Origin of the sequence: Streptococcus oralis, assembly GCF_001578935.1 — a bacterium.
GTDB classification, from domain to species: domain Bacteria; phylum Bacillota; class Bacilli; order Lactobacillales; family Streptococcaceae; genus Streptococcus; species Streptococcus oralis_R.
The window spans coordinates 367,426-425,096 of the sequence record NZ_KQ969522.1 but is presented as its reverse complement, the minus strand read 5'-3'; the positions used below and the strand labels follow the sequence as shown (position 1 = coordinate 425,096).

The 57,671-nt window shown below is 42.4% G+C and carries 44 protein-coding genes and 2 pseudogenes (1 of these 46 running past the window's edge); 36 read left to right on the top strand and 10 right to left on the bottom strand.

Annotated features, from left to right (window positions below; all coding sequences use genetic code 11):
* From SORDD15_RS08410 to SORDD15_RS08375, 8 genes are all read left to right on the top strand, one after another.
* Positions 1-2,416, top strand: partial view of an ATP-dependent Clp protease ATP-binding subunit gene (locus tag SORDD15_RS08410; protein ID WP_061416306.1) — the 3' portion only. The gene continues 17 nt to the left of window position 1, outside the view; 2,416 of the gene's 2,433 nt are visible here — the last part of the coding sequence; its start codon lies beyond the left edge, outside the window; the stop codon is at positions 2,414-2,416.
* Between the two features lie 256 nt (positions 2,417-2,672).
* Entirely contained in the window at positions 2,673-3,326 is a 654-nt protein-coding gene (gene bgrR / locus SORDD15_RS08405; RefSeq protein ID WP_061416304.1) for a response regulator transcription factor BgrR, read from the top strand.
* Positions 3,323-4,663 carry a sensor histidine kinase BgrS gene (gene bgrS, locus SORDD15_RS08400; protein WP_061416302.1) on the top strand — a complete coding sequence of 447 codons (1,341 nt, stop codon included), beginning with the start codon at positions 3,323-3,325 and terminating at the stop codon, positions 4,661-4,663. The genes bgrR and bgrS overlap by 4 nt, the downstream gene beginning before the upstream one ends.
* Before the next feature lie 108 nt (positions 4,664-4,771).
* Positions 4,772-5,299, top strand: coding sequence for an isoprenylcysteine carboxyl methyltransferase family protein (locus tag SORDD15_RS08395; RefSeq protein WP_061416300.1), 528 nt, complete (start codon positions 4,772-4,774; stop codon positions 5,297-5,299).
* Between the two features lie 79 nt (positions 5,300-5,378).
* Positions 5,379-9,347: an IgA Fc-binding protein BAC gene (bac, locus tag SORDD15_RS08390; protein WP_061416298.1), complete on the top strand. Its 3,969-nt coding sequence runs from the start codon at positions 5,379-5,381 to the stop codon at positions 9,345-9,347.
* Positions 9,348-9,680: 333 nt separating this feature from the next.
* The gene (locus SORDD15_RS08385) at positions 9,681-10,739 is read left to right on the top strand and encodes an AAA family ATPase (protein ID WP_061416296.1); all 1,059 of its coding nucleotides are present in this window, start codon (positions 9,681-9,683) and stop codon (positions 10,737-10,739) included.
* A 9-nt stretch (positions 10,740-10,748) separates the two neighbouring features.
* Entirely contained in the window at positions 10,749-11,528 is a 780-nt protein-coding gene (pnuC, locus tag SORDD15_RS08380) for a nicotinamide riboside transporter PnuC (protein ID WP_061416294.1), read from the top strand.
* A 1-nt stretch (position 11,529) separates the two neighbouring features.
* Positions 11,530-12,303 carry an NUDIX domain-containing protein gene (locus SORDD15_RS08375; protein ID WP_061416292.1) on the top strand — a complete coding sequence of 258 codons (774 nt, stop codon included), beginning with the start codon at positions 11,530-11,532 and terminating at the stop codon, positions 12,301-12,303.
* A 71-nt stretch (positions 12,304-12,374) separates the two neighbouring features.
* On the opposite strand, the gene SORDD15_RS08370 is transcribed toward SORDD15_RS08375, so the two are convergent.
* Positions 12,375-12,605, bottom strand: coding sequence for a hypothetical protein (locus tag SORDD15_RS08370; RefSeq protein WP_061416290.1), 231 nt, complete (start codon positions 12,603-12,605; stop codon positions 12,375-12,377).
* A 265-nt stretch (positions 12,606-12,870) separates the two neighbouring features.
* Between SORDD15_RS08370 and SORDD15_RS08365 the strand changes: the two genes are divergently transcribed.
* Complete coding sequence (locus SORDD15_RS08365; RefSeq protein WP_061416288.1) at positions 12,871-13,554, top strand: hypothetical protein; 684 nt, start codon at positions 12,871-12,873, stop codon at positions 13,552-13,554.
* 66 nt (positions 13,555-13,620) lie between these two features.
* Here the strand turns inward: SORDD15_RS08365 and dusB are convergent, their stop codons facing one another.
* A complete protein-coding gene (gene dusB / locus SORDD15_RS08360; protein ID WP_061416286.1) occupies positions 13,621-14,601 on the bottom strand; it encodes a tRNA dihydrouridine synthase DusB in 981 nt (326 codons plus the stop codon).
* Positions 14,588-15,460: an Hsp33 family molecular chaperone HslO gene (gene hslO, locus SORDD15_RS08355; protein ID WP_061416283.1), complete on the bottom strand. Its 873-nt coding sequence runs from the start codon at positions 15,458-15,460 to the stop codon at positions 14,588-14,590. The genes dusB and hslO overlap by 14 nt, the downstream gene beginning before the upstream one ends.
* A 166-nt stretch (positions 15,461-15,626) precedes the next feature.
* Between hslO and SORDD15_RS08350 the strand changes: the two are divergent.
* Positions 15,627-16,521: pseudogene (locus SORDD15_RS08350) on the top strand (amidohydrolase family protein).
* Between the two features lie 442 nt (positions 16,522-16,963).
* Entirely contained in the window at positions 16,964-17,215 is a 252-nt protein-coding gene (locus SORDD15_RS10220) for a hypothetical protein (protein ID WP_155718786.1), read from the top strand.
* 164 nt (positions 17,216-17,379) lie between these two features.
* Here the strand turns inward: SORDD15_RS10220 and gshAB are convergent, their stop codons facing one another.
* A complete protein-coding gene (gene gshAB / locus SORDD15_RS08345; protein ID WP_061416281.1) occupies positions 17,380-19,638 on the bottom strand; it encodes a bifunctional glutamate--cysteine ligase GshA/glutathione synthetase GshB in 2,259 nt (752 codons plus the stop codon).
* A 257-nt stretch (positions 19,639-19,895) separates the two neighbouring features.
* Between gshAB and SORDD15_RS08340 the strand changes: the two genes are divergently transcribed.
* The 11 genes from SORDD15_RS08340 (at position 19,896) to SORDD15_RS08290 (ending at position 32,376) form a co-directional block, all read left to right on the top strand.
* Entirely contained in the window at positions 19,896-20,027 is a 132-nt protein-coding gene (locus SORDD15_RS08340) for a teichoic acid D-Ala incorporation-associated protein DltX (protein ID WP_061416279.1), read from the top strand.
* 44 nt (positions 20,028-20,071) lie between these two features.
* Entirely contained in the window at positions 20,072-21,598 is a 1,527-nt protein-coding gene (dltA, locus tag SORDD15_RS08335; protein ID WP_061416442.1) for a D-alanine--poly(phosphoribitol) ligase subunit DltA, read from the top strand.
* Positions 21,595-22,839, top strand: coding sequence for a D-alanyl-lipoteichoic acid biosynthesis protein DltB (gene dltB / locus SORDD15_RS08330; protein ID WP_061416277.1), 1,245 nt, complete (start codon positions 21,595-21,597; stop codon positions 22,837-22,839). The genes dltA and dltB overlap by 4 nt, the downstream gene beginning before the upstream one ends.
* Before the next feature lie 12 nt (positions 22,840-22,851).
* Positions 22,852-23,091 (top strand): D-alanine--poly(phosphoribitol) ligase subunit DltC, encoded by a 240-nt coding sequence (gene dltC, locus SORDD15_RS08325; protein WP_061416275.1) that lies wholly within the window; start codon positions 22,852-22,854, stop codon positions 23,089-23,091.
* On the top strand, positions 23,084-24,352 hold the full coding sequence (gene dltD, locus SORDD15_RS08320; RefSeq protein WP_061416273.1) for a D-alanyl-lipoteichoic acid biosynthesis protein DltD: 1,269 nt from the start codon (positions 23,084-23,086) through the stop codon (positions 24,350-24,352). The genes dltC and dltD overlap by 8 nt, the downstream gene beginning before the upstream one ends.
* A 142-nt stretch (positions 24,353-24,494) precedes the next feature.
* Complete coding sequence (gene nt5e / locus SORDD15_RS08315) at positions 24,495-26,546, top strand: cell surface ecto-5'-nucleotidase Nt5e (protein WP_061416271.1); 2,052 nt, start codon at positions 24,495-24,497, stop codon at positions 26,544-26,546.
* Positions 26,547-26,694: 148 nt separating this feature from the next.
* The gene (adcR, locus tag SORDD15_RS08310; RefSeq protein WP_001249328.1) at positions 26,695-27,135 is read left to right on the top strand and encodes a zinc-dependent transcriptional regulator AdcR; all 441 of its coding nucleotides are present in this window, start codon (positions 26,695-26,697) and stop codon (positions 27,133-27,135) included.
* Positions 27,135-27,839 carry a metal ABC transporter ATP-binding protein gene (locus tag SORDD15_RS08305; RefSeq protein WP_001269483.1) on the top strand — a complete coding sequence of 235 codons (705 nt, stop codon included), beginning with the start codon at positions 27,135-27,137 and terminating at the stop codon, positions 27,837-27,839. Before adcR ends, SORDD15_RS08305 begins: the two co-directional genes overlap by 1 nt.
* Positions 27,832-28,638 carry a metal ABC transporter permease gene (locus tag SORDD15_RS08300; protein ID WP_061416269.1) on the top strand — a complete coding sequence of 269 codons (807 nt, stop codon included), beginning with the start codon at positions 27,832-27,834 and terminating at the stop codon, positions 28,636-28,638. Before SORDD15_RS08305 ends, SORDD15_RS08300 begins: the two co-directional genes overlap by 8 nt.
* 9 nt (positions 28,639-28,647) lie before the next feature.
* Positions 28,648-30,153 carry a zinc ABC transporter substrate-binding lipoprotein AdcA gene (gene adcA, locus SORDD15_RS08295; protein WP_061416266.1) on the top strand — a complete coding sequence of 502 codons (1,506 nt, stop codon included), beginning with the start codon at positions 28,648-28,650 and terminating at the stop codon, positions 30,151-30,153.
* Between the two features lie 543 nt (positions 30,154-30,696).
* On the top strand, positions 30,697-32,376 hold the full coding sequence (locus SORDD15_RS08290; protein ID WP_061416439.1) for an alpha-L-fucosidase: 1,680 nt from the start codon (positions 30,697-30,699) through the stop codon (positions 32,374-32,376).
* A gap of 36 nt (positions 32,377-32,412) precedes the next feature.
* On the opposite strand, the gene SORDD15_RS08285 is transcribed toward SORDD15_RS08290, so the two are convergent.
* Complete coding sequence (locus SORDD15_RS08285; protein WP_061416264.1) at positions 32,413-34,500, bottom strand: GH92 family glycosyl hydrolase; 2,088 nt, start codon at positions 34,498-34,500, stop codon at positions 32,413-32,415.
* A 158-nt stretch (positions 34,501-34,658) separates the two neighbouring features.
* Here SORDD15_RS08285 and SORDD15_RS08280 point away from each other — a divergent pair, with 158 nt between their 5' ends.
* From SORDD15_RS08280 to SORDD15_RS08220, 12 genes and pseudogenes are all read left to right on the top strand, one after another.
* The gene (locus SORDD15_RS08280) at positions 34,659-36,032 is read left to right on the top strand and encodes a hypothetical protein (protein WP_061416262.1); all 1,374 of its coding nucleotides are present in this window, start codon (positions 34,659-34,661) and stop codon (positions 36,030-36,032) included.
* Between the two features lie 135 nt (positions 36,033-36,167).
* Positions 36,168-37,448, top strand: a complete 1,281-nt coding sequence (locus tag SORDD15_RS08275; protein ID WP_061416260.1) for a glycoside hydrolase family 125 protein — start codon at positions 36,168-36,170, stop codon at positions 37,446-37,448.
* Between the two features lie 241 nt (positions 37,449-37,689).
* Positions 37,690-40,335, top strand: a complete 2,646-nt coding sequence (locus SORDD15_RS08265; protein ID WP_061416258.1) for an alpha-mannosidase — start codon at positions 37,690-37,692, stop codon at positions 40,333-40,335.
* Between the two features lie 206 nt (positions 40,336-40,541).
* Entirely contained in the window at positions 40,542-41,411 is an 870-nt protein-coding gene (locus SORDD15_RS08260; RefSeq protein ID WP_061416256.1) for an ROK family protein, read from the top strand.
* A pseudogene (locus SORDD15_RS08255) lies at positions 41,405-43,284 on the top strand (beta-N-acetylhexosaminidase). Before SORDD15_RS08260 ends, SORDD15_RS08255 begins: the two are co-directional and overlap by 7 nt.
* A 357-nt stretch (positions 43,285-43,641) precedes the next feature.
* Positions 43,642-44,571 carry an ABC transporter permease gene (locus SORDD15_RS08250; RefSeq protein WP_061416254.1) on the top strand — a complete coding sequence of 310 codons (930 nt, stop codon included), beginning with the start codon at positions 43,642-43,644 and terminating at the stop codon, positions 44,569-44,571.
* Positions 44,572-44,655: 84 nt separating this feature from the next.
* Entirely contained in the window at positions 44,656-45,507 is an 852-nt protein-coding gene (locus SORDD15_RS08245) for a carbohydrate ABC transporter permease (RefSeq protein WP_330996577.1), read from the top strand.
* A 103-nt stretch (positions 45,508-45,610) separates the two neighbouring features.
* Positions 45,611-47,089, top strand: a complete 1,479-nt coding sequence (locus SORDD15_RS08240) for an ABC transporter substrate-binding protein (protein WP_061416250.1) — start codon at positions 45,611-45,613, stop codon at positions 47,087-47,089.
* Between the two features lie 168 nt (positions 47,090-47,257).
* The gene (locus tag SORDD15_RS08235; protein WP_061416248.1) at positions 47,258-47,947 is read left to right on the top strand and encodes a CPBP family intramembrane glutamic endopeptidase; all 690 of its coding nucleotides are present in this window, start codon (positions 47,258-47,260) and stop codon (positions 47,945-47,947) included.
* Positions 47,948-48,015: 68 nt separating this feature from the next.
* Complete coding sequence (locus SORDD15_RS08230) at positions 48,016-48,312, top strand: bacteriocin immunity protein (protein ID WP_061416246.1); 297 nt, start codon at positions 48,016-48,018, stop codon at positions 48,310-48,312.
* Positions 48,313-48,443: 131 nt separating this feature from the next.
* Complete coding sequence (locus SORDD15_RS08225) at positions 48,444-49,430, top strand: oxygen-dependent tRNA uridine(34) hydroxylase TrhO (protein ID WP_001030012.1); 987 nt, start codon at positions 48,444-48,446, stop codon at positions 49,428-49,430.
* A gap of 119 nt (positions 49,431-49,549) precedes the next feature.
* Positions 49,550-50,410: a DUF4299 family protein gene (locus SORDD15_RS08220; protein ID WP_061416245.1), complete on the top strand. Its 861-nt coding sequence runs from the start codon at positions 49,550-49,552 to the stop codon at positions 50,408-50,410.
* Between the two features lie 61 nt (positions 50,411-50,471).
* Here SORDD15_RS08220 and SORDD15_RS08215 read toward each other — a convergent pair whose 3' ends face one another.
* The 5 genes from SORDD15_RS08215 to SORDD15_RS08195 all read right to left on the bottom strand — a co-directional run bounded on the left by SORDD15_RS08215 (position 50,472) and on the right by SORDD15_RS08195 (position 54,641).
* The gene (locus SORDD15_RS08215; protein ID WP_061416243.1) at positions 50,472-51,434 is read right to left on the bottom strand and encodes a DUF6574 domain-containing protein; all 963 of its coding nucleotides are present in this window, start codon (positions 51,432-51,434) and stop codon (positions 50,472-50,474) included.
* A 61-nt stretch (positions 51,435-51,495) separates the two neighbouring features.
* Positions 51,496-52,440 (bottom strand): DUF4097 family beta strand repeat-containing protein, encoded by a 945-nt coding sequence (locus SORDD15_RS08210; protein ID WP_061416241.1) that lies wholly within the window; start codon positions 52,438-52,440, stop codon positions 51,496-51,498.
* Positions 52,433-53,026 (bottom strand): DUF1700 domain-containing protein, encoded by a 594-nt coding sequence (locus SORDD15_RS08205; RefSeq protein WP_061416239.1) that lies wholly within the window; start codon positions 53,024-53,026, stop codon positions 52,433-52,435. The genes SORDD15_RS08210 and SORDD15_RS08205 overlap by 8 nt, the downstream gene beginning before the upstream one ends.
* Entirely contained in the window at positions 53,013-53,339 is a 327-nt protein-coding gene (locus SORDD15_RS08200) for a PadR family transcriptional regulator (protein WP_061416237.1), read from the bottom strand. Before SORDD15_RS08200 ends, SORDD15_RS08205 begins: the two co-directional genes overlap by 14 nt.
* A 135-nt stretch (positions 53,340-53,474) precedes the next feature.
* On the bottom strand, positions 53,475-54,641 hold the full coding sequence (locus SORDD15_RS08195; RefSeq protein WP_061416236.1) for a CynX/NimT family MFS transporter: 1,167 nt from the start codon (positions 54,639-54,641) through the stop codon (positions 53,475-53,477).
* A gap of 221 nt (positions 54,642-54,862) precedes the next feature.
* Between SORDD15_RS08195 and SORDD15_RS08190 the strand changes: the two genes are divergently transcribed.
* Positions 54,863-55,693: a glycosyltransferase gene (locus tag SORDD15_RS08190; RefSeq protein WP_061416234.1), complete on the top strand. Its 831-nt coding sequence runs from the start codon at positions 54,863-54,865 to the stop codon at positions 55,691-55,693.
* Between the two features lie 75 nt (positions 55,694-55,768).
* Complete coding sequence (locus SORDD15_RS08185; RefSeq protein ID WP_061416232.1) at positions 55,769-57,619, top strand: polysaccharide biosynthesis protein; 1,851 nt, start codon at positions 55,769-55,771, stop codon at positions 57,617-57,619.
* The last annotated feature ends 52 nt before the right edge of the window (positions 57,620-57,671 follow it).

The following is a 57,671-nucleotide window of genomic DNA, read 5'->3' as shown; positions in this document are numbered from 1 at the left end:
ATTGAATGAATGTATCGAGAGTGCCTACATGGTTGCGAGCCATTTTGGAGCTCGTTACCTAGAGTCTTGGCACTTGTTGATTGCCATGTCCAATCACAGTTACAGTGTGGCAGGGGCGACTCTAAATGATTATCCTTATGAAATGGATCGTTTAGAAGAGGTCGCGTTGGAACTGACTGAAACGGACTATAGCCAAGACGAAACCTTTACGGAATTGCCCTTTTCCCATCGTTTGGAGGTTCTCTTTGCAGAAGCAGAGTATGTGGCCTCAGTGGTCCACGCAAAGCTGCTAGGGACAGAGCATGTCCTCTATGCGATTTTGCATGATGGCAATGCCTTGGCAACTCGCATCTTGGAGAGAGCAGGCTTTTCTTATGAAGACCAGAAAGATCAGGTCAGAATTGCTGCTCTTCGTCGCAATCTAGAAGAACGTGCTGGCTGGACTAGAGAAGATCTCAAGGCTTTGCGTCAACGTCATCGCACAGTAACTGACAAGCAAAATTCCATGGCCAATATGATGGGCATGCCTCAAGCTCAAAGTGGTGGTCTAGAGGACTACACGCATGACCTGACGGAACAAGCGCGTTCTGGCAAGTTAGAGCCAGTTATCGGTCGAGACAAGGAAATCTCACGTATGATTCAGATTTTGAGTCGGAAGACCAAGAACAATCCTGTCTTGGTTGGAGATGCTGGTGTCGGGAAAACAGCTCTAGCGCTTGGTCTTGCCCAGCGTATTGCTAGTGGGGACGTGCCTGCAGAAATGGCTAAGATGCGCGTGTTAGAGCTGGATTTGATGAATGTCGTTGCGGGGACACGTTTTCGTGGTGACTTTGAAGAGCGCATGAATAATATCATCAAGGATATTGAGGAAGATGGCAAAGTGATCCTCTTTATCGATGAACTCCACACCATTATGGGTTCTGGTAGTGGTATTGACTCGACTCTGGATGCAGCCAATATCTTGAAGCCAGCCTTGGCGCGTGGAACTCTGAGAACGGTTGGTGCAACCACTCAGGAAGAATACCAAAAACACATCGAAAAAGATGCTGCCCTTTCTCGTCGTTTTGCAAAAGTGACGATTGAAGAGCCAAGTGCAGCAGACAGCATGACCATTTTGCATGGGTTGAAGGCTACCTATGAGAAACACCACCGTGTGCAAATCACAGATGAAGCGGTCGAAACAGCTGTCAAGATGGCGCATCGTTACTTGACTAGTCGTCACTTACCAGACTCTGCCATCGACCTCTTGGATGAAGCAGCGGCAACAGTGCAAAACAAATCCAAGCATATGAAAGCAGACGAATCCGGATTGAGTCCAGCTGACAAGGCTTTGATGGATGGCAAGTGGAAACAAGCTGCCCAGTTAATCGCAAAAGAGCAGGAAGTCCCAGTCTATAAGGACTTGGTAACAGAGACTGAAATCCTGACTACCTTGAGTCGCTTGTCAGGGATCCCAGTCCAAAAATTGACACAAACAGATGCTAAGAAATACCTGAACTTGGAAGCGGAGTTGCACAAACGTGTCATCGGTCAAGATCAAGCTGTTTCAAGCATTAGCCGTGCCATTCGTCGCAACCAGTCAGGTATTCGCAGTCACAAGCGTCCGATTGGTTCCTTTATGTTCCTAGGACCAACGGGTGTCGGTAAGACAGAATTGGCGAAGGCTCTGGCAGAAGTCCTCTTTGATGACGAATCAGCCCTTATCCGCTTTGATATGAGTGAGTATATGGAGAAATTTGCGGCTAGCCGTCTCAATGGAGCTCCTCCGGGCTATGTGGGTTACGAAGAAGGTGGAGAGTTGACCGAGAAAGTTCGTAACAAGCCATACTCCGTTCTCCTCTTTGACGAGGTAGAAAAGGCCCACCCAGATATCTTTAATGTCCTCTTGCAAGTCTTGGATGATGGTGTCTTGACAGATAGCAAGGGGCGCAAGGTTGACTTTTCAAATACCATTATCATCATGACGTCAAACCTTGGTGCAACAGCCCTTCGTGATGACAAGACAGTCGGTTTTGGGACCAAGGACATTCGTTTTGACCAGGAAAATATGGAAAAACGCATCTTTGAAGAGTTGAAAAAAGCTTATCGACCAGAGTTTATCAACCGTATTGATGAAAAGGTGGTCTTCCATAGCCTGTCTAGCGACCATATGCAGGAAGTGGTGAAGATTATGGTTAAACCATTGATTGCTAGCCTAGCAGAGAAAGGCATCGACTTGAAACTGCAAGCTTCAGCGTTGAAGTTACTGGCAAGCCAAGGTTATGATCCAGAAATGGGAGCCCGTCCACTTCGCAGAACACTGCAAACAGAGGTGGAAGACAAGTTGGCAGAACTCCTCCTCAAGGGAGAACTAGTAGGAGGTAAGACTCTCAAGATTGGTGTCAAAGCGGGTCAATTAAAATTTGATATTGCTTAAAAATGGAGAATCAGGAGCAATCCTGATTTTTTTTGTATTTATTTTTATGAAATCAAAGGAAACAAGTTGACAATATGTAAATATCGGTTATAATAAGAATAGATAGATATTAAGATTTGTACAGCATGAAAAAGAGCAGAGTTTCCTGAAATTTCCACCATTTCAACAGAGCCCTGTTTCTTTTTTTGCGTATGAAATGAAAATAATGTAAACCTAGCAAAAGAGTGAATTTTAGATAGGTTAAGAAGGGAAATAGATGAACATTTTAGTTGTAGATGATGAGGATATGATTAGAGAGGGGGTAGCTGCTTTTTTGAGAGAAGAAGGCTATCATGTTATTCTAGCAAAGGATGGGGAGGAGGCTTTGGAGAAATTTCATGAGTTCCCGATTCATCTGATGGTCTTGGATTTGATGTTACCGAAGCGGAGTGGATTTGAGGTGTTAAAAGAAATTAATGGAAATCATGATATTCCTGTAATCGTCTTAAGTGCACTCGGAGATGAGGAAACTCAGATGCAGGTATTTGACCTTTATGCTGATGATCATGTGACAAAACCATTTTCACTGGTGCTCCTAGTCAAACGGATTCAAGCCTTGCTTAGGCGTTACTATGTTGTGGAGGATATCTGGCATTATCAAGATGTGACAGTGGATTTCACATCCTACCAAGCTCGAGTCAAGAACGAGGAGGTTGCAATTAAGCCGAAAGAATTGTTGGTTTTAAAATGTTTGATCCAACATAAGAACCAGGTCTTGAGTAGAGAGCAGATACTCGAGTCTATCTCAAATGATTTTGCAGATTTGCCTCTTGATAGAGTAGTTGATGTTTATATTCGAAATCTTCGTAAAAAGCTAGATTTGGATTGTATAGTGACAGTGAAAAATGCAGGGTATAAAATTAGCTTATGATAAAAAATCCTAAATTATTAACCAAATCATTTTTAAGAAGTTTTTCGCTTTTAGGTGCAATTGCTTTGATCATCCACATCGCCATCTATCTGACCTTTCCTTTTTATTACATTCAGCAAGAGGGTGAGAAGTTTAATGAGAGTGCTACTATTATGAGCAGGTACTTAGAAGGTAAAAATTTTCATGAACTGCCTAGCTTGCTGGAGTCCTATTCGAAGTCTCTTCGCATCTCTGCCCATTTGAAAGATGATGTACTGGACAAGAGAATTTCCCTTGTGCATGACTTGGAAATAAAAGAAGGCAGTATTACTAACTATATTGTGACTATTGACCGTCAGATTACGACAGCTGATGGTAAAAAGGTAACCATTCAATTTATTCAAGGTGTGGATATTTATAAAGAGGCAACACGGATTATGCTTCTCTATCTCCCTTATACCTTTCTAGCAACGCTTGTATTTGCTTTTCTCTTTTCCTACTTCTATACGAAACGTTTATTGGAGCCTCTCTTTTATATTTCAAAAGTTACAGGTAAGATGCAGGAGTTGGACCATGATATTCGCTTTGATGAAACGCGAAAGGATGAAGTTGGGGAAGTTGGAAAGCAAATCAATGATGTGTATGAAAACTTGCTGGCAGTCATTGATGAATCTGAGAGAAGAAATGAACGGATTATCAGGTTGCAAAAGCAGAAAGTTTCTTTTGTTCGTGGAGCGTCCCATGAGTTGAAAACCCCTTTAGCCAGTCTTCGAATTATTCTAGAGAATATGCAGTACAATATTGGGGATTATAAAGACCACCCTAAGTATATAGCAAAGAGTATCGATCAAATTGATCAAATGAGCCACTTGCTTGAAGAAGTTTTGGAGTCCTCTAAGTTCCAAGAGTGGACAGAGTGTAGCGAGACCTTGATAGTCCAGACTGTTTTGACGGATGTTTTATCTCGCTATCAGGAATTAGCACGCTCAAGAGGAATAGAAATTGAAAATCAATTGACAGATGCTACCAGGGTCGTCATGAGCCTCAAGGCATTGGATAAGGTTTTGACAAACCTGATTAGTAATGCAATTAAATATTCAGATAAAAATGGGCGCGTAATCCTATCCGAGCAAGATGGCTATCTTTCTATCAAAAATACCTGCCAACCTCTTAATCAAGAAGAGTTGAATCATTTGTTTGATATTTTTTACCACTCTCAAGTTGTTACAGATAAGTCTGAAGGGTCTGGTTTGGGACTCTATATCGTGAATAACATCCTAGAAAGTTATCAAATGTCCTATAGTTTTCTCCCTTATGAACAGGGAATGGAATTTAAAATTTGCTTGCAAGTAGATTAGTTGTATAAAGTAAAAGAACGGAAATCTCTCCGTTCTTTTTTGTTAAAATTCACATAGGTTTAACATGAGAATATTATTTTAAATATAGAAAAAAGAAAGGATACTGGTATGGTATTAGCGATTATTTTAGTAACCTTCCTCGTTCGATTGATTTTTTTAAAACGTTCGATGGAGAATGAAAAACGAATCCTTAGCAATGGCGGGAAAGAATTTGGAGTTGAGAATACAAAACGATTAACGATGGCTCATATTGTTTTTTATCTCTCTTGCTTCGTTGAAGCAATGGTGCACAAGACAAATTTCGATGGCATGAGTATGGTTGGTTTAGTCTTGCTTATTTTTTCTATGCTGATGTTGATGTTGGTGATTCACTTGTTGGGAGATATTTGGACAGTAAAGCTTATGCTTGTCAATAATCACAAATATGTAGATCACTTCCTTTTTAGAACTGTAAAGCATCCTAATTACTTTTTAAATATACTACCAGAACTAGTTGGTTTGGCCCTGGTGAGTCATGCTTATGTGACATTCATCTTTATTTTTCCTGTATATGCTACTATTTTGTACCATAGAATAGCAGAGGAAGAAAAATTATTACAGGAAGTGATTATTCCAAATGGAAGAATGAAAGGTTAAAAATAATATACCAAATTTAATATGCAGTTCATATTGGAAGGGTATACTGAAGATAAATAAAATATTGGAGGATATAGATATGTTTAAATCAAATCATGAACGAAGAATGCGTTATTCCATTCGTAAATTTAGTGTAGGGGTAGCTAGTGTACTAGTAGCTAGCTTCTTTATGGGAAGTGTTGCTCATGCAAGTGAGCTTGTAAAGGATGATAGTGTTAAGACTACGGAGATTGCGGCTAAGTCATATCCAAGTATGGCTCAAACAGATCATGGAAATAAGTCATCATCCTCAGAACTTGAGACAACAAAGATGGATATTCCTACAATAAACATTAAAGAAGCTGTTGAACCGATCGAGAAAACAGCTATTACTGCTTCTCAAAATGATGAGGAGAGAGAATCAACTGAAAAAGTTACAGCAGAAAAGACTAAGGAGACAGACTCGTCTAAATCAAATGATAATAAAGCCAAGGTAGAAGAATTAAAGAATCGTCTCAAAAATCAAATTAATCAGAGTCCATTATCAGAAAACGAAAAGAAAGATTGGCTAGCTAGTATTGATGATGAGGAAGATACGGACAATTTACAGACTTTAGAGTATGGATTTAAAAAGTTTATCCAAAAGAAACAGGAACAAACTTCTAAGCAATCAGATACGAAAGTAGATCTAGGCAATATTGACAAAGAGCTTAATCATCAAAAGAGTCAAGTTGAAAAAATGGCAGAGCAAAAGGGAATCACAAATGAAGATAAAGATTCTATGCTGAAAAAAATCGAAGATATTCGTAAACAAGCTCAACAAGCAGATAAAAAAGAAGATGCCGAAGTAAAGGTTCGTGAAGAACTAGGTAAACTCTTTAGTTCAACTAAAGCTGGTCTGGATCAAGAAATTCAAGAGCATGTGAAGAAAGAAACGAGTAGTGAGGAAAATACTCAGAAAGTTGATGAACACTACGCTACTAGTCTTCAGAATCTTGCTCAAAAATCTCTTGAAGAACTAGATAAGGCAACTACCAATGAACGAGCTACACAAGTTAAAAATCAATTCTTAGAAAACGCTCAAAAGCTCAAAGAAATACAACCTCTTATCAAAGAAACGAATGTGAAATTGTATCAGGCTATGAATGAGAGCTTGGAGCAGGTTGAGCAGGAATTAAAATATAATTCGGAAGCTAATTTAGAAGATTTGGTTACGAAATCTAAAGAAATCGTAAGAGAGTACGAAGAAAAACTTAATCAATCTAAAAATCTTCCAGAATTAAAGCAACGAGAAGAGGAAGCTCATTCGAAGTTGAAACAAGTTGTGGAGGATTTTAGAAAAAAATTTAAAACGTCAGAGCAAGTGACACCAAAAAAACGTGTCAAACGAGATTTAGCTGCTAATGAAAATAATCAACAAAAGATTGAGTTAACAGTTTCACCAGAGAATATCACTGTATATGAAGGTGAAGACGTGAAATTTACAGTCACAGCTAAAAGTGATTCGAAGACGATGTTGGACTTCAGTGATCTTTTAACAAAATATAATCCGTCTGTATCAGATAGAATTAGTACAAATTATAAGATCAACACGGATAATCATAAGATTGCCGAAATCACTATCAAGAATTTGAAGCTAAATGAAAGTCAAACAGTGACTCTAAAAGCTAAAGATGATTCTGGCAATGTGGTAGAAAAAACATTCACTATTACAGTGCAAAAGAAAGAGGAGAAACAAGTTCCTAAAACACCAGAGCAGAAAGATTCTAAAACGGAAGAAAAGGTTCCTCAAGAACCAAAATCAAATGCCAAGAATCAATTACAAGAGTTGATTAAATCAGCTCAACAAGAACTGGAAAAGTTAGAAAAAGCAATAAAAGAATTAATGGAGCAACCAGAGATTCCATCAAATCCAGAGTATGGTATTCAAAAATCTATTTGGGAGTCACAAAAAGAGCCTATCCAGGAAGCCATAACAAGTTTTAAAAAGATTATTGGTGATTCATCTTCAAAATACTACACAGAGCACTATTTTAACAAATATAAATCTGATTTTATGAATTATCAACTTCATGCACAAATGGAGATGCTGACTAGAAAAGTGGTTCAGTATATGAACAAATATCCTGATAATGCAGAAATTAAAAAGATATTTGAGTCAGATATGAAGAGAACGAAAGAAGATAATTACGGAAGTTTAGAAAATGATGCTTTGAAAGGTTATTTTGAGAAATATTTCCTTACACCATTTAATAAAATTAAGCAGATTGTAGATGATCTGGATAAAAAAGTAGAACAAGATCAGCCAGCACCAATTCCGGAAAATTCAGAAATGGATCAGGATAAGGAAAAGGCCAAGATTGCTGTATCGAAGTATATGAGTAAGGTTTTAGATGGAGTTCGTCAACATCTACAGAAGAAAAATCACAGTAAAATTGTTGCTCTTTTTAAGGAACTTGAAGCGATTAAACAACAAACTATTTTTGATATTGACAATGCAAAGACTGAAGTAGAGATTGATAATTTAGTACATGATGCATTCTCAAAAATGGATGCTACTGTTGCTAAATTTCAAAAAGGTCTAGAGACAAATACGCCAGAAACTCCAGATACACCGAAGGTTCCAGAGCTACCTAAAGCCCCAGACGCACCTCAGGCTCCAGATGCTCCAAGTACCCCAGATTTACCTCAAGAATCGGAAGTCAATCAGGAGAAGGAAAAAGCTAAGTTTGCTGTAACGACGCATATGAGTAAACTTTTAGATGAAATAAGTAGCCATTTAAATAAACAAAAACACAATCAGATAGTCAGTCTTATTAAGGAACTTGATGAAATCAAAAAACAAGCTCTTTCTAAGATTGATAATGCAAGTACTATCCCGGAAATTGGCAAATTAGTGTATGAGACACTGGAAAAAATGGACGATGCTGTTACGAAATTCCAAAAAGGCTTAGAATCAGACTCACAGGAAGCCCCAGATGCACCAAAGGCTCCAGACACACCGCATGTTCCGGATACACCAAAAACTCCAGATGTACCAAAGGCTCCAGACACACCGCATGTTCCGGATACACCAAAAACTCCAGATGTACCAAAGGCTCCAGAAACACCGCATGTTCCGGATACACCAAAAACTCCAGATGCACCAAAGGCTCCAGAAGCACCGCATGTTCCGGATACACCAAAAACTCCAGATGCACCAAAGGCTCCGGATACACCGCATGTTCCAGAAGCACCGCATGTTCCGGATACACCAAAAACTCCAGATGCACCAAAGACCCCAGATGTACCAAAAGCTCCAGATGCACCTAAGGCCCCAGACACACCAAAGATTCCGGAAGCACCGCATGTTCCGGATGTACCAAAGACTCCAGAGGTCCCTAAGCTTCCAGATGCACCGAAGTTACCGGATGGGTTAAATAAAGTTGGACAAGCAGTATTTACCTCAACTGATGGCAAGACGAAAGTCTCAGTAATATTTGATAAACCTACAGATGCTGATAAGTTACATCTCAAGGAAGTAACGACGAAAGAGTTGGTTGATAAAATTGCTCGTAAAACAGGAGGGGGAACAGTTCGTGTGTTTGACTTATCTCTTTCTAAAGGAGGCAAGGAAACTCATGTCAATGGAGAACGGACTGTTCGGCTCGCGCTTGGGCAGACTGGCTCAGATGTTCACGTCTATCACGTAAAGGAAAATGGCGACCTTGAGCGTATTCCTTCTAAAGTTGAAAATGGGCAAGTTGTCTTTAAAACGAACCACTTCAGTTTATTTGCGATTAAGACACTTTCTAAGAATCAAAATGTCACTACACCTAAGCAGACTAAACCTTCTATCCAAGATAGTCAAACACAGATAGGAGAGAGCCAAACTGGAAAATTCCAGAATAAAGAAGTTAATCATAAACCATTGGCTACTGAAAATGAAACAGTAGCAAAAGGAAATCCTACATCAGCAACTGAGAAGAAATTGCCATCTACAGGAGTGGCGTCTAATCTAGTTCTTGAGATCCTTGGTCTCCTTGGTTTGATTGGAACTTCATTCATCGCGATGAAAAGAAGAAAATAATGATTCAGTTTTTTAAAAATATCTACTTTCGATATTTAGCATTTGATTGGTTATCTGTGGATGATTCTAAAGATGTTACCTATCGTTGGTATGTAACAATTATAAGTCATTTCATATAGAGATGAATCTAAGATATAAAAAGAGAAGGCTAGTGAACCGCAAAAGTTAGAGTTTTTATGTCCAACTTTTGAGGGGCAGTATAAAGATGGCCTTCTCTTTTTTTGCTACTTTTTTATAAAAAATGATAAAAAACTATTGACAAAACAAAAATATAGTATATAATAAAAATATAGAAAATAAAAATATCAAAAACTATAAAAAGGTAAAACGTTTATGAAAAAGAAAACAGCAGTGGTATTTGGAACCTTTGCCCCTCTCCATCAAGGGCATATCGATCTGATTCAGCGAGCGAAGCGTCAGTGTAACCAGGTCTGGGTAGTTGTTTCAGGCTACGAGGGAGACCGAGGTGAGCAGGTAGGTTTAAGTCTTCAAAAACGATTTCGCTATATCCGAGAGGCTTTTCGTGACGATGAGTTGACCTCTGTCTGCAAGCTGGATGAGACCAACCTTCCCCGTTACCCTATGGGCTGGCAGGAGTGGTTGGACCAGATGTTAGCGGAGATTTCCTATGATGAAACCCAGCAAGATTTGACCTTCTTTGTGGGAGAAGAAGAATACCAGCAAGAACTAGCTAAACGTGGATTTGGCACTGTCTTGCAAGAAAGAAAGTTTGGTATATCAGCGACTATGATTCGAGAAAATCCAAGCAAATATTGGAAATACATCGCTCAACCCTTCCGTCGTCAGTTCACAAAGAAAGTCTTGATCATGGGAAGTGCCAGTAATGGGAAGACCACTCTAGCCAAGGATTTGGCAAGGTATTACGATGCGCCTGTCAGTCTGGAATACGCGCGTGAGTACCAGATCAAAAACAATGTCCGCGATGATGAATTGACTCCAAAGGATTACTACTATCTCCTTTTAGGACAGTACGACCAGACCTCAAAGCTAATCGATAGCAATGCCAATCGTGGCCTAGTGATAGCTGACACAAACTCCTTAGTAACCAAAGGCTACTATGACTATTACATGGAGACTGAGGACCAAGGGGACTTATCAGGAGAAACCTTTGACAATCTCTTTGCCTCTATCTTGGCCAAGGAAAAATGGGATTTGATTCTCTTTGTGCAGCCTGTCGGCTCCTATGTCAATGATGGATTTAGAGATATGACCATGGCAGAAGACCACATTCGCTACAGTTTTTCCCAGCATTTGGATCAGATGAGGGAGCGATATTTAACGACCATTCCTTTAGTTTATCTGGCTGAGGATTACTTAGGCAATTATGAAGCAGCAAAAGTGGCTATTGATGCCATTTACCAAGCAGATTAGGAGAAAATGATGAAAAAACTAACTGAAAAAATCACACAATTTATCGAAAATTTTAAAAATGTCCATGCCGAAGCCCGTAAGATCGGTTTTGCAGGAATCATGCGCTTGTTATGGAAAGATCTCTTTGTCGGTCGCAGTCTTTTCCAGTGGTTGTATCTCATCGCCCTGTCAAGTGTTCCCTTGATCTTAGAGTTCACGCAAAATACAGAAAGCCATGATTGGCTGAGCTTGTTTGCATCTTGGACTGGGATTGTCTGTGTTATCTTGGTAGCAGAAGGTCGTGCGAGCAATTATCTCTTTGGGGCCATTAACTCGGCTATCTATTTGATTTTGGCCATGAATGCGACTTTTTATGGAGAAGTTTTGACGACTGTTTACTTCTTTGTCATGCAGCCGATTGGTCTCTATGCTTGGTTGTCCAATCGTATCAATGACCAAGGAAAACCAGAAGAATCCCACTTTGAAGCTAAGAAATTATCTGTGCTTGACTGGCTCAAGTACTTGACCTTGACTGCTATCATTTGGATTGGTATGGGCTTGGCTTACCAAAGTATCAATAGCGCTCGCCCTTTCCGTGATAGTGTTACTGATGCGACCAATGGTGTTGGTCAGCTCTTGATGACACGTCTCTACCGTGAGCAATGGATTTTCTGGATTGCAACCAATCTCTTTAGTATTTATCTCTGGTGGGGCGAAAATATCCACATTCAAGGGATGTACTGGGTTTACACACTTAATAGTCTAGTGGGTTGGTACCAATGGACTAAGGCAGTTCGAAAGGAGGCATAAGATGGCAGACATAAAGATTCCAGCCGGGATGACGGAAAAAGAATATTATGAAATCCATGCCAGTCAGGAGGAGTTTTTAGACTGGTACTACAAGCAGGAACTCCCTCAATATGAAAAACCAAGTGTGACAGTGGATATGGTAGCCTACTGCTTTGTCGAAGGAAAAATCAAGCTCTTGCTGATTCGTCGCAAGGCTCACCCCTATCAGAACTGTTTGGCTTTGGTTGGAGGCTTTATGGATAAGGGAGAAGATGCTGCACATGCCTGTCAACGCGAGGTGAGAGAAGAAGTCAATCTGGATCTACCTTTGGAAAAAATCGAGCAATTAATGACCGTATCAACCCCTGGGCGTGACCCACGGGGCTGGACAGTGACCATTGCTCACTTGGTGTACCTGCCTAGTCGTGCCCTAGACCTCGTTCAGGCAGGAGACGATGCCAAGGATGTGGTTTTCGTAGATGTCAATTTTCAGACAGGCAAATGCTTCTTAGAGGGAGTTGAGCTGGAGGAGCAAGCCTTCGCCTTTGACCATTATGCCATTATCCAAGAATCCATCAAACGAATCCAAGGCCGTCTCGACTGGAACCCGACCTTCCTCTATCTGTTGGAGGAGGAATTCACCGTCTACGAAGGAACCGAACTGGTCAACCTCATCAACCCCGGTCGCCCAATCGTTAGCAATAACTTTCTTGTAAAATACGGCGAATATGTAGAAGAAGTCGGACTCAAACGAGTGCCTAAAAAGAAACCAAGAAAAACCTATCGATTGAAATAAAAAGCGAGGTCGGGACAAAGTTCCCGACCTCTTTATCTACCATCATGAGATAGCTTTCTGTTGCGACTGTATTAGGGGTGGCTATCTTTTTTAGGATCGCTCAACATGTGAGTAAAGAAATCTTTGTATCGATACTTGAGATAGTTCTCATGTAAAAATAACAAAGCGATGTAAACAATCATAAAGATTGTAGTCAGATAGAGCACATCAAATGCAGTTCGCGCATAGTAAGTGGCTGATTGATAAGAGCCAATAGCTCCCAAAATCAACCAAGGAATATACTTGTAATACTTATTTAGCATAAGAGCATACCTCCTATATTCTATTTCAATGTTATTATATTCCTTTGTCTAACACAATGCAAGCGATTACACAAAGGTGATGTAAAAAATAGGACTCTAATTTTAAAAATTTTCTATTTTTTTGTTTCAATTACGAATAGAAATAGTAGAGAGAAATTTTTTAAAATAGTTTCTCTAAATAGTTGACAGATTTAAGGTCTAATGTTACAATTATATTACAAAAAGATTTCTTAACATTTCAAAAATGTTACAAAGGAGTAGAAAGATGGAAAAGAAAACCTATATCAAATTGATGGCAGCAACTGTATTGGCTTCTACTTTGCTATTAGGAGCTTGTGGAAATAAAAACGAAACCACTCAAACCAGCAGCTCTGCCAAGACAAGTCAATCATCAAGTTCTAAAGCAGCTTCTTCTAGCAAAGAAAGCAAGACACAAAAATCTTCAAGCTCAGCTTCATCTGAAAAGGCTCAGGCATCTTCTGATCAGTCTTCTACAACGGCAGATCAGTCACAAGCGAAACCAGCACCTGAATCAAGACAAGAACCAGCAGCTCCTAGTCAACAAGCCCCATCTCAGGCACCTTCAACTCAGCAAGGTTCTCAAGCCCAGTCTAACCAGTCAGGCTATGATCCAACAACTGACCGCCAACTTCAAGACAAGCAAGCAGAACACAACAAACGCTACAAGGGTGTTTTAACCATGGTCGATGGTGACTTCTCGGCTGCTGCGGGCAACTGGAAGGGAGCGAATGGTGAAACTATTACGGTTTCATCAGGGGGCCAATTCACAGTAGAAACTGCAGATGGAAAGAAAGAAAACTATTCTATCAGAGGCTACTCTTACACTCTTGATGATGGTAAGTATAATGCCAAAATCGGTGGAGGAAAAATCATCCAAATTACAACAGGTGCGGATGGCAAGGTTTCCAGTGTTGCTTTGAATCAATAATAGTACCTAGGTTTTCCTAGGATCTAAAAAAACCGTAACTCGCTTGAGTTTACGGTTTTTTGTGTATTATGCTTTGTCTAATTGCAAGAGGGATTCAATCTCTGCTAGAGTGCTGGCTTGGGAGATGGCTCCACGGAGTTTAGCAGCGCCAGATGTTCCCCGGAGGTAGTGAGGAGCGAGGCCGCGGAATTCACGAACGGCTACGTTTTCTCCTTTGAGGTTAATCAAGCGTTTCAAATGTTCGTAGGCGATTTTCATCTTGTCTTCAAAAGTCAAATCAGGGAGAATTTCTCCTGTTTCAAAGTAATGGTTGATCTGGTTGAAGAGGTAGGGATTTCCCATGGCTGCGCGTCCAATCATGACAGCGTCAGCCCCGACCTCTTCGATACGCTGTTTGGCTTCTTGGACCGTACGGATGTCACCATTTGCGATAAATGGAATCTTGGTCAGAGCTTGAGCGACCTTGTGAAGGGTCTCAAGGTCTGCGTGGCCTGTGTACATTTGTTCACGGGTACGTCCATGCATGGCGAGAGCAGAGACACCAGCAGCCTCAGCTGCGAGGGCGTTTTCCACGGCGAGTGAAGCATCTGACCAGCCAGTGCGCATCTTGACAGTGAGGGGTATATCAAGGACAGATTGGACCTTGTTGATAATAGAGTAGATCTTATCTGGATCCTTGAGCCACATAGCGCCAGCTTCATTTTTTACGATTTTGTTAACCGGGCAGCCCATGTTGATATCAACGATATCAGTCTTGGTGTTTTCTTGGATGAATTCTGCTGCGCGTGCGAGGCTGTCTTCGTCGCTACCAAAAAGTTGGATAGAAACGGGGTTTTCACCTTCGTCGATATGAAGCATGTGCAGGGTTTTTTCGTTGTTGTATTGGATTCCTTTGTCAGAGACCATTTCCATTACAACGAGTCCAGCTCCGAGCTCTTTTGCGATGGTCCGAAAGGCTGAGTTGGTCACGCCAGCCATGGGCGCTAAAACGGTACGATTGGGAATCTCAACATTGCCAATCATAAAAGGTGTATTAAGATTTGTCACGAATGAGTTCCTCCAGGTCCTTTTCATCAAAATTGTAAGTGGTTTGGCAGAATTGACAAGTGATTTCTGCTCCCTTGTCTTCTTCCTTCATTTCCTCTAAGTCTGAGCTTGGAAGGCTGGCAAGAGCGTTCATAAAACGGTCTTTGCTGCAGTCACATTGGAAACGAATTTCTTCTTCAGATAGACGTTTGTAAGATTCGTCACCATAGATGGCCTTGAGAAGGGCTTCGATATGGTCATCGCTTTCCAGAAGGTTTGAGATAGCTGGCATTTCTTGGATGCGTTTTTCAAAGCGAGCAATCTCTTCTTCCTTGGCCCCTGGCAATACTTGGAGAAGGAAACCTCCGGCAACTTTGACCTTGTCGTCTTTATCCAAAAGAACATTGAGGCCGACTGCTGAAGGGGTTTGTTGGCTTTCTGTCAGGTAGTATGCCAAATCTTCACCGATTTCTCCAGAGATGAGGGGAGTCATGGAGTTGTAAGGATTTCCAGTACCGTAGTCTGTGATAACGAGAAATTGGCCATTGCCGACAAAAGGACCGACTAGGACTTCACCCGTTGCAGTCTTTTTGATGTCAACGCCAGGATTTTGCACATAGCCTTTGACATTTCCCTTAGTATCTGCGACTGTGATAATGGCACCGAGAGAGCTCGTTCCAAGAACTTTAACAGTTAGTTTGGTATTTCCTTTTTCATTGGCTGCGAGAATTTGGCTAGCGATAAGGGTACGGCCAAGTGCAACAGTTGAACTGGCTTGGGTTTGATGTTTTTCTTGAGCAGTGCGGACGGTTTCCGTGCTGTCGAGGACATAGGCACGAAAAGAGCCACTTTCTGAGATTGTTTTAATAATTTTATCCATAGCTACTATTTTAGCATAAAAAGGAGTGAAGGGGCAAAAAGAGAACTTGTTTTCGAACGTCTGGTGAAATGTTTCTCTTGGTTTAAATTTTTGTACAATGGAGAAGGGGACAATAGTTTGTAAGGATTGCCTCTGGTCGTAAGTGTTCAAAAGAAAGAAGAGTGTTATGTCTAAAATCGATGTTTTTGCCCATGTTTTACTGCCAGAGTTTTCTAAGCGAATGTTTTTGTTGGATCCTGAACTTCCTGAAAAGATGCCTTTTATTCAGAATTCTGTCCTTTCGGATTTCGCTCTTCGCTGTAAGTACCTGCTAGCAGGGATTAAGCAAATCATTTCTTATGTCAATCTGAATCCTGAGGATTATTTATCAGAGTTGTCTGCTCTTCTATTGACTAAGAAAGCTAATCAATAATTGATCCAGACAGTTCAGGAGTATTCGGACCTATTTGTGGGTGGCGTTGCTATGCTGGTTCTTGATGATGAAGAAGGGAGTCTATCTATGGTGTATACGGTAGCAGAGATACCAGAATTGCTTGGCGTTCAGATTTTTAGTCGTCATCTAGGCAAATCACTGGCGGATGAGAAATTTAAGCCGATTTTTGGTAAATGTGCTGCGTTACAATTACCTGTCCGACTTCATCCTGTTTTGATGAACGAAAACCTGACAATAATATTGTTTTTTCTTGGGAATATAAGTCGACTTAGGCCATGTATCAGATTGTCGAGGCAGGATATTGTCAAAAATTTCCAGATCTCAAAATTATTGTCCATCATGCGGGTGCCATGTTTTTTATTTTGCGAGGCGGATTGATCACATCTTATTAGAATGGCAGACATCAGATTTCCGAAAATTTTATGTGGATACAGTTATTTTTGGGAATCCCAAGGCGCTAGAGTTGGCAGTAGATTTCTTTGATCTGGATCATGTCCCCTTTGGTCTTGCGCCGACAGGAGCGTGGGAAGTGATTAGCCAGGCGATTGAAAGTTTGCCCCTCAGTCAGGCGGAGAAAGAGCAGATTTTCAGCCAAAATATAATAGGGTTAGTGGGAGATAAGGCTTGATATGAAGCTGGTTACCTATCCTTTTCGTTTGAGAGCGACTCGTACAGATTTAACAACTTTTCATGAGGGCCAGTGTCGTTAATCTAATAATTTCTCAAAAAAGTGAGCTCGGACCCCTCGCATGTATATGAAAGTTAGAACTCGCCTACAGAATCCATTGTTTTTGAAGCCTATGCGAATGGGGGAGCCTATTAAATTCACCGAAAATCTCCCCAGTGCCAAGATTATGTGAAAAAGACTGGGTCTAAACTCGCTAAAAGAGAGGCGTTTAAAGTGGAGCCGATTTTCCTGCAGGGAGACATTGGTGCTGGCGAATGGATTGGAGAGGAGTATTTTTTCTAAAATTTGTTCAAGTTGAAACCGAAAGGGAAGGGGAAACTTTGAGAGTAGTGTATTAACCAATATAAAAATCTCTCTGGCGGTAGAAGAGGCTGTTCTCGCTATGTATGCGATGCGCGAATGTGAGAAATCCAATCGGAGGTATTTCTATGAAGTCTATGTGAATGCAAGAGTTTACCAGATGTACCGTGAAGCATCTTATTTTAAGATTTATCTGGCGGAAACGGAGGGTCTTGTTTTAGACAAGCAATTTCTTGATTTATCCAATGATAAGATCGTGATTAAGGGGATTTTTCTACTTTTGAGTGAGGTGAAAGAGATTCTGATTTTGATGATGGCTTTTCCGAATAGATAGATAGGAATCATTTAGAAGAAGTCATGCAAGAATGTCACACGGAATTGAAGCCGACCTTTGATACTGTTACAAAAAATGTTTCGCCTTCAACCTCACGATATTCTAAGATACAGTCAACTCAAAAAAAATCGTAGTCACTATCAGTGCTACGATTTTCTACATCTTTACTCGATTTCAGGAAAGAGTTTTGCCAAGATTTTGGGAGTTAGGGATTGACCAGGACCTTGGGCGCAATAGGTGTGCATATACATAGAAGGATTAAAGTTCAGCTCGATACAGGTGCAGTTAGGGGCATCTGGACGAGATGGTATCGTATTATCTGGGATGATGAGATCCACTCCGCAGGCCCAAGCCCCCATAGCTTTCGCCATCTGGGCAGCCAGTTCCTTGTAGGAAGGATGCATGGTCTCGGTTACATCAATCGAGTCGCCTCCAGTTGAGATGTTGGAGTTGCGTCTGAGATTGACTTGTATCCCTGCTGGTAGGATATCATCAGGCTCGTAGCCTTGTTGACTGAGCATGAGTCGTTCAACGTCTCCCAGTTGAATGATTTCAAGCGGAGAGCGGTGGTCGCGACCCCGTAACGGATTGTCGTTTTTGAGGGCGACGAGCTCTCTGACGGTGTGCATGCCATCCCCGACGACATTGGCGGCTACCCGAAGCAAAACAGCTTCACAGACGCCATCTAGGACAAAGAAGCGGTACTCGGTTCCTGCGATGAATTCTTCTACTAATACAGCACTGTCTTCAGCAAAGGCGATTTCCAGAGCCTTTTGATAGGATTCCAGACTGGCTGGTTCTTGGAAGATAGAGATGCCCAGTCCAAAGTTGGTTGATTTGGGTTTAACCACGATTTGTTTGTCCTTGATAAAAGGGTAGTAGGCGAGACCAGCTTCTAGACTAGTAAATTCCTCTCCAGCAGGGACGGGGAAGTGGGCAGCTTGGAGGATTTTCTTGGTTACAGTTTTATTGGCCATGGCAAGAGGGATGACATAGTTGTCTTTAGAGGTCATGTTGCCGTTTTTGACATATTCGACATGCTGGTCGTGCCAGAGTTTTAAGAACTGGTCTTCCTCATCTAGGATCTCAAAGTGAACTCCTTGTTGGATGACATCAAAGAGCAACATCTGGGTGGAGAGTTCCATATTTTCATAGCCTTTCAAAGCATAAGGAGCGGTCCAAGCATAATTCTGGTATTCGGTTGCTTTTTCTCGTCCAAAGTTGGCCAGAGAGTGGTTCTCGATGTGAGGGAGTAACTGCCCTGAAAGAGTCCGGTGAGGATCTGTAAGGGTTAGACGGATATCGTCTAGCAAGTCTTGGTAGGAGCGTCCAAGTCTAAAGTGGGCAATCACGGCTTCCATGGCTGCCAAAACAGGCGCTGCATCTGCCTTATTAGGTAGAGGATCTAGGGGATGTGCTAGGGCAATCTGGTTATTGAGTTCGTGAGCTTCTTGGAGGAGTCCATCAACTTCTTCCTTGTCTGCCTGATCCATCCAGACAAGGGCTAGGAGTAGGAGATGGACGGTATCCATGGTGGCTTGGTCAATGCCAGTCACTTCAAAAGGATTGAGGTCAAAACAGCGCAATTCCAGATAAGTAATGCCCTGATCTAAAAACTGACGGTTGGGTTTTTGGCCACGAAAACGCACAGCAGAGTAGAATTCTTTCTCCGCAAGAAGTTCCCCCTCTTTGACATAGCGCTCAATGTCTGTGATATAGGCTTCAAGACTGGCGTAAGAAACTTGAATGTTGGGTTTATTCACATAGCCGTAGTCGCTATTACGATAGGAGCGAACAGGCCCTTGAGGGGCTTCCTTGTAAAATCCTTTCTCTGCTAGTGGAGCAGCTCCATAGAGATAGGTCAAGAGCCAGCGGTAGCGTAGGAAGTTTTGGGCGAGCTTGAGATAGAGGTCGTTTTTAAAGGATTTTTTGTCTCTATAGTCACTCACCTGATAGAGAGCCTGGACCAGATCCGCTCCCAGCTCGATATTGTAGTGGATCCCAGAGATGGCTTGGAGCTTGGTGCCGTATTTATCAGCCAGATAGGAGCGGTAGTGGCGTTCAAAGTCGTCTTCTAATTGGGCAATTTGAATGTCAGCTTCTGTGATGTGAGGGGGCATGGATAAGGGCCACATGTGCTCGTTTCTATTGATGGAGCGTCCGGCAACATCTGTAATAGCCCCCAAGAGACGTTTGGCTTCCTGGGTTGATTTGGCAACAGGGGTGATCAATTCTAGCTGAAATTCACTAAAATCCGTCTGGATATAAGGATGGTAGGAGCGAGCTCCACAGACCTCTGGATGAGGCGTTTGGGCCACGCGCCCCTCTAGGTCAACGCGCAAGCTCTCTCGCTCAATACCAAAATTTGCCTGCAGAACAGGGCTTGCTGCATCTAGTTGTTGAAGAAGTTGATTCATTTTCATAAACTCACCTGTATTTGTTGGTAGAATAGATACAGTTTATTATAAATAAGCAGAGAATTCAAATTTTCGCTACGTTTTCCCGAACTTTTAATAGCTGACGTCGTTTTGTGAGCTATGGGAAAGAAAGTGCTCTCAATTACGAATAAATAAGGGAGAAAAAATTTTTTAAAAACTCCCCTAAATAGTTAACCTCCTATTGAAAAAGTGGTAGAATAAAACATATCTTCATTATAGTAATAGAATGAAAGTGTGAATCAATGAAAATTTCTAACGATTGGCTCCTATTTTTAGGTCGCACAGCCCTGTATTTCGTGATCATCATGGGCTTGCTTTACTTCTTTAGTTACCTGGGTCAAGGACAGGGAAGCTTTATTTATAACGAGTTTTAGAGAGGAGACGGTGGATGGTGACCAAAAACGAGATTGTCAAGGACATGATAGAAAGGATAGAGCATTGGGCCAGTATAGAGCCAGATTTTCCAGTTTACCATGTCCTTGGACAGGAGCATACCTATGGTGATTTAAAGGCGGATTCGGACAGTCTAGCTGCGGTGCTGGATACTCTAGATTTGCCAGAAAAATCACCAGTCCTAGTCTTTGGTGGACAGGAATACGAAATGTTGGCGACCTTTGTGGCCCTGACCAAGTTGGGACATGCCTATATTCCTGTGGATCGCCATTCGAGCTTGGAGCGCGTGACAGCTATTTTAGAAGTGGCAGAACCAAGCTTGGTGATTGCGATCTCTGATTTCCCTTTGGAGCAGGTGAGCCTACCCATTTTGAGGTTGGAGCAGATTCAGGATGCCTTTGCCCAGAAGAACCAGTATCAGTTGACGCATTCTGTCAAGGGAGATGATAATTACTACATCATCTTTACCTCAGGGACGACGGGCAAGCCCAAGGGCGTGCAGATTTCCCATGACAATCTTCTGAGTTTCACCAACTGGATGATTAGAGACAAGGAATTTGCGACCCCTAGTCGTCCGCAAATGTTGGCGCAACCGCCTTATTCTTTTGACCTGTCTGTCATGTACTGGGCGCCAACCTTGGCGCTGGGAGGAACACTTTTTGCTCTTCCTTCAGCCATCACGCAAGACTTTAAGCAGCTCTTTGCGACTATCTTTTCTCTTCCAATCGCGATCTGGACTTCAACTCCGTCCTTTGTCGATCTGGCACTTTTGTCAGAAGACTTTAACAGCCAGCAACTCCCAGGGATTACCCATTTTTACTTTGACGGGGAGGAATTGACGGTTAAAACCGCACAAAAACTTCGGGATCGTTTTCCAAAAGCCCGTATTATCAATGCCTACGGACCAACAGAAGCGACAGTAGCCCTCTCAGCTGTTGCCGTGACAGACGAGATGTTGACGACTCTTAAACGCCTTCCAATCGGCTATACCAAGGCGGATTCTCCGACTTTTATCATTGATGAGGAAGGTCAGAAAGTTCCAAATGGTGAACAGGGAGAAATCATCGTGACTGGTCCAGCAGTTTCCAAAGGCTATCTCCATAACCCTGAAAAAACTGCCGAAGCCTTCTTTGAGTTTGAAGGTCTGCCAGCCTATCACACTGGCGATGTAGGAAGCATGACAGATGAAGGCTTGCTACTCTACGGAGGACGGATGGACTTCCAAATCAAGTTTAATGGCTATCGCATCGAGCTAGAGGATGTTTCCCAAAACCTTAACAAGTCCCGCTACATCGAGTCGGCTGTTGCCGTTCCACGCTATAACAAGGACCACAAGGTGCAAAATCTTCTCGCTTATATCATCTTAAAAGACGGCATTCGTGAGCAATTTGAGCGAGAGATTGACATTACCAAGGCCATCAAGAAAAATCTGGAGAACATCATGATGCCTTATATGATGCCATCTAAGTTTCTCTACCGAGAGAGCCTGCCTTTGACTCCAAATGGCAAGATTGACATCAAAGGCTTGATTAACGAGGTAAATATCCGATGATGGAATTTTTCAAACAGCTTCCTCATTTGGAACCCTACGGCAATCCCCAGTATTTTCTCTATGTGATACTAGCCGTTCTTCCTATTTTTATCGGTCTTTTTTTCAAGAAGCGCTTTGCCTTGTACGAGGTGCTCGTTAGTCTCTTCTTTATCCTAGCCATGTTGACAGGTGGGAAGACGGATCAAATAAGCGCTCTTATCCTTTACGTTATCTGGCAAGTACTGCTTGTATTTTTCTACAAAAGGTACAGGAAACAACGGGATAGTAAATGGATATTTTACCTGGTTAGCTTTTTATCCCTAGTGCCTATCGTCTTTGTGAAAGTATCTCCTGCTATTCATGGAACCCAGTCCTTGATTGGATTTTTGGGAATTTCTTACTTAACCTTTCGTGCAGTTGGGGTTATCGTTGAGTTGAGAGATGGTGTTATCAAGGATTTAACGATCTGGCAATTCTTGCGTTTTCTTCTCTTTATGCCGACTTTTTCAAGTGGTCCCATTGATCGTTTTAAACGCTTCAATGAAAATTACGAGACCATTCCTGAGCGGGATGAGCTGATGGATATGCTAGAAGAGGCTGTCAAGTATATCATGCTTGGCTTCCTTTACAAGTTTATCTTGGCCCATGTTTTAGGAGAGATATTACTGCCTCCGCTGCAAAATTTGGCCTTGCAGACGGGTGGTTTCTTTAACCATTATGCTCTTGCAGTTATGTATACCTTCGGTTTAGAACTGTTCTTTGACTTTGCGGGCTACTCTATGTTTGCCCTAGCCATTTCAAACTTGATGGGCATTCATAGTCCGATGAACTTCAACAAGCCTTTTTTATCAAGGGATTTAAAGGAATTTTGGAATCGTTGGCACATGAGTCTGTCCTTCTGGTTCCGTGACTTTGTCTTTATGCGGATGGTCATGGTGTTGACTAGAAAGAAGGTCTTTAAGAATCGCAATGTCACTTCAAGTGTAGCCTATATTCTCAATATGCTGATTATGGGATTTTGGCACGGTGTGACCTGGTACTACATCGCCTATGGACTCTTTCATGGGCTTGGACTGGTCATCAATGACGCTTGGGTTCGCAAGAAAAAAGCGCTCAATAAAGAACGGAAAAAAGCTGGAAAGGGTTCCTTACCTGAGAATCGCTGGATTCAGTTGCTTGGCATGGCTGTAACCTTCCATGTCGTCATGTTCTCATTCTTAATCTTTTCTGGATTTTTGAATGATTTGTGGTTTAAAAAATAAAAGGATATAAAAATGGATATCAAATCAGAAGTTATTGAAATTATTGATGAGTTGTTTATGGAAGATGTTTCTGACATGATGGATGAAGATCTTTTTGATGCCGGTATTCTGGATAGCATGGGAACGGTTGAATTAATTGTAGAGATTGAAAACCGTTTTGACATTCGCGTCCCAGTGACGGAGTTCGGGCGCGATGACTGGAATACAGCTACTAAAATCATAGCTGGTATTGTGGAGCTACAAAATGCTTAAACGCTTATGGATGATCTTTGGCCCTTTGCTTCTTGCTAGTTTCCTTGCCTTCTTACTAATCTTTTTCTATCCTAACAATCCAAGTCATAATTTGATTGAAGAAAAGTATTCTGCGGCTTCTATTAGCAGGGAAAGCTTTAAAGAGAGAAGCCAAAAAGTAAGGGCTCTTACGGATCCAAATATGCGTTTTGTCCCTTTTCTAGGGTCAAGTGAATGGATTCGGTTTGACAGTGTCCATCCAGCTGTTTTAGCAGAAAAATACAATCGTCCCTATCGCCCGTACTTTCTGGGTCAGGCAGGAGCGGCCTCGCTTAACCAATATTTCGGTTTGCAGCAAATTTTACCAGAAATAGAGAACAAGCAGGCGGTGTTTGTTATCTCGCCTCAATGGTTTACAGAGACAGACTATGAGCCTGCAGCATTTCAGCAATATTTTAATAGTGATCAGTTGACAGCTTTTTTGGAAAATCAATCTGGAGATATCGCAGCAAAGCATGCGGCTATTCGATTGTTAAAGCAGAATCCCAATGTGGCGTTGAAAGGCATTGTTCAAAAGATTTCAAAAGGAGAAGGCTTGTCAGCTACTGATCGACTTATTGCTAACCTTTTTGCACGATTCAATGAAAAGCAGGCCGCACTATTTGGTCAATTTTCACTACGTGGAAAACTCAAGTACAAAGGGCATGTAGAAAATTATTTAAAAGATCTTCCTGATCAGTTTTCCTATGAAGAATTAGAAAAAATTGCTCGAAAGGACGCAGAAGCAAATACGACCAATAACGATATGGGGATGGAAAATCATTTCTATACGAGAGAGGTTCAAAAGGATTTAAAAAAATGGGAAGGATATCAAAAAAATTACAACTTCCTCAAGTCCTCTGAATACAATGATTTGCAGCTGGTCCTCAATCAATTTGCTAAGTCGAATGTCAATGTGCTCTTTATCATTCAGCCGGTTAACAAGAAGTGGATGGAGTACACAGGACTCAGCGAAGAGATGTACCAGCATGCAGTGGAGAAAATTCGTTACCAATTAGAAAGTCAGGGTTTTACCAATATTGCTGATTTTTCAAAAAATGGAGGGGACCCTTATTTTGTTAAGGATACTATTCATCTAGGATGGTTAGGTTGGCTGGCTTTTGATAAGGTTGTCAATCCTTTCTTGACGGATCCGAAACCAGCTCCAGACTACAAGATGAATGACCGCTTCTTTAGCAAGGACTGGGCAACCTATGATGGGAACATCAAAGATTTCCAATAAAATGAGCTAAAAGTTTGGGATTTAAACCCAAGCTTTTTTGTTTAAATGGCGAATATTTAAGATACAAATAGGTCAAAAGTTTCAAAATTTTTAGAAATAGCGTATAATATAAAAGAGAAAAAGAAAAGAAAGGGATTTTAAAATGAACAAACGTTCTTTGTTACCTGTCTTATCGACAGCCCTGTTAGCTCCAGCCTTCTTAGCTGGACAAGTATACGCTGAAGAAGCATCAACTCCTGCAGAAAGTTCAGCTGTTGTAGCGACTCCAGCTACGTCGGCGACTCCAGCTCCTGTTGAGAGCCCTGCAGTACCGGAAACTTCGGCAACTTCAGAAGTGGTTGCACCTGCAGAAGCTTCGACAGCTCCTGCTGAATCTACTAAAAGCGAAGAAAAGGACACTGTTATCTTACACACCAATGATGTCCATGGTCGTATTGTAGAGGAAAAGGGAGTAATTGGAGATGCCAAGTTAGCGACTGTCATTGAGCAGGAACGTGCGAAATCAAATCAAAATACTCTAGTTGTTGATGCGGGAGACGCTTTCCAAGGTTTACCGATTTCCAACTCTACGAAGGGTGAAGCGCGTGCTGAAATTCTCAATCAGATGCAGTATGATGCCATGGCAGTAGGAAACCATGAGTTTGACTTTGGTCTTGATGAAGTTAAAAAATACAAGGAAATCTTGAAATTCCCATTACTTAGCTCCAATACTTATGTCAATGGAGCTCGTCTTTTTGAAGCGTCTACAATTGTTGATAAAGATAAGACTGTAGAAGGTGATGAGTTTGTTGTAATCGGTGTGACAACACCTGAAACTGCCACAAAGACCCACCCTAAAAACATTAAAGGGGTAACTTTTACAGATCCAATCTCTGAAGTCAATAAGGTCATCGAAGAAGTTCAAGCCAAGACGCGTGCAGAAGGTAAGGACTACAAACACTATGTTGTGCTCGCTCACTTGGGTGTAGATTCCACAACTCCAGTCGAGTGGCGTGGTTCAACCTTGGCAGAAGCTCTATCTAAAAATCCTCGTCTCAAAGGCAAACGTGTGACAGTTATTGATGGGCATTCTCATACAGTAGCTTCCACAACTTATGGCGACAATGTTACCTATAACCAAACAGGAAGTTACCTTCATAATGTTGGGAAGGTTATCTACAAATCCCGTCAGCTTTTGGGCAATCCTACGTTGATTGCAGCTGCTGACGCCAAGAAACTGGCTGCCAATCCGAAAGTTGAAAAACTAGTCAAAGATATTAAACAAAAATACGACGCTGAAAATGCTGTTGAAGTCGTTTCAAACAGCCCTGTAGAACTCAACGGTGATCGTGAAAATGTTCGAGTCCGTGAAACCAACCTCGGAAACGTCGTAGCAGACTCCCTCTATCAGTATGGTCAAACAGGATTTAGCCATCCGACTGACATCGCTGTGACAAATGGTGGTGGCTTGCGTGAAACCATTGCAAAAGGCAAACCAATCACTAAAGGAAATGTCATTGCCGTTCTTCCATTTGGGAATACCATCTCACAAATCCAAGTGACGGGGCAACAAGTCTTGGATATGTTTGAAAAGTCACTCGGATCTATCTTGCAGGTCGATAAGGATGGCAAGAAGATCTTGGATGAGAACGGGCAACCATTGTTAGAGCCAAGTGGTGGTTTCTTGCAAGTTTCAGGTGTGAAGGTCTACTATGATACCAACCTACCATCAGGCAAACGTGTCTTGGCTATCCAGGTTAAAAACCGTGCAACTGGTCGTTATGAACTACTGGATCTCGCAAAAACCTACTATCTTGCAACCAATGATTTCTTAGCTGCGGGTGGTGATGGCTACATTATGTTGGGTGGCGCGCGTGAAGAAGGTCCTTCTATGGATGCAGCCTTTGAAGAGTATCTGAAAACCGCTGATTTGACCCAGTATGAAAAGATTAATCCGAACTCACGGACGATTTCTGTGGATTCTAAAAACTTTAGTTTACCAGTAGAAACGCCTCAAACGAATGCGACTGCTAATGATGCGACTACAAATGTGCCATTGACTTATGAGGTGGCAGGTCAATTTAGCAAGAAGGCAGTTGTCTCAGAAAAAGCCCTCCCAAATACAGGAAGCGAACAGTCCATCTTCTTGCTCTTGATGGGAATGGTAGCTGGTTTGGCAGGTATCTTATCGAGTCGAAAACCAAAGCAAAAATAGGTTAAATTTTACATCTAGAAGAGTCGAGGGAAACGTTTTTACGCCTTTTTCCCTTGACTCTTTTTTGGTTTATGATATAATTAACCAGTAAAGAATCGGTGGCTATCTATGTTTTTTACGAAAAAGATAGCTAGGGAAGGAGTAACACATGAGACAGCTTGCACAGGAAATCGATAACTTTTTAAACGAGGTGATCTTGAGATCTGAGAACCAGCATGAAATTCTGATCGGGCATTGCACAAGTGACGTAGCCTTGACCAATACTCAGGAACACATCCTCATGCTCTTGTCCGAAGAATCCCTAACCAACTCGGAGTTGGCCCGTCGCCTCAATGTCAGTCAGGCGGCAGTGACCAAGGCTATCAAGTCTTTGGTCAAAGAGGGCATGTTAGAGACATCTAGAGATCCAAAAGATGCGCGTGTGATTTTTTACCAACTGACAGAACTAGCTCGACCAGTGGCAGAGGAACACCACCATCATCATGAACACACGCTCTTAGCCTATGAACAAGTAGCAAGTCAGTTTACTCCAAATGAACAAGAAGTTATCCAGCGGTTTTTAACTGCTTTAGTAGGAGAAATCAAATAATGAGGTATATTACAGTAGAGGACTTGTCTTTCTATTATGACAAAGAGCCTGTCCTCGAGCATATCAACTATAGTGTTGATAGTGGGGAGTTTGTCACCCTGACTGGTGAAAATGGAGCTGCCAAGACAACGCTTATCAAGGCGAGCCTAGGTATTTTGCAGCCGAGATTTGGCAAGGTAACCATCTCAAAGACAAATACTCATGGGAAAAAGCTTAGGATAGCTTATCTTCCCCAGCAGATAGCCAGTTTTAATGCTGGTTTTCCAAGTACAGTTTATGAATTTGTCAAGTCGGGTCGCTATCCTCGAAAGGGTTGGTTTCGTCGCTTGAACGCCCATGATGAGGAGCATATCAAGGCCAGTCTAGACTCAGTTGGTATGTGGGAACATCGTGACAAACGAATTGGTTCTCTTTCGGGAGGTCAAAAGCAACGAGCAGTGATTGCCCGAATGTTTGCTTCTGACCCAGATATCTTTGTCCTGGATGAGCCGACAACAGGGATGGATGCTGGAAGCAAAAATGAATTTTACGAACTCATGCACCATAGTGCCCATCATCATGGCAAGGCTGTTTTGATGATTACCCATGACCCTGAGGAGGTCAAGGACTATGCAGATCGCAATATCCATCTAGTTCGTAACCAAGACTCGCCGTGGCGTTGTTTCAACGTTCACGAAAGCGACCAGGAGGTGGAACATGCTTAGTTTGTTATCTTATGATTTCATGCAGCGTGCCTTCTTAGCGGTCATTGCCATGAGTCTCTTTTCTCCAGTTCTTGGGACTTTCCTTATCTTACGTCGTCAGAGTCTCATGAGCGATACCCTCAGTCACGTTTCTCTATCAGGTGTAGCCTTTGGTCTGGTTTTGGGGATTTCTCCAACTGTTTCCACTATTGCCATTGTCTTGATTGCTGCGGTCTTTCTGGAGTATCTTCGGACAGTCTATAAGAACTTTATGGAAATCGGGACTGCCATCCTCATGTCAACAGGACTTGCAGTGTCTCTTATCGTGATGAGTAAGGGTAAAAGTTCGAGTTCCATGAGTTTGGACCAATATCTCTTTGGTTCGATTGTGACCATTAGCCAGGAGCAGGTGATATTCCTCTTTGCCATTGCTGCGGTCGTTTTGCTCTTGACTTTCTTATTCTTGCGACCAATGTATATCCTGACTTTTGATGAGGACACGGCCTTTGTGGATGGACTTCCAGTTCGTACTATGTCTATCCTCTTTAACATGGTGACAGGGGTGGCCATTGCCCTTATGATACCAGCAGCAGGAGCCCTTTTGGTATCGACCATTATGGTCTTGCCAGCTAGTATTGCCCTTCGTCTGGGGAAAAACTTCAAATCCGTTATGTTACTAGCCAGCGCTATTGGCTTTTTGGGAATGGTGGCAGGACTCTATATTTCCTACTATGCGGAAACCCCTGCCAGCGCTAGTATCACCATTATCTTTGTAGCTGTCTTTTTGTTAGTCAGTCTACTGAAACGTTTTATCAAATAGGAGAATGAAATGAAAAAAATTAGCTTACTACTAGCTAGTCTATGTGCCCTGTTTTTAGTGGCTTGTTCCAATCAAAAACAGGCAGATGGGAAATTAAATATCGTGACAACCTTTTACCCTGTCTACGAATTTACCAAGCAAGTCGCAGGAGATACTGCTAATGTAGAACTTTTAATCGGTGCTGGTACAGAACCCCATGAGTATGAACCGTCTGCCAAGGCAGTTGCCAAAATCCAAGACGCAGATACCTTTGTCTATGAAAATGAAAACATGGAAACTTGGGTTCCAAAATTGTTAGAATCCTTGGATAAGAAAAAGGTGAAAACCATCAAGGCGACAGGTGATATGCTCCTCTTGCCAGGTGGTGAGGAAGAAGAGGAAGGGCATGATCATGGCGGTGAGGGTCACCATCACGACTACGATCCCCATGTTTGGCTTTCACCAGCACGCGCCATCAAACTGGTAGAGCATATCCGTGACAGCTTGTCAGCAGATTATCCTGATAAAAAAGAGACTTTTGAGAAGAATGCGGCCACCTATATCGAAAAATTGCAAGCCTTGGATAAGGCCTACACAGATGGTTTGTCTCAAGCTAAACAAAAGAGCTTTGTGACCCAGCACGCTGCCTTTAACTACCTTGCCTTGGACTACGGTCTCAAGCAAGTATCCATCTCAGGTCTCTCACCAGATGCAGAACCATCAGCAGCACGTTTGGCAGAATTGACAGAGTACGTCAAGAAAAATAAAATTGCCTATATCTACTTTGAAGAAAATGCCTCACAAGCCCTCGCCAATACACTTTCAAAAGAAACAGGTGTCAAACTAGACGTGCTCAATCCGCTGGAAAGTCTGACAGAAGAAGCAACCAAGGCTGGTGAGGACTATATCTCCGTGATGGAGAAAAACCTCAAGGCTTTGAAACAAACAACGGACCAAGAAGGACCAGAAATCGAGCCTGAGAAGGAAGAAAACACCAAGACGGTTCACAATGGTTACTTTGAGGATGCAGATGTCAAGGATCGTACCTTGAGTGACTATGTAGGTAACTGGCAATCAGTTTATCCTTTCCTTGAAGACGGGACCTTTGACCAAGTCTTTGACTACAAGGCCAAGTTGACTGGTAAGATGACCCAGGCTGAGTACAAGGCTTACTATAGAAAAGGCTATCAGACAGATGTGACTAAGATTAACATTACTGATAACACTATGGAATTTGTTCAAGGTGGACAAAGTAAGAAATTCACCTACAAGTATGTCGGCAAGAAAATCTTGACTTACAAGAAAGGCAATCGTGGTGTTCGCTTCCTCTTTGAAGCGACAGATACGGACGCTGGACAATTCAAGTATGTTCAGTTTAGTGACCACAATATTGCCCCAGTTAAGGCAGAACATTTCCATATCTTCTTTGGAGGTACAAGCCAAGAAGCCCTCTTTGAAGAAATGGACAACTGGCCAACCTATTACCCAGATAATCTATCTGGTCAAGAAATTGCCCAAGAAATGTTGGCACATTGATGCAAGAGAATATCCCGCAAATCTGCGGGATTTTTTGCTATAAATGATTATCTGGTTAGGTTGTTAGGTGGTATTGTATTTCTGGTCTGATATTTACTGTGTAATGGAGATGTCATTTTCGGCTTAGTAGACTTTGGCTGATTCTCACTAGCTGGCGAATGCAAAAGTTACTATTGTACAAATTATAGAATCTTTTCAGGGGATTTAGGAAGGGAGCTTAGTCATATTGACGCTGCTATCACTTTTTGTTATAGTCAAGAAGAGAGCAGTCTAGAACAATAGTTTATTCACAGCCTGTGGATAAGTCTAGGGGGAAATGACATACAACTCAGGGCGTTGAAGTATCCTGATAATAGTTCTGTATATTAGTGACTTTCTGGGAAGCTAGTAGAAACCTTAGTACAGAGCTATTTGGCAAAGATCTGTTTAGGGTGAAAGCTTCCAAGTCTAAGAGCTGGAGTCTGAAAAGACTAGTTTGTAGGCATATTTTCTTATCCACAAGTTGTGGATAACTTTGTGAACAAGAGAAAGAGATGTGAGATGATGACGAAAATAAAACCGCATGGACCATTACCAAGCCAGGCTCAGCTAGCTTATCTGGAAGATGAACTAGCAGCCTTTATCCACTTTGGCCCCAATACCTTTTATGACCAAGAATGGGGAAGTGGGCAAGAGGATCCCAAGCGTTTTAACCCGACCAAGTTGGATGCGCGGGAATGGGTTCGGGTACTCAAGGAAACGGGCTTTAAAAAGTTGATTTTGGTGGTCAAGCACCACGACGGCTTTGTCCTTTATCCGACAGCTTACACAGATTATTCGGTCAAAGCCAGTCCTTGGAGGGATGGAAAGGGAGATTTGCTCCTTGAAGTATCCCAAGCTGTGACTGAGTTTGATATGGATATGGGAGTGTATTTGTCTCCTTGGGATGCCCACAGCCCTCTCTACCATGTAGACAGGCAGGCAGAGTACAATGCCTATTATTTAGCCCAGTTGAAGGAGATTTTGTCGAATCCTGCCTATGGTAATGGAGGGAAGTTTGCTGAGGTTTGGATGGATGGTGCCAGAGGAGAGGGCGCTCAAAAGGTCAATTATGAATTTGAGAAATGGTTTGAAACCATTCGTGACTTGCAGGGCGATTGCTTGATTTTCTCAACGGAAGGCACTAGTATTCGCTGGATTGGCAATGAACGAGGCTATGCAGGGGATCCGCTATGGCAAAAAGTCAAGCCAGACCAGTTGGGGACTGAGGCTGCACTAGATTATCTGCAACATGGGGATTCAGAAGGAACACTATTTTCAATCGGTGAAGCAGATGTCTCCCTTCGACCGGGCTGGTTTTACCATGAGGATCAGGATTCCAAGTCTCTCGAGGAGTTGGTCGAAATCTACTTTCACTCGGTAGGGCGGGGAACTCCACTTTTGCTCAATATCCCACCAAACCAAGATGGACTTTTTGACGAAAAGGATATCCAGCGTCTCTATGAATTTGCTGCCTACCGTGACGAACTCTATAAAGAAGATTTGGCTCTGGGAGCCAAGGTATCTGGTCCTGCTCTATCATCAGACTTTGCCTGCCACCATCTGACAGATGGACGGGATACCAGTTCATGGGCAAGTGATGCAGAGTTACCAATCCAATTAGAGCTCGATTTAGGGGCTCCTAAAACTTTTGATGTAATTGAGTTAAGGGAAGATTTGAAGCTAGGGCAACGCATCGCTGCTTTCCATGTTCAGGTAGAGTTGGATGGCGTCTGGCAGGAGTTTGGAACTGGTTATACTGTTGGCTACAAACGTCTCTTGCGAGGGCCAATCGTTGAGGCGCAGAAAATTCGTGTGACCATTACAGAGGCCCAGGCTTTGCCTTTGTTGACCAAAATTTCACTCTATAAAACACCTACCTTGTCGAGAAAAGAAGCTGTTCAGCAGCTAGAGTTTTCAGAAAAAAGTCTAGCTGTGACCAAGGGAGAAAATGTCCACTTTACAGTGAAGCGCAGAGAATCTAATAGTCCTTTGGAAGCTAAGATTTCGATTCAACCAGGGACGGGTGTGCATGGTGTCGCTTATCGGGACGAGATTCAAGTCCTTGTGTTTCAAGTTGGCGAGACTGAAAAAAAGCTAATGCTACCAACCTTGTATTTTGCAGGAGATAAAACCTTGGACTTTTATCTGAATCTGACGGTAGAGGGTCAGCTTGTTGCTCAGCTTCAAGTTCAAGTTTCATAAAAGAAGAACCTTTGCGCGATGCAAAGGTTCTTTTGGTTATGAGTGACTTGGCAACCAGCCGAGGGTGAAGGTCAGTTGCTCAGCTTTCAAGAGGTCTTGGTGTTGAATGCTAGATACTGGGGTCTTGTCCAATCGGCAGTCTTTGACAAAGTTGAAATGGCTGTAGTTTTGCTCAGCAATAATGTCCAGCCATTTATTCTCTTTAGCGAGGTAGATACGGAGATGGTCAAAGAGGGGAATTCCGAGATCATAGCTTGCTTTGCCTGGACAGGTTGGATAGAATCCAAGGATCGACCAGATGTACCAGGCCGAGAGACTACCGTTGTCCTCATCGCCAGGATAGGCTTCCCAACTTGGGTGAAAGGCTTTCTGGCGTAGCGTCTTGATGAGAAGAGATGTATAGTCAGGGTAGTCACTATAGCGGAAGAGATAAGGAATGTGGAAGCTAGGCTGGTTGGAAATGGCGAATTGCCCAAAAGGAGCGGTAGCCATCTCGCTCATTTCATGAATCTCGTAACCATAGCCTGTCGTTTCAAAGAGAGGAGTATCCTGACAGGCTTTTAAAAGATAGTGGCTAAATGCTTCTTTTCCACCCATAAGTCGGATTAAGCCTGGGATGTCGTGGAGGACGCCTAAAGTCGCTTGAATGGCAGAGCATTCGGCGTAGTCGCGTCCCCAACTATAAGGGGAGAAGTCGGGGCGGAAGTTTCCTTGACTGTCTCGCGCTCGCATGTAACCTGTCTCAGCGTCAAATAGATGGCGGTAATTTTGTGACGAAGTTCTATAAGTTTCCGCGATGTCATTCTGACCAAGCTTTTCGGCACAGCTGGCGATACAAAAGTCACTATAGGCGTAGTCTAGGGTATGGCTGACGCTTTCGTGGTGGTCGGTAGAGAGGTAGCCCAGTTCTTGGTATTGGGCTAGTCCGTGGCGGCCATTGATGCCGAGAGGGTCGGACTTAGTGGCTGTTTCAAGCATGGCCTGAAGGAGTTCTTTTTCTAGGTCGGGGGCCATGTCCTTGCAGGCGCTATCTGCGATAATGCCGTCTAAAAGGGTACCAGGCATCATACCACGCTCGTCTGGGGCCAGCCATTTTGGAAGGAATCCAGTATCGCGGTAGCTATTGAGGAAACCTTCTAAAAAGTGGTGATAGTGCTCCGGTATGATAAGGGCAAAGAGGGGAAATGTAGTCCGGAAGGTATCCCAGAAACCATTGTTGCTAAAGAGGACGCCGGGTTTGACAATACCAGTAGCCAGATCCATGTGGATGGCTTGCCCTGATTCATCAACCTCATAAAAAGTTTGAGGAAATAGGAAGAGTCTGTAGAGGCAGTGGTCAAAGAAGGTTCGGTCAGCCTCTCCTGTATCCATAATATCAAAACGATGGAGGAGATTTTCCCAGTCCGCTTTCGCACTTGCTTTACAGCTGTCAAAGTCCTTTTGAGGTAGATTAAGCAGAGCTTGAGAAGGCGATATGAAAGAAGTTGCTAGCTGGATTTCAGCATGACTGCTTGCTAAGTCAATTCGCCAGTCACCACCTTCTGGTTTGACAGCAAGAATATCCGTATCCATTTGTAGAGCAGTAAACAGTAACAGAGGATTTTTATTGGTCTCAGTTTTGCCCTCTTGACGCAGGGCAAGAGTTCGCTTATCTACTTGCTTGACTGTCAAGTCATCTGCTGCGTGAAGATAGAGGGAGAGGGCTTTGCCTTGCTTTTGATCCAAACGAATAGAAGCGCCGTAGCAAGTCGGTGTCAGTTGACTTTCAATCTGATAGCGCAGGGAAAAAATCTTCAGATAATGAGGTTGGAAAGAGGCCTTATCTATATCATAGGAAGACTGGCGATGGAAGAGACTGTCTCCCCCCAGCTGACCTGTGACAGGCGTCAGAAGGAGCCAAGAGTAGTCGCCAATCCAAGGACTGGGCTGATGGGTTAATCGAATCCCCTGAAAGATGGGTAGATGTGGATCGAAAAACCAAGCTCCCTCCTGGTCACTGGTCTGAGGCACAAAATAATTCATCCCAAAAGGAACGCCTGTATAGGGCAGGGTGTTGCCTCTGGAAAAAGCATGTTTACTGGCTGTGCCAAAGCGGGTATCGATGGTTTCAAGTAGTGTTTTCATAAAAAAGCTTTCTGTTGGAGTTTTTGTTTAGTATAACATGAAATTGCCAATAACCGAATTTTAAAAAGTGAATGCCCCTATAAATTTCGGTTAATAATTTACAAATATTCATTCTTTTGTTAGAATGGAGACAATAAAAAAGAAAAGGGGATTTTTTTATGAGTGATTCGGTAAATAATGTGAATAACGAAGAATCTGTAGAGAAGGTTGAAAACACGCCTGTAGAGGATGTGGAGTCAGTTGCTACTCAAGAACTAGAAACTGTGGAAGAAACTGCTTCTGAGCAAGTAAAAGATGACCAATCTGAAGAAGTGGTGGAAGAGAAAGATTCTAAATCAGAACAGAAAGAAGATGCAAAAGCTTCAGCTGCGGCTTCAGCTCAACAAGTAGTTGAAAAAACCAAAGGACTGTTTGCAACGAAACGCAAAGAAATCATTGCAGCTCTTGTGGCAGTAGCTGTTATTATTGTGGCATTTGTGGGATACAATGTTATCCAGTCACAACCAAAAAGCTTGATTGGCGACGTTAAAGTTGAGTTCTCAGGTTATGAAGAATCTGGAATGGTAACTTATAATAGTCAAGATATTGCTGAGAAAGTAGCAGAAATAGCATACCAAAAAGTAGGCTTTAATAAAGACCAGGCAGCTGGTTTGGCTAAAAAAGATCCTATTATTTACGCAGAAGTGTCAAGAGATGGCAAATTGGCGTCTAAATTGATACAAGCAGAAGCGATGATTAGTAGTGTCCATTATGAATTTGACAAAACAAATGGTCTCAAAAATGGGGACGAAGTTACGTTCACTGTAACAACAAGCTCAAAAAACTCACCATTTAAAGCTGAAAAGAAAACTTTCAAAGTTGAAAATCTTAAAGAATATGAAAAGGTTTCAGCTTCTGACTTGTTGACAGAAACACCTGTAACATTCACTGGACTTAACGGTTCTGGCACTATTACAATCACTAAAAATTCTAAGGATGAAGCCTACTTTGATTTTGAAAATGGTAGACGTCCAAGAAACTTGAAAAATGGCGACAAAGTCACTTTGAAAGTGAAAGACGTAAGTATCGATTCTTTGAAAGCAGAAGGAAGAGTGGTAGACTCTAAAACTGTAGAAGTAACAGTTGAAGGTCTAAAAGATGCGAAAGATGTGAAGAATTTAATTGATGTATTGAAGAAAAACGATGCATACAGCAAGGAGCTAAATAGGAATAGTACTAACGAAACCTATACTTTAGAACCTCAGGGTAGTTATATTGGTATCACTACAGGAATAGGAAATACGTCAAGTGCTGACATTGATATAATTACAGTGTATAAAGTAACGCGTAAAGGTAGTTTATTTACAAATGTTAGTTACAAGTACTATGGTTTCAATGGTTACGAATTGAAAGATGACAATTTAGTCGCTAAGGAGGGTATAAGGCCAATCTATGGTGGAGGGCTAGAAGATTTTGAAGTGTTAAAAGAAGAACTCCAAAGAAAAGAGTATCATTTGATAGAGGTTAAAAAAGACGAAAAGAAAAGTGAATAGAAAAGTTGGGGGAGAGCCCCAACTTTTTTTCATAAGTTTGTTTCAAAACGACTTTAGTTTGTGTATATCTTTTAGGGGTGATTTTTTTTATACTGAAAATGAAAAAATGTTTGTTTGAAAGAGAGTTTGTTGGCTATGGTTTATACAAAAGAAATTGTCAGAGAATGGCTGGATCAAGTGGCAGAAAAGGCCAAGGAGCATCCAGAGTGGGTGGTAGTTTTTGAACGCTGCTACACCGATACCTTGGACAATACGGTCGAGATTCTAGAAGATGGCTCAACTTTTGTCTTGACTGGGGATATTCCTGCCATGTGGCTTCGGGATTCGACAGCCCAACTCAGACCCTACCTTCATGTGGCTAAGAGAGATTCTCTCTTGCGTCAGACCATTGCAGGTTTGGTCAAGCGCCAGATGACCTTGATCCTCAAGGATCCCTATGCCAACTCCTTTAACATTGAGGAGAACTGGAAGGGTCACCATGAGACCGACCACACAGATCTTAACGGCTGGATCTGGGAGCGCAAGTATGAGGTGGACTCCCTTTGCTATCCTTTGCAGCTGGCTTATCTCCTTTGGAAAGAAACAGGGGAAACCAGTCAGTTTGATGAAACTTTTGTCGCAGCTACCAAGGAAATTCTTCATCTCTGGACAGTGGAACAAGACCACAAGAACTCTCCTTATCGTTTTGTTCGTGATACGGACCGCAAGGAAGACACTTTGGTAAATGATGGCTTTGGACCTGACTTTGCAGTGACAGGTATGACTTGGTCAGCCTTCCGTCCGAGTGATGACTGCTGTCAATATAGCTATTTGATTCCGTCCAATATGTTTGCCGTAGTCGTCTTGGGTTATGTCCAAGAAATCTTTGCTACATTGGAACTAGATGATGGCGAGAGTATTATTGCTGACGCTAAGCGTCTCCAGGCTGAAATCCAAGAAGGCATCGAAAATTACGCCTACACAACTAATAGCAAGGGTGAAAAGATTTACGCCTTTGAAGTGGATGGTTTAGGGAATGCTAGCATCATGGATGACCCAAATGTACCAAGTCTGCTGGCGGCGCCTTATCTGGGCTATTGCGACATTGAAGACGAAGTGTATCAAGCCACACGTCGTACCATTCTGAGCCCTGAAAATCCATATTTTTACCAAGGTAAATATGCTAGCGGCCTCGGAAGTTCCCATACCTTCTATCGCTATATTTGGCCCATTGCCCTTTCTATCCAAGGTTTGACAACAAGAGATAAGGCAGAGAAGAAATTCTTGCTGGATCAGCTGGTTGCCTGCGATGGAGGCACAGGTGTTTTGCACGAAAGCTTCCACGTTGATGACCCAACGCTCTACTCTCGTGAATGGTTCTCTTGGGCCAACATGATGTTCTGTGAATTAGTCTTGGATTACCTGGATATTCGCTAATACTCTTCGAAAATCTCCTCAAACCACGTCAGCTTCGCCTTGCCGTAGGTATGGTTACTGACTTCATCAGTTCTATCCACAACCTCAAAGCAGTGCTTTGAGCAGACTGCGGCTAGCTTCCTAGTTTGTTCTTTGATTTTCATTTAGTATAAGGAGCACACTTTCGCTCAATCGATTCGTGTCAGAATCACACCTTTACATTTAAAACGTTAAAATTTAAGTTAGAATGAGGTTTTACTTCATGGAAAATGTTGTTGTACATATTATCTCACACAGTCACTGGGACCGTGAGTGGTACCTACCCTTTGAAAGCCACCGCATGCAGTTGGTAGAGCTTTTTGACAATCTCTTTGATCTCTTTGAAAATGACCCAGAGTTCAAGAGTTTTCACCTAGATGGACAAACTATTGTTTTAGATGATTATTTGGAAATTCGCCCTGAAAACCGTGACAAGGTACAGCGCTACATTGATGAGGGCAAGCTTAAAATTGGGCCTTTTTACATCTTGCAGGATGACTACCTGATTTCAAGTGAAGCAAATGTCCGCAATACATTAATCGGGCAGCAAGAAACAGCCAAGTGGGGCAAATCTACCCAGATTGGCTACTTCCCAGATACCTTTGGCAATATGGGCCAAGCTCCGCAAATCCTACAAAAGTCAGGCATTCACGTGGCAGCCTTTGGACGTGGTGTCAAGCCGATTGGATTTGACAACCAAGTTCTCGAAGATGAGCAATTTACTTCACAATTTTCAGAAATGTACTGGCAGGGTGCAGACGGTAGTCGCGTGCTAGGCATTCTCTTTGCCAACTGGTATAGTAACGGAAATGAAATCCCAGTTGATAAGGACGAAGCCTTGGCCTTTTGGAAACAAAAATTGTCAGACGTGCGGGACTACGCTTCAACCAACCAATGGTTGATGATGAACGGCTGTGACCACCAGCCTGTACAGCGAAATCTGAGTGAAGCCATTCGTGTGGCAAATGAACTCTTCCCAGATGTGACCTTTGTGCATAGTTCCTTTGATGACTATGTCCATGCAGTAGAAAGTGCTCTACCAGAGCAGTTATCAACGGTTACAGGTGAGTTGACCAGTCAAGAAACAGATGGTTGGTACACACTTGCCAACACTTCTTCATCACGCATTTACCTCAAGCAAGCCTTCCAAGAAAACAGTAACTTGCTGGAGCAGGTAGTGGAACCCTTGACCGTTATTACTGGGGGACACAATCACAAAGACCAGTTGACCTATGCTTGGAAAGTTCTTCTACAAAATGCGCCACATGACAGTATCTGTGGCTGTAGCGTGGACGAGGTTCACCGTGAGATGGAAACACGTTTTGCCAAGGTCAACCAAGTTGGAAACTTTGTTAAGACCAACCTTCTCAACGAATGGAAGGGTAAAATCGCAACCCACGAAGCCCAAAGCGACCATCTCTTTACTGTCATTAACACAGGTTTGCATGATAAGGTTGATACGGTCAGCACAGTGATTGATGTTGCGACTTGTGACTTCAAAGAATTGCACCCGACAGAAGGTTACAAGAAGATGGCCGCTCTTACCTTGCCAAGCTACCGTGTTGAAGATTTGGAGGGGCATGCTGTAGAAGCGAAAATTGAAGATTTAGGAGCTAATTTTGAGTATGATTTGCCAAAAGACAAGTTCCGCCAAGCTCGTATCGCTCGTCAAGTGCGCGTGACAGTCCCTGTTCACTTAGCTCCACTTTCGTGGACAACCTTCCAATTGCTTGAAGGAGAACAAGAACACCGTGACGGTATTTACCAAAATGGAGTGATTGATACGCCATTTGTAACGGTAAGTGTGGATGACAACATCACAGTTTATGACAAAACAACTCACGAAGCCTATGAAGACTTTATCCGCTTTGAAGACCGCGGGGACATCGGGAATGAGTATATCTATTTCCAACCAAAAGGAACAGAACCTATCTACGCCGTGCTGGAAGGTTATGAGGTCTTGGAAAATACAGCTCGTTTTGCTAAAATTTTGCTCAAGCATGAATTGACAATTCCAGTCAGTGCAGATGAAAAACTAGATGCGGAACAAAGAGGCATCATCGAGTTTATGACGCGTGAAGCTGGACGTTCAGAGGAGTTGACAAGCATTCCTCTTGAGACTGAAATGACTATTTTTGTTGATAATCCACAGATTCGCTTCAAGACTCGCTTTACCAATACTGCTAAAGACCACCGAATCCGTCTCTTGGTTAACACCCATAACCAAAGCAAGACCAATGATTCTGAAAGTATCTATGAAGTCGTGACCCGCCCTAACCAACCAGCTCCTGTATGGGAAAATCCTGAAAATCCTCAACACCAACAAGCCTTTGTCAGTCTGTATGATGATGAAAAAGGGGTGACAGTGGCTAATAAAGGATTGCACGAATACGAAATCCTTGGAGACGATACCATGGCGGTGACCATTCTTCGTGCCTCAGGTGAGTTAGGTGACTGGGGTTATTTCCCAACACCAGAGGCTCAGTGCTTGCGTGAGTTTGAAGTAGAATTTGCAGTTGAATGCCACCAAGCAGGAGAACGCTTCTCAGCTTTCCGTCGTGCTAAGGCTTTCCAAACGCCATTTACTAGCCTTCAAGTTGCCAAACAAGAAGGCAGTGTTGCTACGATAGGTAGTCTATTGAATCATGCGGCTCTCAGCTTGCCACAAGTCTGCCCGACAGCCTTTAAGGTAGCTGAAAACGAAGAAGGATATGTACTTCGTTACTACAATATGAGTCAAGAGAATGTGCGTGTTTCAGAAAAACAACAAACAATCCTTGACTTGCTTGAGCGACCATATCCAGTTCATTCAGGACTCTTAGCACCACAAGAGATTCGCACAGAATTGATCAAAAAAGAAGAAATCTAAACTTTTCTAAAGAATTCCAGCCATCGCAGTAGTTGTTTACTAATCTTGTAGGCAAACAGTTTTTGTTGTAGCATGCAAGCATAGATTTTCTGATATGTGAACTACAAAGACAAGCTGGATGAAAATATAGAATAGACACTATGACATAGAAAGGGGAGCGGAAACACAAAAATGAATGTTTTTCGCTCCTTATTGTGGTAAAAATAATGACTATCGCAACGATTGATATTGGAGGAACTGGCATTAAGTTTGCCAGTCTAACTCCTGATGGAAAAATACTGGATAAGGCAAGTACCCCAACACCAGAAAGTTTGGAGGATTTACTTACTTGGTTAGACCAATACTTATCAGCGCAAACTTACCGTGGGATTGCCATGAGTGTCCCAGGAGCGGTAAATCAAGAGACAGGTGTGATTGACGGATTTAGTGCTGTTCCTTATATACACGGATTTTCTTGGTATGAAACACTCAGGCGCTACCAGATTCCTGTTCATCTGGAAAACGATGCCAACTGTGTCGGACTCAGTGAATTACTAGCTCACCCAGAGATTGGAAATGCAGCTTGTGTTGTCGTCGGGACAGGGATTGGTGGTGCTATGATTATCAATGGTAAGCTGCATCGAGGTCGCCACGGCTTGGGAGGAGAATTTGGCTATATGACTACTCTTGCACCTGCTGAAAATCTCAATAACTGGTCGCAATTAGCCTCAACAGGTAGCCTTGTTCGGCATGTGATTGAAAAATCTGGTCGAACCGATTGGGACGGACGCAAGATTTACCAAGAGGCGGCGGCAGGCAATGCCCTTTGTCAAGAAGCTATTGGCCGCATGAATCGCAATTTGGCTCAAGGACTGCTTAATATCCAATATCTTATCGATCCTGATGTGATTAGTTTGGGTGGCTCTATCAGTCAAAATTCTGATTTTATCGCAGGTGTCAAAAAAGCTGTTGACAAACTTGTAGAAGACTATGAAGAATATACTGTTGCACCCCTTATTCGGGCCTGTACTTATCATGCAGATGCCAATCTTTACGGTGCTTTAGTCAATTGGTTACAGGAGGAAAAAGAATGGTAATTTTTACAGGACTTAGTCCCAAACAAACTCAGGCAATCGACTTGCTGACAAAACATATCTCTTTACCAGATGTGGAAGTGGCAGTCGCTCAGTCTGACCAAGCCTCTATCTCTATCAAGGGTGAAGGTGGACACTATCAACTAACCTATCGCAAACCTCACCAACTTTACCGCGCCTTGTCTTTATTAGCAACAGCTCTAGTAGAAGGTGATAAAGTAGCGATTGAGGAGCAGGCGGCTTATGAAGATTTGGCTTACATGGCAGACTGTTCCCGCAATGCAGTTTTGAATGTCGCTTCTGCCAAGCAGATGATTGAGGTCTTGGCTCTCATGGGCTACTCAACCTTCGAGCTCTATATGGAAGACACCTACCAGATTGAAGGGCAACCATACTTTGGTTACTTCCGTGGAGCTTACTCGGCTGAGGAATTACAGGAAATCGAAACCTACGCCCAGCAGTTTGATATGACCTTTGTGCCCTGTATCCAGACCTTGGCCCACTTGTCGGCCTTTGTCAAATGGGGTATCAAGGAAGTGCAGGAACTCCGTGATGTAGAGGACATTCTCCTTATCGGTGAAGAAAAAGTTTATGATTTGATTGACGGGATGTTTGCCACTCTGTCTAAACTTCAGACTCGCAAGGTCAATATCGGGATGGATGAAGCCCACTTGGTTGGCTTGGGACGCTACCTTATCTTGAATGGCGTTGTGGACCGTAGTCTTCTCATGTGTCAACACTTGGAGCGCGTGCTGGATATTGCAGACAAGTATGGTTTCCATTGCCAGATGTGGAGCGATATGTTCTTTAAACTCATGTCAGCAGATGGCCAGTACGACCGTGATGTGGAAATTCCGGAAGAAACGCGTGTCTACCTAGACCGTCTCAAAGACCGTGTAACCTTGGTTTACTGGGATTATTATCAGGATAGCGAGGAAAAATACAACCGCAATTTCCGCAATCACCACAAGATTAGCCAAGATATTGCCTTTGCAGGTGGTGCTTGGAAGTGGATCGGTTTCACACCCAACAACCATTTCAGCCGTCTCATCGCTATCGAGGCCAACAAAGCCTGTCGTGCCAATGACATCAAAGAAGTCATTGTAACGGGTTGGGGGACAATGGTGGTGAAACAGCCCAGTTCTCTATCCTACCAAGCTTGCAAATCTGGGCAGAACTCAGCTACCGCAATGACCTCGACCGTCTGTCTGCTCACTTCAAGACCCATACAGGTCTATCAATTGAGGATTTCATGCAGATTGACCTAGCCAACCTCTTGCCAGACTTGCCGGACAATCTCAGTGGTATTAATCCCAACCGCTATGTTTTTTATCAGGATGTTCTCTGCCCGATTCTTGATAGACACATGACACCTGAACAGGACAAACCGCACTTCGCTCAGGCTGCTGTGATCCTTGCTGAAATCAAAGAAAAAGCTGGGGACTATGCCTACCTCTTTGAAACTCAGGCCCAGTTGAACCAGATTTTAAGTAGCAAAGTGGATGTGGGACGACGCATCCGTGAAGCTTATAAAGCCGGTGACAAAGTCAGCTTACAGCAAATCGTCAGACAAGAATTACCAAAACTCAGAAGCGAGATCGAAGATTTCCACCAAACCTTTAGCCACCAATGGCTAAAAGAAAATAAGGTCTTTGGCTTGGATACAGTCGATATCCGTATGGGCGGACTCTTACAACGCATCAAACGCGCAGAGAGTCGCATAGAGGATTATCTGTCTGGTCAGATTGACCGCATCGACGAGCTAGAAGTTGAAATCCTACCATTTACTGACTTCTATGCAGACAAAGACTTCGCAGCAACTACAGCTAATCAGTGGCATACCATTGCGACAGCATCGACGATTTATACGACTTAATACTCTTCGAAAATCTCTTCAAACCACGTCAGCTTCGCCTTGCCGTATAGATGTTACTGACTTCGTCAGTTTTATCTGCAACCTCAAAGCAGTGCTTTGAGCAGCTTGCGGCTAGTTTCCTAGTTTGTTCTTTGATTTTCATTGAGTATAAAAATAAGAACAGTGTCCTTTGCTCAGAGTGTTTCTCGTGAAACCTATTTCTTATAAAAAACTTCTCCACATAAAATAATTTGTGGAGTTTTTTCTATAATTAGTAGTTTAACCTGACCTTCAAATAGGAGTATACTAATAATGTAATCGTTATCAAACCTAAAAATTCGATGAAATCAGTTTTTAGGAATAAAAAGGGAGGAAAGTATGAAAAAGTTTTCAAAGACCTTGAGAGATAACTGGATCTTTCTCTTGATGGTTTTACCAGGGGCACTCTGGTTGATTCTATTCTTTTACATTCCAGTATTTGGGAATGTGGTCGCCTTTAAAGACTACCATATGACCAGTAATGGTTTCATAGATAGTATTGTGAATAGTAAATGGGTCGGGTTAGATAATTTCAGATTCTTGTTTAGTTCAAAAGATGCCTTTATCATCACTCGAAATACCGTTCTCTACAACCTTGGCTTCATCTTTATTGGTTTGGTTGTGGCGGTTGGGATTGCCATTATTCTCAGTGAGCTTCGCTCTAAGAGAATGGTTAAGATTTTCCAAACGTCTATGTTGTTCCCTTACTTCTTGTCATGGGTTATCATCAGTTTCTTTACAGATGCCTTCCTAAACATTGACAAAGGGGTCTTCAACCATTTCCTAACATCCATTGGCATGAAGGAAGTCAACTTCTATGCTGACTTAGGCATTTGGCCATACCTTCTCCTTTTCCTAGGTATTTGGAAAGGCTTTGGATATAGCAGTGTCATGTACTATGCGACAATCATGGGAATTGACCCAACCTACTACGAAGCGGCAACAGTGGACGGGGCTAGCAAGTGGCAACGTATTCGCAACGTAACCATTCCTCAGTTGACTCCACTTGTAACAGTTTTGACCATCCTTGCAGTCGGAAATATCTTCCGCGCAGACTTCGGTCTCTTCTATCAAATCCCCCACAATGCTGGTCAGCTTTACAATGTAACCAACGTTTTGGACGTGTATGTCTTTAATGGTTTGACTCAGACAGCAGATATCGGTATGGCTTCAGCAGCTGGTCTTTACCAATCCGTAGTCGGTTTGATTCTGGTTATCCTATCAAACTTACTTGCAAGACGAGTCGATCCAAACTCAGCTTTGTTCTAGAAAGGAGGAGAATATGGCAAAAAAGAAAATTAAAAAGAAAAAATTGATAATGTCGGCATTCACTCCTTCAGCAAGAAAGCAGATATCTTCTTTAGTATCATCTCTGGTTTGATCGCTCTTTCTTGTATCTTGCCCTTTATCTTCGTTATCATGATTTCGATCACAGATGAAACGACTCTTCAACAAGTTGGCTATAGTTTCTTCCCATCTAAATTTGGGCTAGACGGCTTCGTCTTCTTGGGACAATTTAAAGACAAGATTCTCCAATCTCTCTTTATCTCTGTTTTTGTTACAGTAGTGGGAACGGTGACGAACGTCTTTATCACAACGACTTATGCCTATGCAATTTCACGGTCAACCTTTAAATACCGTCGCTTCTTCACCATCTTTGCACTTCTTAGTATGTTGTTCAACGCCGGTTTGGTACCGGGCTATATCGTGGTCACTCGCCTGCTTCAACTGGGTGATACCGTTTGGGCCTTGATTGTTCCGATGCTTCTCTCACCATTCAACATCATCTTGATGCGTTCCTTCTTCAAGAAGACCATTCCAGAAGCCATTCTCGAATCTGCTCGTATCGATGGTGCTAGTGAAGCACGGATTTTCTTCCAAATCTGTTTGCCCTTGTCCCTACCAGGTATTGCTACTATCACCTTGCTAACAGCTCTTGGTTTTTGGAATGATTGGTTTAACGCTCTCCTCTACATTAAGAGTGACAACCTTTATCCACTCCAATATTTGCTCATGCAAATCCAAAACAACATGGACTACATTTCCAAATCTGTTGGGACATCTAGTCAGATTGCTGTTGCCCTACCAAAAGAAACCGGTCGTATGGCCATGGTGGTTGTTGCTACCCTTCCAATCGCTGTTCTTTACCCATTCTTCCAACGCTACTTTGTAAAAGGATTAACCATTGGTGGTGTCAAGGAATAGAATTATTTTTGACAAAAAACGAGCGTTGCGAGTTCGTACTGTCAACAAATTTTATTATTATAATATCGTTTATAACTTTAAAAATAAAAAAGGAGTTTTTATCATGAAAAACTGGAAAAAATATGCTTTTGCATCTGCTAGCTTAGTTGCTTTGGCTGCTGGTCTTGCTGCTTGTGGAAACTTGCAAGGGAACAACAAGAAAGCAGCTGACTCAGCTTCAGGCGATAAACCTGTTTTGAAAATGTATCAAATCGGTGACAAACCAGATAACTTGGATGAATTGCTAGAAAATGCAAACAAAATCATCGAAGAAAAAGTTGGTGCTAAACTAGATATCCAATACCTTGGCTGGGGTGACTACAGCAAGAAAATGTCCGTTATCACATCATCTGGTGAAAACTATGATATCGCCTTTGCAGATAACTATGTTGTAAATGCTCAAAAAGGTGCTTACGCTGACTTGACTGATTTGTACAAGAAAGAAGGAGCAGAGCTTTACAAAGCACTTGACCCAGCTTACATCAAAGGGAACACTGTAAACGGAAAAATTTATGCTGTTCCAGTAGCGGCTAACGTTGCATCATCACAAAACTTTGCCTTCAACGGAACTCTCCTTGCTAAGTACGGTATTGACATTTCAGGTGTAACTTCATACGAAACATTGGAACCAGTTTTGAAAGAAATCAAAGAAAAAGCTCCAGATGTAACACCATTTGCAGTTACTAAGAACTACATCCCATCAGATAACTTTGACTATCCAGTACCAAACGGACTTCCATTTGTTATCGACCTTGAAGGCGACACTACTAAGATTGTCAACCGTTACGAAGTGCCACGCTTCAAAGAACACTTGAAGACTCTTCACAAATTCTATGAAGCTGGTTACATTCCAAAAGACGTTGCAACAAGTGACACAACCTTTGACCTTCAACAAGATACTTGGTTCGTTCGTGAAGAGACAGTAGGACCAGCTGACTACGGTAGCAGCCTCCTTTCACGTGTTGCTAACAAAGATATCCAAGTCAAACCAATCACAAACTTCATCAAGAAAAACCAAACAACTCAAGTTGCTAACTTTGTAATTTCAAACAACTCTAAGAACAAAGAAAAAGCAATGGAAGTCTTGAACCTCTTGAACACTAACCCAGAACTCTTGAACGGCCTTGTTTACGGTCCAGAAGGTAAGAACTGGGAAAAAGTTGAAGGTAAAGAAAATCGTGTGAAAGTTCTTGACGGATACAAAGGAAACACTCACATGTCAGGTTGGAACACTGGTAATAACTGGATTCTTTACATCAACGAAAACGTTACAGACAAACAAATTGAAGATTCTAAGAAAGAATTGGCAGAAGCTAAAGAATCACCAGCACTTGGATTCATCTTTAACACTGACAATGTAAAATCTGAAATTTCTGCTATCTCTAACACAATGCAACAATTCGATACAGCTATCAACACAGGTACTGTAGACCCAGAAAAAGCAATTCCAGAATTGATGGAAAAATTGAAATCTGAAGGTGCCTACGATAAAGTATTGACCGAAATGCAAAAACAATACGATGAATTTTTAAAAAATAAATAATCAATAGCTCCTGATTGATTTCATGTATTCATTCCTAATTCCTAAAAATGTGATCACTGCCTTCCTTAGTTCTCTAGGGGAGGTAGTGGTTTTTAGGATGTAAACATGAAAAGAGTGGTTCTAAGAGTTTCGACGATGTGATACACATACATCTATAGGGGATTTATTATGAAAAAATATCGTCTTCTATTCAAAATAAGTGCTGTCCTCTCTTACCTATTTTTCGTATTTGGCCTTTCTAAGCTGACGCTTATTGTTCAAAATTATTGGCAATTTTCTTCCCAGATTGGCAATTTCGTCTGGATTCAAAATATCTTGAGTTTGCTATTTAGCGGAGTCATGATTTGGATTCTGGTTAAGACAGGCCATGGTTATCTCTTTCGCATTCCAAGAAAAAAATGGCTTTGGTATTCGATTTTGACAGTATTAGTGGTAGTGCTCCAGATCTCTTTTAACGTTCAGACAGCTAAACATGTTCAGTCAACTGCTGAAGGTTGGGCCGTATTGATCGGTTATAGTGGGACCAACTTTGCTGAGCTAGGTATCTATATAACTTTGTTCTTTCTGACTCCACTTATGGAAGAGCTAATCTATAGAGGATTACTGCAACACGCCTTTTTTAAGCATTCGAGATTTGGCCTTGATTTGCTTCTTCCGTCAATTTTATTTGCTCTTCCTCATTTTTCAAGCCTGCCTAGTTTGTTAGATATCTTGGTCTTTGCAACATTTGGAATCATCTTTGCTGGTTTGACCCGCTATACCAAGAGCATTTATCCTTCCTATGCGGTGCATGTGATCAATAATATTGTAGCGACCTTGCCATTTTTGCTGACTTTTTTACATAGGGTGTTTGGGTAAAATACTGACTGGAGAGTTAGGAATTATAGTTTTTCAATTTATAAGCGAATTTCAGGAGGAAAATGAGAATGACACCATTAAAATGGTTCGCTGGAGGAAGCGAAAGGCGTTGTGAAGCCATGACCATCATTGATCATCTATTGGAAGATATAAAGGCTGCGCCTCAACTTGCTCCCCTGAAAAATCAGTTAGTGATTTATAAAAAACGATTAGAGGACGATGGGACCTCTACTCCATTTATTCTGAGCCAAATGAATGTTGACATCTCACGTGTGTTGATTGATAACAAGCTGGGTTTGTCAGAAAGTCAAGCTAAGCAAATCAAAAAATTGAGAGAATTATCTGTGATTCGCTATGGTTACTGATAAAGTGCAGTGGCAGGTCTCTCTATACAATTTCCGGTCAAATAAATTGCATTCGTTTTCCCAAGTGGGTATACTAGTATAGTTGAATGAAAAATTCTGAAAATTTAAGAATAGAAAAGAGAACAAATCTTATGGCAAAAGATATTCGTGTCTTACTTTACTACCTTTATACTCCAATTGAAAACGCAGAGCAATTTGCGGCTGACCACTTGGCTTTCTGTAAATCAATCGGTCTCAAAGGCCGTATCCTAGTCGCTGACGAGGGAATTAACGGAACCGTTTCAGGTGACTACGAAACAACTCAAAAATACATGGACTACGTTCACAGCCTTCCAGGTATGGAAGACCTTTGGTTCAAGATTGACGAAGAAAATGAACAAGCCTTCAAGAAGATGTTTGTTCGCTACAAGAAAGAAATTGTCCACCTTGGTTTGGAAGACAACGACTTCGACAACGACATCAACCCACTTGAAACAACAGGCGCTTACTTGTCTCCAAAAGAGTTTAAAGAAGCCCTTCTTGACGAAGATACAGTTGTCCTTGACACACGTAATGATTATGAGTACGATCTAGGACATTTTCGTGGGGCTATTCGTCCAGACATCCGCAACTTCCGTGAGTTGCCACAATGGGTCCGTGACAACAAGGAAAAATTCATGGACAAGCGTGTCGTGGTTTACTGTACAGGTGGAGTTCGTTGTGAGAAATTCTCAGGCTGGATGGTCCGTGAAGGCTACAAAGATGTCGGCCAATTGCACGGAGGAATCGCAACTTACGGGAAAGACCCAGAAGTCCAAGGTGAGCTTTGGGATGGGAAAATGTACGTCTTTGACGAGCGTATTGCAGTCGATGTCAACCATGTCAATCCAACCATCGTAGGGAAAGACTGGTTTGATGGAACACCATGTGAACGCTATGTCAACTGTGGAAATCCCTTCTGTAACCGTCGTATCCTAACATCAGAAGAAAATGAAGACAAGTACCTTCGTGGCTGCTCACACGAGTGCCGTGTTCACCCACGCAACCGCTATGTTTCAGAAAATGAATTGACACAAGCAGAAGTAATCGAGCGCCTAGCAGCTATCGGTGAAAGCTTGGATCAAGTCGCTACAGTATAAAGCAAACAGCCTTCAGGGCTGTTTTTCTATGCTTTTTATTCAAAAATCTAAAGTTTGTTTCTGTATCTTTCAGGAAAATAGGGTATACTATATGTAAACGATTTCAAAGGAGGCCAGTTATGGCGAAAACATTTTTTATCCCAAATAAAGAAAGCATTCTAGGACAACAGGAGGTCTTGACTGCTAAGTCCATCCTGGCCTTGGTGGAGGGCTTGGAGTCGCATAGTTATGATGCAGTCTATCTCCGTCAGCCCCTCAATCGTCTCGAATACATGGAGTGTGGGATTGTAGGTCAGTCGCAATTTCTCTTCAAGGTGAACTATGCGGATAGTCGAAAAGGCTACCAAGTGGTGATTCCAGACTTCCTTACCAGAGCGGACTGGGAGATTGTAGAAGCTCTCCTCCAAGCCCTATCGAACAAGTTGGGGCAAGTGGTAGAAGGGCTAGAAGGATTTGATTTTGAAGCCTATTTCCGACAAATAGTTCAGAATTATCTAGCGGATAAGGTGGCTCGTCTAGTATACTGCCAAGGGCTCTTGTCTCCTATCTATTTGAACAAGGAATACCTCGAGAGCTTTTTGGTTGAGGACGGATTGGCACGTTTTGAAGAGCTGGTCAAGAAGGTTCAAGGCTCTGATGCCTACCTTGCCAGTGTGAAATTTTACCCAGACGCCCAAGAAAAGGTACACGGTATCTACCACCTAGCCCAAGGAGTCAAGACAATTTTGCCAAAGAAACCCGTTGTACCAGCGCCTTACACCGAGCAGTTAGCAGGCAAGGAACTTGTTTGGGAGATTGACCTAGTGACGATTTCTGGTGATGGGTCCAAACCAGAAGACTATGAAGCCATCGCTCGCTTGGACTATGCAAAATTCCTCGAGGTATTACCATCAGAATCTTACCACCAACTAGATGCTAATCAATTAGAAGTACAAGCCATTTTGGGAAAAGATTTTGAGGAATTGGCAGTCGTCAAGTAGACACGGTTTAAAAAGAGTAAGCATAAAAACCCCTGTCATTAACAAATGACAGGGATTTTGGTTAAAAGAAGGTCAGGATGCGAAGGTAGTCAACTGTCAGCGCGAGCTCTGCAATGAAGAAGGGTAAGAGAATAGCACCATTAAGTAAGACAGCTAGCAAGAAACGATAAAATGGGTCAAGGCTACTGGTCTTACTTGGTTTGCTAATCACAAAGAGATTCCCAAGGGCAAAGATGGCCATGCTTAGAAGAGTGAGGATGCCAGCAAATCGTAAGCCACCAAAGAGTGCAAAGAAACTTGCTAGAGCCGTTAGGACAAGCGGGATAGCAAAGAGTCGGCTGTAACGATCGCAAGCTTCTTGGAATGTGAAGTCGCTCTCCTGGTCCAGTACACGTCGGACAGTGAATCCTCCCAAAATGATAGAAAAGTAAAATAGAGCGCTAGCGACAAAGATGGAGAGTCCAGCAAAGAGATCTAAAGGAGGGAGCTGATTAGGTAAATTATTGGCAATAGAGGCCATATAGCCGTAGTAGAGATGCTTGATATGATAGATACTAAAGAAAAGGTTAATCGAGGATAGCAAAGTGAGCAGGCCAAAGACACTGTAACGATGCTTTTGGTCCGTAGTCTTGCTAGCAGTTGGTTCTTGGATAGCATCCAGTAGCCAAGCCCAAAATAGTGCAATTTCTTCTTTGAATCTGGCTGTTTTACGAGGGTCAATATCTGGGATATAGGGGCTTTCTAAAGCCTTGCTGAGGATACTTTTCTCTTTTGCAGGGTTTTCTTGCTTGTGTTCCTCTTCAGCTTTCCCTTCTCCCTCTTCTTCGGTTTGGGTTTCCTCAGTCATTTCGGGAGCTTCCTCCTCATGCCTTTCCATCTCTTTAGGTGAGACAGGTGTTTCTTCGCTTACTTGTGGTTCAGTTTCCACAGTTTCCGAAGTCTCTGGCTCGTCGGGTTGGATTTCTGATTTCGTCTGAGGTGATTTTTTCTCAAGATCGGCACTTTCAAACCATTCTTGTGTCATGGTGGAACCTCCTTTTTATGGTCGTTTTCTATCTTTAGACTAGCAGATGAAAGCGTTTTTGTCAATGATTTCTAGATGGAGCAGAGTGCTCTTCTTTAGGTAGGTAGATATCCTGGTTGGCTTTTGCAATGAGTAGATCCTTGATATCTGCTTTTTCAGTTTTATAAGGATTGCTTAAACGTTCATCTTTGTTTTCTTCATTTTTAAACGAACGTCTTCCTTCTCTCAGAAAATGGATAATAGAACCATGTTTTGTTGAAAGGTCTAAGTTGATTCTTTGTTTTTCTTCTTCGGAAAGTAGTAGGTTTAGGTCTGTGTTCGCCACCAATTCCACCTTACCGTGTACTTGGATTTTTTCGGCGTGGAAGTGATTTTCTGTTGACTCTAGTTTACTATCTGTAAGGTCTGTATCAAAGATATTGATGATATTGGGCGTTGTGAATTTGCTGTTCTTGATACGACTTCCTTCAATTCGGAGGAGATAGCCGTTTGTATTGAGGGTCGCATTTTCAAGGCTAGCATTTATGATATTGGTTTGTCCACGATTGGCTGAGACGGTGATAGCTTGCAGCTTTCTTCCTTTAGGGAGGGAGAGAATGACTTCGTCAAAACGGTGAGAATAACTGCTGGCAATACGAAGTAGGCCTTCGATTCCTGAACCGAGAAAACGATGTTGGGAGGCTTGTTTGTCAGTGACGCTCAGTGTTTTGTCACTCATGCCAGTAGTTAGATCGTGACGACCAGACACAGACGGATGATAGGTGATGTGGATCTTGTCATCTACAGACTCTGTGATGGTTAGGCTATGTTCCTCAAGGGCTAAATCAAGTTTTTCCACTTCATTTCCAAAGGTTACTTCTTCGATACGATTGTCATAGACGGGGTCTTTTGACATGGCAAGTAAACTTTGAATACCATTGGACTGGGCGCCTATAATGATCATAATAAAACCGAGAATTGTGGAAACCACACCAAAGATGAGAAATCCTTTTGTCAATTTACGCATGTCTGTCACCTCTCTTTCCTTTTTTAAGAATCCATTGCACCAAGCGGACGACTAGGAGGCCAAAGAAACGAGCTACATAGGAGATACCCAGTAGAACAAGAGAAGAAGCACCGATAGAAAGCAAACCAGCCCCAAAAATCAAGATAAAGGCAGATTTAGCTTCGACCAGAACACTAAAGCTCTCTACGATAAAAAGTCCACCCAGCAGGATTCCCGTCACCGAAACGGTGAAAAAAGCTAGAATGACGGAGACAGCCGCGATAAAAAGCCCGATAATGGTTAAGATAATTGCAATTCCAACAGGAATGCCGATAGGGGCTGCTAGTAAGGCCAAGAGTGCAATGTGCAGCAGTTGGCGGTCATTCTTTTGGGCAGGGGCTTCATTGACCTTCTTATTGAGGAGGTTAGAGAGGACATCATGAGCCGCTTCTTTTGGTGTTCCTAGACTGGCAATGAGCTCCTCTTCGCCCTCTGAACCGGCATCGTCAAATAGTTCCTTAAAGTAGTCCATAGCTTCGATGCGGTCAGCTTCAGGTAGTTTATGGAGATAGGTTTCTAACTGAGTCAGATAGTCAGTTCTTGTCATGGCGGATACTCCCTTCTATGATGCCGTTGACGGTGCCGGTATAGAGCGTCCACTCTTCCTTTAGAGTAATGAGCTGCTCTACGCCCCGATTGGTCAAGGAGTAGTATTTGCGCATACGCCCCTGAAACTCTCTAGAGTAGGTGATCAGAAAGCCACTGGCTTCCAATTTTTTGAGAATGGGATAGAGCGTAGATTCTTTGATGTTGGCGATGAGTTTAATGGTTTGACTAATCTCATAACCATAAGAATCCCCCTGCTCCAGTACAGCCAAGATGAGAAATTCGATCAAGGCAGAGGATGTTGGGAAGTACATGGGAAACCTCCTTTATATTATATAAAAATTTTATATATACTCTTTTCAAATATATTGTATCTCAAGTTGAAAGCCCTGTCAAGAAATATGTGTAAAAATTTTATATATAAAAAACTCCTAGTAAAAACTAGAAGTTTAAAGAATTTTATCAGCCCGATCCACCATAAAGAGTGAGGCGGTCATGATGATATCGATGACTAGAAGGGCAAGGACAGCTGGGATCCAAGATTGGAAAAGTTCAAAACTGTAACCAAACAAGGCGGGCCCAAAAGCTGCTAAGATGTAGCCTCCTGTTTGCGCTAGTCCTGATAGCTGAGCGGTCTTTTCGGGAGAACTGGTTTTAAGTGAAAAGCAAACCATGAGGTAGGGGAAGAGGGCACTGCAGGCCGTTCCAATCAAGAGATGGACAACTAACCAGTAGAGGAAATTATTGGTTGGATACAAGAGCATGGCAATTCCTGTCATCCCAGCGATAGAGATAATTGCCAGCATGATTCGACGGTGACCATCTGATAGACGAGTCGTCAGACTTGGAACAGTCATTGAAAAAGGAATGCTGATCAGTGAGAAAATAGAAGCGAGGAGAGCTGCATCACTATTAGAAATACCAGCACTAACAGCCATAGTTGGCAACCATGTCATGCTTGTATAAAAGAGCAAGGACTGAAGTCCGCCAAAGATAATGATAGCCCAGACATCTTTACTTTTTAGAATATTCTCTTTGACTTGCTTTTCTTTTTGGTTTTCTAGGTGGTGGTTGTGGTGATGATTTGGCAACCAGACTAGCAGAGTGACCAGACAGAGAAAGCTGAGAAGGAGGATGAGGCCCTTCCAAGAACTAGCTTGGGTGATAGGGACCGAAAGATAAGAAGCGATGGCTGTCGAAATTCCCATGGCAGTGACATAGAGCGTTGTTAGGAAACTAATCTTTTGAGGCTGATTTGCCTGAATCATACTGGGGAGGAGTACATTGAAAATGGCGATGCTCGCTCCGATGATCAGAGTTCCCAGATAGAGAAGGGGAAGATTGAAAATACGAATGGCAGAGCCAACAGTTAAGAGGAGCAGACAGTAAGTAAAGAGATGTTCCAATCCGATTTTTTGTGCCAAGCGGCTTGCAAAAGCAGAGAAAAGAGCAAACATCAAGAGAGGGAGACTGGTTAAAATTCCAAGAGAGCTAACCTCCACTCCTAGTCCCTGAGCGATATCTCCTAAAATGGTTGGAAGAGCAGTAAAAGGAGAGCGTAAAACGGTCCCGATTAAAACAATTCCTAGAACAAAAAAGAGTGATTGTTTTTTCATAAAAACCTCGATAGGATGATTTTAATAACAGCTTATTTTAAGGTTTTTTCCCTATAATGTCAAGTAATGACAGCTAAGAAAGTTCGATTGATTTAAGCGAGAATAGAGTGAAAGGAGATACATTTCTTTACTAGAATTTTCCTTGATTTGATATAAAAATAGGAAACTAGGAGAATTTGTGATAAAATAGTGGAAGGAAATCTATACATTGGAGAAAAACTGTGCCTGAAAAGCAAAAAATCAGTGTCTTGATGTCGGTCTATGTAAAGGAAAATCCGACTTTTTTAAGAGATGCTATCAAAAGTGTTCAAAACCAGACCTTGAAACCGAGCGAACTTGTTCTTGTTGAGGACGGACCGCTCACACCCGAACTCTATCAGGTGCTAGATGAAGTGGCAGCTCAGTCAGACATTCCAGTTAAACGGTGCCCCTTAGAACAAAACCAAGGTTTAGGCTTGGCTCTTCGATACGGCGTTTTACAGTGCCAGTATGATATTATTGCCCGGATGGATACGGACGATTTAGCCGTTCCGGATCGTTTTGAGAAACAGCTTCAGCTAATGGAGAAAGAAGATCTCGACCTCTTAGGTGGGCAGATTGCAGAGTTCATTGACAATCCAGATGAGATTGTGTCTTATCGTCGTGTTCCAACTCAGCATGCAGACATTGTGGCTTATCAGAGAATGAGAAGCGCTTTTAACCATATGACAGTCATGTTCAAAAAGGACATGGTCCTCAAGGCGGGCAACTACGAAGACGGACTTTACATGGAGGATGACCTCCTTTGGCTCAATATGATTGCGGCAGGTGCCAAGACTGGCAACCTAGATCAAATCTTGTGTAAGGTTCGTGTAGGTGCAGGGATGTTTGAGCGTCGAGGTGGCTTGCGTTACCTTAAATTCTATCGTCAAGCTCGCCAAAGGATGCTTGAGCGAGGGCAAATTTCTTACATGGAGTATGCTAAAAGTGTAGCCATTCAGGCAATTGTTGCACTTTGTCCAGGTTTTGTACGTCAGTTTATCTTTGTCAAACTTTTAAGAAAGAGCAAGTAAGACCTGATAGATTGAACGATTCGGGTTATCATAACAATAGTATCATTTGACTCTTTTAAGGGGGAGTAAATTCCTATGAATAAAAAACTAACAGATTACGTGATTGATCTGGTTGAAATTTTAAATAAACAGCAAAAACAAGTATTTTGGGGGATATTTGATATTCTGAGTATGGTGGTTTCCATCATCGTGTCTTATATCTTGTTTTACGGCCTAATAAATCCTGCGCCTGTGGACTATGTGATTTACACTCTTTTAGCCTTCCTTCTCTATCAAATCATAATTGCATTTTGGGGGCTGAATGCTAGTATTAGTCGCTACAGTAAGATTACGGATTTTATGAAAATCTTTTTTGGAGTGACACTCAGTAGTGTTCTTTCTTATGGAATCTGCTATGCCTTTCTTCCATTATTTTCTATCCGTTTCATCGTGCTCTTCATTTTGTTGAGTACCTTCCTCATCTTGCTTCCTCGCATCACCTGGCAGTTGATTTATTCTAAGCGCAAGCAAGGTAGTGGAGATGGAGAGCATCGTCGTACCTTCTTGATTGGTGCTGGTGATGGTGGTGCCCTCTTTATGAACAGCTACCAACATCCAACTAGCGACCTTGAGCTAGTAGGGATTTTGGACAATGATGAAAAGAAAAAGGGACAAAAACTAGGTGGAATCCCAGTCCTAGGTTCTTATGACAATCTACCTGAATTGGCCAAACGTTACCAAATCGAGCGTGTTATCGTTGCGATTCCGTCGCTTGATCCATCAGAATATGAACGTATCCTGCAGATGTGTAATAAATTGGGTGTCAAATGTTATAAGATGCCTAAGGTTGAAACAGTTGTTCAGGGGCTTCACCAACCAGGTAGTGGTTTCCAAAAAATTGATATCACAGACCTTTTGGGCCGTCAGGAAATTCGCCTTGACGAATCACGCCTGGGTGCAGAAATTACAGGTAAGACCATCTTGGTGACAGGAGCTGGTGGTTCGATTGGTTCTGAAATTTGTCGCCAGATTAGCCGCTTCAACCCAGAGCGTATCGTCTTGCTTGGACATGGTGAAAATTCAATCTACCTTATTTATCATGAGTTGATCCGTACATTCCAAGGGATTGATTATGTTCCTGTTATTGCAGATATTCAGGACTATGACCGTCTCTTGCAGGTGTTTGAACAGTACAAACCAGCCATCGTCTATCATGCTGCAGCCCACAAACATGTTCCGATGATGGAGCGCAATCCAAAAGAAGCCTTCAAGAACAATATCCTCGGGACCTATAATGTTGCCAAGGCTGTTGATGAGGCCAAAGTACCTAAGATGGTCATGATTTCGACTGACAAGGCGGTCAATCCACCGAACGTTATGGGTGCGACTAAGCGCGTGGCAGAGTTGATTGTCACTGGCTTTAACCAACGTAGTCAATCAACCTACTGTGCAGTTCGTTTTGGGAATGTTCTTGGTAGTCGTGGTAGTGTGATTCCTGTCTTTGAACGTCAGATTTCTGAAGGCGGGCCTGTAACGGTGACAGACTTCCGTATGACACGTTACTTCATGACCATTCCAGAGGCTAGCCGTCTGGTCATCCATGCTGGTGCTTATGCCAAGGACGGAGAGGTCTTTATCCTCGATATGGGCAAACCGGTCAAGATTTACGACTTGGCTAAGAAAATGGTCCTTCTAAGCGGGCACACGGAAAGTGAAATTCCAATCGTTGAAGTCGGTATTCGTCCGGGTGAAAAACTCTATGAAGAACTCTTGGTTTCGACCGAATTGGTTGATAATCAAGTCATGGACAAGATTTTCGTTGGTAAGGTAAACGTCATGCCTCTAGAAGCGATTGATCAAAAGATTGAAGAGTTCCGTTCACTCAGCGGAGATGAGCTTAAAGAAGCGATTATTTCCTTTGCGAATGAGACAACTCATGCTGACTAAGATCGCCCAACTAATTATAAATAAAAGGCCAAGGTTCTGTTTGTACAGGACC

Bases quoted from the DNA above. Each gene is read 5' to 3' on its own strand.
- bgrR (WP_061416304.1), top strand. From the start codon at position 2,673: ATGAACATTTTAGTTGTAGATGATGAGGATATGATTAGAGAGGGGGTA.
- bgrS (WP_061416302.1), top strand. From the start codon at position 3,323: ATGATAAAAAATCCTAAATTATTAACCAAATCATTTTTAAGAAGTTTT.
- SORDD15_RS08395 (WP_061416300.1), top strand. From the start codon at position 4,772: ATGGTATTAGCGATTATTTTAGTAACCTTCCTCGTTCGATTGATTTTT.
- bac (WP_061416298.1), top strand. From the start codon at position 5,379: ATGTTTAAATCAAATCATGAACGAAGAATGCGTTATTCCATTCGTAAA.
- SORDD15_RS08385 (WP_061416296.1), top strand. From the start codon at position 9,681: ATGAAAAAGAAAACAGCAGTGGTATTTGGAACCTTTGCCCCTCTCCAT.
- pnuC (WP_061416294.1), top strand. From the start codon at position 10,749: ATGAAAAAACTAACTGAAAAAATCACACAATTTATCGAAAATTTTAAA.
- SORDD15_RS08375 (WP_061416292.1), top strand. From the start codon at position 11,530: ATGGCAGACATAAAGATTCCAGCCGGGATGACGGAAAAAGAATATTAT.
- SORDD15_RS08370 (WP_061416290.1), bottom strand. From the start codon at position 12,605: ATGCTAAATAAGTATTACAAGTATATTCCTTGGTTGATTTTGGGAGCT.
- SORDD15_RS08365 (WP_061416288.1), top strand. From the start codon at position 12,871: ATGGAAAAGAAAACCTATATCAAATTGATGGCAGCAACTGTATTGGCT.
- hslO (WP_061416283.1), bottom strand. From the start codon at position 15,460: ATGGATAAAATTATTAAAACAATCTCAGAAAGTGGCTCTTTTCGTGCC.
- SORDD15_RS10220 (WP_155718786.1), top strand. From the start codon at position 16,964: ATGTATGCGATGCGCGAATGTGAGAAATCCAATCGGAGGTATTTCTAT.
- gshAB (WP_061416281.1), bottom strand. From the start codon at position 19,638: ATGAAAATGAATCAACTTCTTCAACAACTAGATGCAGCAAGCCCTGTT.
- SORDD15_RS08340 (WP_061416279.1), top strand. From the start codon at position 19,896: ATGAAAATTTCTAACGATTGGCTCCTATTTTTAGGTCGCACAGCCCTG.
- dltA (WP_061416442.1), top strand. From the start codon at position 20,072: ATGATAGAAAGGATAGAGCATTGGGCCAGTATAGAGCCAGATTTTCCA.
- dltB (WP_061416277.1), top strand. From the start codon at position 21,595: ATGATGGAATTTTTCAAACAGCTTCCTCATTTGGAACCCTACGGCAAT.
- dltC (WP_061416275.1), top strand. From the start codon at position 22,852: ATGGATATCAAATCAGAAGTTATTGAAATTATTGATGAGTTGTTTATG.
- dltD (WP_061416273.1), top strand. From the start codon at position 23,084: ATGCTTAAACGCTTATGGATGATCTTTGGCCCTTTGCTTCTTGCTAGT.
- nt5e (WP_061416271.1), top strand. From the start codon at position 24,495: ATGAACAAACGTTCTTTGTTACCTGTCTTATCGACAGCCCTGTTAGCT.
- adcR (WP_001249328.1), top strand. From the start codon at position 26,695: ATGAGACAGCTTGCACAGGAAATCGATAACTTTTTAAACGAGGTGATC.
- SORDD15_RS08305 (WP_001269483.1), top strand. From the start codon at position 27,135: ATGAGGTATATTACAGTAGAGGACTTGTCTTTCTATTATGACAAAGAG.
- SORDD15_RS08300 (WP_061416269.1), top strand. From the start codon at position 27,832: ATGCTTAGTTTGTTATCTTATGATTTCATGCAGCGTGCCTTCTTAGCG.
- adcA (WP_061416266.1), top strand. From the start codon at position 28,648: ATGAAAAAAATTAGCTTACTACTAGCTAGTCTATGTGCCCTGTTTTTA.
- SORDD15_RS08290 (WP_061416439.1), top strand. From the start codon at position 30,697: ATGACGAAAATAAAACCGCATGGACCATTACCAAGCCAGGCTCAGCTA.
- SORDD15_RS08285 (WP_061416264.1), bottom strand. From the start codon at position 34,500: ATGAAAACACTACTTGAAACCATCGATACCCGCTTTGGCACAGCCAGT.
- SORDD15_RS08280 (WP_061416262.1), top strand. From the start codon at position 34,659: ATGAGTGATTCGGTAAATAATGTGAATAACGAAGAATCTGTAGAGAAG.
- SORDD15_RS08275 (WP_061416260.1), top strand. From the start codon at position 36,168: ATGGTTTATACAAAAGAAATTGTCAGAGAATGGCTGGATCAAGTGGCA.
- SORDD15_RS08265 (WP_061416258.1), top strand. From the start codon at position 37,690: ATGGAAAATGTTGTTGTACATATTATCTCACACAGTCACTGGGACCGT.
- SORDD15_RS08260 (WP_061416256.1), top strand. From the start codon at position 40,542: ATGACTATCGCAACGATTGATATTGGAGGAACTGGCATTAAGTTTGCC.
- SORDD15_RS08250 (WP_061416254.1), top strand. From the start codon at position 43,642: ATGAAAAAGTTTTCAAAGACCTTGAGAGATAACTGGATCTTTCTCTTG.
- SORDD15_RS08240 (WP_061416250.1), top strand. From the start codon at position 45,611: ATGAAAAACTGGAAAAAATATGCTTTTGCATCTGCTAGCTTAGTTGCT.
- SORDD15_RS08235 (WP_061416248.1), top strand. From the start codon at position 47,258: ATGAAAAAATATCGTCTTCTATTCAAAATAAGTGCTGTCCTCTCTTAC.
- SORDD15_RS08230 (WP_061416246.1), top strand. From the start codon at position 48,016: ATGACACCATTAAAATGGTTCGCTGGAGGAAGCGAAAGGCGTTGTGAA.
- SORDD15_RS08225 (WP_001030012.1), top strand. From the start codon at position 48,444: ATGGCAAAAGATATTCGTGTCTTACTTTACTACCTTTATACTCCAATT.
- SORDD15_RS08220 (WP_061416245.1), top strand. From the start codon at position 49,550: ATGGCGAAAACATTTTTTATCCCAAATAAAGAAAGCATTCTAGGACAA.
- SORDD15_RS08215 (WP_061416243.1), bottom strand. From the start codon at position 51,434: ATGACACAAGAATGGTTTGAAAGTGCCGATCTTGAGAAAAAATCACCT.
- SORDD15_RS08210 (WP_061416241.1), bottom strand. From the start codon at position 52,440: ATGCGTAAATTGACAAAAGGATTTCTCATCTTTGGTGTGGTTTCCACA.
- SORDD15_RS08205 (WP_061416239.1), bottom strand. From the start codon at position 53,026: ATGACAAGAACTGACTATCTGACTCAGTTAGAAACCTATCTCCATAAA.
- SORDD15_RS08200 (WP_061416237.1), bottom strand. From the start codon at position 53,339: ATGTACTTCCCAACATCCTCTGCCTTGATCGAATTTCTCATCTTGGCT.
- SORDD15_RS08195 (WP_061416236.1), bottom strand. From the start codon at position 54,641: ATGAAAAAACAATCACTCTTTTTTGTTCTAGGAATTGTTTTAATCGGG.
- SORDD15_RS08185 (WP_061416232.1), top strand. From the start codon at position 55,769: ATGAATAAAAAACTAACAGATTACGTGATTGATCTGGTTGAAATTTTA.